Consider the following 57,671-nt stretch of genomic DNA (forward strand, 5'->3'; position numbering starts at 1 on the left):
GGGTCTAGGCCGAGGACACAAATAGTAATTAAGACATCCATAAAAAAAATATGCGGAATTTTTCCGCATATTTTTTTATTAGATCATCAATCATCAATTAAACCTGTATCACTCCCAAATTAAACTTCTCAGTAATGGGAGAATGATTGGCTGCTTCAATTCCCATGGAAATCCATTTTCTTGTGTCTGCCGGATTAATGATAGCATCCGTCCAGAGTCTGGCTGCTGCATAAGTGGCTTCTGTTTGTTTCTGATATTTTTTTGAAATGCTGTTTAGAATTTCATTATGTTCTTCCTCTGTAATTTCTTTCCCCTGCTTTTTCAAAGTAGATTCCTGAATCTGGGCCAGCACTTTCGCCGCCTGAGCTCCACCCATAACTGCAAGATCTGCCCATGGCCAGGCTACAATAAGCCTTGGATCATACGCTTTTCCGCACATGGCGTAATTTCCGGCACCATAAGAATTTCCTGTAATAATGGTAAATTTAGGTACTACAGAATTGGAAACGGCATTCACCATTTTAGCGCCGTCTTTGATGATTCCCCCATGTTCGGACTTTGAACCAACCATAAAACCTGTTACATCCTGTAAAAATACCAACGGAATCTTTCTTTGATTACAGTTGGCAATAAACCTTGTTGCTTTATCTGCAGAATCAGAATAAATCACACCACCAAACTGCATTTCGCCCTTTCCGCTTTTTACAAGTTTTCTCTGGTTGGCAACAATTCCCACCGACCATCCATCTATTCTGGCGGTAGCACAGATAATGCTTTTACCATAGTCAGGTTTATACTCTTCATATTCAGAATTATCCACTAAACATTTAATAATTTCATACGTATCATATTGTTCTGCCCTTGAAACCGGCATGATTCCGAAAATATTTTCCGGTTTTTCTTTCGGTTGGGCACTTTCAATCCTGTCAAAACCTGCTTTGTCCGTACTTCCCAGAGACTTCATGATATTTTTGATCCTGTTCAGGGCATCTTTATCATCTTTTGCTTTATAGTCGGTAACTCCGGAGATTGAGCAGTGTGTTGTTGCGCCTCCCAATGTTTCATTGTCAATACTTTCACCAATCGCTGCCTTTACCAAATAACTTCCTGCAAGGAAAATAGAACCTGTTTTATCAACTATCATCGCTTCATCACTCATAATCGGAAGATAAGCTCCACCCGCAACACAACTTCCCATCACCGCAGAAATCTGGATAATCCCTGCAGCACTCATTTTCGCATTATTTCTGAAAATTCTCCCGAACATTTCCTTATCAGGAAAAATTTCGTCCTGCATCGGAAGATATACACCCGCTGAATCTACGAGGTAAATAATAGGGAGTCTGTTTTCCATTGCAATTTCCTGTGCTCTCAGGTTTTTTTTACCTGTAATCGGGAACCAGGCACCTGCTTTTACGGAAGCATCATTGGCAACAATGATACATTGTCTTCCGGATACATACCCCATAACCACCACAACACCGCCGCTTGGACAGCCACCGTGCTCTTCATACATTTCATACCCGGCAAAAGCACCGATTTCTATGGAATCAGAATCTTTATCAAGAAGATATTCAATTCGTTCTCTTGCTGTCATTTTACCTTCATCACGAAGTTTCTGAAGCCTTTTTTCTCCGCCTCCTTTTTTGATTTCAGCGAGCAGACGATTTATTTCTGATAACTTTAATCTGTTTTGATCTTCTCTTTTATTGAATTCAATGTCCATAAAATCACAATTTTTTCGTTTTAAAGATACTATTTTTTGAATGGAATAAAAATTGATGTAAACATTTGTTTAATAAATTGGTTTTCAGAAATTTATGAAATTTTTAACAAAAAAAGTATTTTTTCTGGTGCGTAATTTGCTAACTTTACAATAGAGAAAGTGAGAGTGAAATCTTACACTTTTCTCTAGTTCCTAGTTTATTTTTTTAATAGTTTATTATTTGAAGGCCCTGAAAGTTGAATAAATTTTCAGGGTTTTTTGTTTGGTCCTATCAATTCTCATTTTACCATTAGTTATTTCTGTAATTTTCTGCAAAAGAGACTTTATACTTTTTTAATTTTAAAAAATTAATTATATGAAAGTTCAAAACATTCATTTTATAGAAATAAAAACTTTAGAAACAATATAATTTAGTTGTAAATATGTTACAGCAATGTAAATCCGATTTGTAAATTTGCAAAAATAAAAAAGAAGTAGAATATGCATAAACTGGCTCTTTTCAGATTGCATTTGATTGTGTTTTTATGGGGATTTACAGCAATTCTGGGAAAATTGATTCATGCCAATGCGGAGATTCTTGTATTCTACAGAATGTTGTTTGCTGCTGTCTTCTTATATCTTTACATCAGAATTTTTAAAAAAGAAAGCATTAAAGTTTCAAAAAAGATCTTTTTCCAGCTTGCGGCAATAGGTTTTTCCATGGCTTTGCACTGGTACTGTTTTTTTTATTCTATTAAAATTTCCAATGTTTCCATTGCTTTAAGCTGTCTTTCATTATCAACCTTATTTGCTTCCATTATGGAACCTATTATTTTTAAACGTAAGATTGATATCTCGGAAGTCATTATGGGTGTTGTGATTGTCGCCTGTATTCTTTTGATATTCAAAACGGAATTCAGATTCAAGGAGGGTATTTTTTACGGAGTATTATGTGCCATTTTCGGAACTGTTTTTTCAGTGTTCAACGGTAAAATGTTTGGAAAGACAAGCTCAGGAAACATTATTTTTTACGAAATATTCTGCGGATGGTCTATTTTAATGATTATTTATCTGTTTACAGGACAAATTTTTCACATGAATGAAATAAGTTACCGTGATATTGCGTTAATATGCTTGTTAGCAAGTGTTTTCACTGCCTTTCCGATGCTGGAATCAGTGAACCTTATGAAATATATTTCGCCTTTTACATTAATTTTAACAGTTAATTTAGAACCGGTTTACGGAATTATACTAGCTTTTTTTATCTTTGGAGAATCAGAACATATGAGTCCTGTTTTTTATGTGGCTTCAGGAGTTATGATACTGGCAATCATTGCCAACGGATTGATAAAAGCTAAGAAACAAAAAACTTTAAATTAAGCATCAAATTATATGATGAAAAAATATCTTTTACTTGTATTATCCCTGATGTATGGCATCTCGCAATCGCAGATCATCAGAAAATATTCCAATGAGTTCCTGAATATCGGAGCTGGAGCCAGAGGTCTGGCCATGGGAGGAGCCGTAGTTTCCAATCAGGATGATGTATATTCTCCGATGTGGAATCCTGCAGGACTTATGGCAATAGAAAGAGACTGGCAGGGCGCAGCAATGCACGCAGAATATTTTGAATCTATTGCCAAATATGATTATCTCGCGTATGCTAAAGTTCTGGAAACAGGTGTTTTCGGAGTTTCTGTAGTGAGACTGGGTGTTGATAACATCCTCAATACTACACAGCTTATCGATACTGAAGGAAATATTGATTACGATAAAATTACAAAATTTTCACAGTCAGATTATGCAGCCATACTTTCCTATGCATTCAATCCGGGAGGGAATACCAAATTGGATGTAGGTGTTAATGCTAAAATCGTATACCGAAATGTGGGCAAATTTGCCAACGGCTACGGATTTGGATTCGATGTGGGGGCTATCTATAAAATGGATAATGGCTGGAAGCTGGGAGGTATGCTGAGAGATGCAACAACTACAGTCAACTTCTGGAGTGTTAATCAGAAAGAACTTTCCACGGTGGTTAATGGGGAAGAATTCAACCCGGCGCCAAAAGATAAAATGGAACTTACCATGCCGAAACTCAATGTGGGAGCAAGTAAAATCTTCGAGATTAACAGCAGTGTATATATTTTACCGGAAGCCGGCTTAAATATCGATTTTGCTAAAACAGCCGCTCTTATTTCTTCAGACATTGCAAGTATCACTCCTTATGCTGGAGCAGAACTTGGGTATCAGAAAATGATTTTTGTGAGACTTGGGGTCAACAGATTCCAGTCGATCACAGATATTGAAGATCTCAAAAGAAAAGTATCCTTCCAGCCGAGTGCGGGAATCGGGATCAGATATAGAGGCCTTACGTTAGATTATGCCATTACCAATTCCGGAATCGGAGGATCCAATTTTTATTCCAACTTCTTTTCCCTGAAACTGGATATGGGACAATTCAGAAATGATTAATTTATTTAAAATGAAAAAAATTTCACTGGTTATATTTACAGCATATTCGATGTTTGCTTTCGGACAGAAGGTTTCCGATTACAAATACATCTCACTTCCGCTACATTTCGAAACCTTTAAGGAAGATTTCGGTCTGGCAGATATGTTGATAAAAACGCTAAAAAGTAAAAATTACACTATAGTACCGTACGACAAATTGCAGTGGCCGTCTGAAGCACAGGCTAATCCATGCAGTGTACTGATGGCAGATGTGGTAAATGACAGCGGTCTCCTTCGAAATAAAGTATTGCTCCAGTTCCGCGACTGTAATAATAAAGTAATATCCTCAACTAAAGGCAGTTCTAATATTAAAGAATTTAAAGAAGGTTTTCAGGATGCACTTAAGCAGACTTTTGTGTCGGTTTCTCCTTCAAGTCCTGTAGTTCAGAGTACGGCTGACGCTTCAACTATTAACAACACAACATCTTCTGTTACAGAGACAAGAGAAACTGAGATTTCAGGCTCGGCTTCATCTGATAATAATGCCGTAAAATTCAGTAACGGCAAAGTTGATGTCATGAAAGTACAGCTTGATAACAATCAGTTTATTCTGGTAAACTCTAACAGCTCTTCGCCGTATGCAACTTTTAAGACAACAACCAAGGCAGATGTTTTCAGAGTGAAATTACAGAATGGAGAGGCGACTTTAGGATATTATGAAAACGGAAATATTGTCATTGAAATGCCTAAAGCCAATGGCGAGTATGGCAAAGAAATCTTTGTAAAGAAATAGTTCAAATAATAAAAGGTTGGAAAATTTTCCAACCTTTTATTCATTATTAAAAAAATCATACACAATTTTAGCCTTACTTTTCCCAAGAATCTCTTCCAGAGTTTCCAGGCTTGATTCTTTAATTCTTTTCACAGATTTTAACCGCGACAAGAGCAGTTCAATTGTTTTTCCGCCCACGCCGGGAATTTCTTCCAGTTCAGATTTTATCGTTGAATTCTTTCTTCTGGTTCTGTGGTGCTTTACGCCAAAACGGTGCGCTTCGTCCCTTACTCTCTGTAAAATTTTAAGGGTCTCAGATTTTTTATCAAGATATAACGGGATGGAATCTTCCGGAAAGAAAAGCTCTTCCAGTCTTTTGGCGATGCCGATGATGGTAATTTTACCATATAACCCCAACAAACGTAAGCTTTTCACTGCAGAAGAGAGCTGGCCTTTACCTCCATCGATCAGGATCAGCTGTGGTAAGTCTTCTCCTTCATCCAGCATTCTTTTATAACGCCGATAAATGACCTCTTCCATCGTTGCAAAATCGTTCGGACCTTCTACAGTTTTAGGATGAAAAATTCTATAGTCTGCTTTGCTGGGTTTTCCGTCTTTGAAAACAACACAGGCGGAAACAGGATTGGTCCCCTGAATATTGGAATTATCAAAACCTTCGATGTGGCGGGGTTCCACAGGCATCCTGAGGAGCTTCTGCATTTCTGCCATAATGCGGTTGGTGTGTCTTTCCGGATCTACAATCTGTACCTGCTTCAGTTTTTCAAGACGATATTCTTTTGCGTTTTTTTCAGAAAGTTCTACAATACGTTTTTTATCGCCTACTTTCGGGACGATCAGTTTTACGTTCGGAATTTCAATAGCCAGATGAAAAGGCAGCAGCACTTCCTTAGAATCAGAATCAAATTTCTGACGGATTTCAACTAAAGCCTGCTCCATAATTTCTTCATCGGTTTCCTCGAGAATTTTCTTAATTTCGGTCGTGAAACTCTGAATAATATTTCCGTTTCTGATCTTAAAAAAGTTCACATAAGCGGCCGTTTCATCGCTTGTCATACCAAAAACATCCACATCATCGATGCTCGGATTTACGACTGTATTTTTAGCCTGGTAATCTTCAAGAGCATCCAGTCTTTCCTTTACGATTTGTGCGCTTTCAAACTGAAGGTTCGTGGCATATTTCATCATCTGGTTTACCAGATATTCTTTTGCTTTGCGGAAATCTCCTTTGATGATACCACGGATGGCGTCGATCTTTTCATCATAATCTTGTTTGCTTTCCAGGCCTTCACAGGGTCCTTCGCAGTTTTTAATATGATATTCCAGGCAGACTTTGTATTTACCTTCCTCAATCTTTGCAGGAGCCAGATTAAGATTACAGGTTCTCAGCTTGTAAATATGTTTGATGGTATCCAGTAAAATTTTTGCCGGTCGCACTTTCGCATAAGGTCCGTAATATTCAGATCCGTCTTTTATTTTGGTTCTCGTTAAAAATATTCTCGGAAAATCTTCATTTTTGATACAAATCCAGGGATAGGTTTTGTCATCCTTCAGCATGACGTTATAAAACGGCTGATGTTCTTTGATGAGATTATTTTCTAATAAAAGTGCATCGTATTCACTATTAACAATAGTAGTTTCCAGGCGGTTTATCTTCCCGACCATTATTCTTGTACGGTAGCCGGAAAGGGTTTTATTGAAATAGGATAGTACTCTTTTCTTCAGATTTTTGGCCTTACCCACGTACAGCAGCTGATCGTTTTTATCATAATAACGATAAACGCCGGGTTCAGATGGTAAAGTTTTGAGCTGTAATTCTAAGGAAGGATTCATATAACAAATTTAAGGAATTTAAAGGCATAAAAAAAGCCGAATAGCTATCTGGGCTTCAGATTCATTTCCTATATCTATTAAATTGTAATAGGGTTATGCTAATTTTGTTTAAACAGCGTCGTAATAGGATCAGGTTAAAATGTTATTATTTATAAAGCCATGTTAATCGGTTATACTTAAAATACAGGTGGTATAATGTGTTGATTTTCAGTGCTGATTATCATTGTTTGGAAACGTGCTGATGTTTCGGTCAAAACCTGCTCAGGTTTTTGATAAAAGGTGCTTAGGTTTCAGGTGAAAGGTGCTTAGGTTTTATAAGAAACCTGCGCGGCTTTTAGAATGCATAAAAAATGCTGCCTCTGATAAAGGCAGCATACTTTAATATAGATTTAAAATTATCCGTTGCTCATTGACGTATACTCATTCACTAAAAAGCTGAAGTAATCCCATTCCACAGAATTTTTAGGATATTTTTTCATGAATTCTGCATTATCCCCGAAAAGAAAATCATAATTGTCCTCAAAATCATCCTTATGAAGCCACATCACTTTATCGCCTTTTTTAACATAATAAGACTTAATAACACCGCCGCCCAGCTGAGGTCCGTACCCGAATGAAACGCCTCCTGTTTCTTTTGCTCTCGGATCATGATAAACAGAAATAATATCATCAAATCCCGGATTGATCACCTGCATCAGGAATTCTTTATCGTCTTTTTTGTTTTTTAGAGAAACCGTTTGGTTTACAAAATATATTCTGTCGCTGTTGGTAGTCTTGGTAAGTTTTCGGGTACTGTAATTTCTGATATTCCCCATGTATTTGGCCACTTTTGCAATTTTCTCAGCATTACTTGGGTAGATATACATTTCAGCAATATGATCAGCATCAAAAGTCTCGGTTTTTTTCGTAATGCTGTCTTTTAAGGATACTTCAAAGATCTGTCCTTTTTTGGAGTCTGTTTTGCTGCAGAAACCTTTGTGAACGCTTCCGTCTTTTAAAATAACAGTTGAGGTTTTCTTAGGTGACGGCATATTGAACCCTTCATTGAAAAGGTATTGTTCCATCTTTTTAATTTCTTCTTTGGAGTATTTCACTTTTTGCGCGAAAGATGCAGTGCTGGCCAGAACCAGTGCAAGCAGTAATGTTTTAAGTTTCATAAGGATATTAATTTTATTCAGCAGCAAAAATAGGAAATTAATCTGCTCATCCTCAGAAAATTTTCATCATATAAAATAAGCTTTCCCAATTATCGCTAAATGTGTAATTTTAGGACAAAATTTAGAGAATGATATACGGTGTAGATGTTTTCAGTTTCCATGATGTCCTGGAGATCTGTAAAACTCCCAATAAAGCTAAACTTAATAAAGCAGCCAGAGAGCAAATTTTAAAATCGCAGAAAAATGTTCAGAAAATTGTAGAGTCAGACCGTTGTGTTTATGGGATCAACACAGGTTTCGGACCTCTTTGCGATACGAAAATTTCAGCCGATGAAACGGCGCTTTTACAATACAATCTGATCATTTCCCATGCAGTAGGTGTGGGGAAGCCTATTGATAAAGAACTTTCAAAAATCATGATGATTGCCAAAGTTCATGCGTTGTCAAAAGGATTTTCGGGAGTTTCTCTGGAGGTCATCGAAAGAATGGTTCTCATGCTGGAAAAAGATATCATCCCAGTTGTTCCGGAGCAGGGATCTGTTGGCGCTTCCGGTGATCTTGCTCCACTGGCGCATTTGGTATTGCCGCTTTTGGGCCTAGGAAAAGTATGGGTTGGAAACGAGATATTTCCTACGGCAGAAATTTTAGAGAAAAACGATCTTCTTCCATTGTCATTAGGGCCGAAAGAAGGACTGGGACTGATTAACGGAACACAGTTTATCTTAGCCCACGCGATCAAAGGACTGGAAAAGTTTGAATATTTACTGGATCTTGCTGATATGACGGCAGCCATGAGCCTTGAAGCGTACAGAGGTTCTGCAAGTCCCTTCAAAAAAGAACTTCATGAGATCAGACCTTTTGAAGGCAGTAAAAAAGTGGCCGCAAGAATGCTGAAGTTTCTGAAAGGCTCGGAAAATCTGCAGGCTCATGAAGACTGTGAGCGTGTTCAGGATCCGTATTCCATGCGATGCGTTCCACAGGTTCACGGGGCAAGCAGAAATGCATTTGAACATCTTAAAATGATGGCAGAAACAGAATTGAATTCCGTGACAGATAATCCGATTGTTTTAAGTGCTGAAGAGTCGATCTCAGGCGGTAATTTCCACGGTCAGCTGATGGCTTTACCATTGGATTACGCTACTTTGGCGGCCGCCGAACTGGGAAATATTTCTGACAGAAGAAGTTATTTATTGCTGGAAGGAAAATACGGTTTACCAAGATTATTAACGGAAAGTTCAGGGCTAAACTCCGGATTTATGATCCCTCAGTATACCTCAGCAGCGTTGGTTACAGAGAATAAAACATTATGTTTCCCGGCTTCTGCGGATTCCATCCCTACAAGTCTTGGGCAGGAAGATCACGTTTCTATGGGAAGCATTTCAGGAAGGAAGTTTAATCAGGTTCTGGGAAATCTTGTAAATATTTTAGCTGTCGAACTGATGTTTGCAGCACAGGGCTTAGAATTCAGGAGACCTTCAAAGTGTTCTAAAATTATTGAAGAAAACTTCGCAATCTTGCGATCAAAAGTTACTAAACTTGAAGACGACCGATTGATTGGTGAAGATATGCTGGCGATCGCAGAATTGATTAATGAAAGGAAATTCGTGGTAAATTAATAGTATGATAAAAAATATAATTTTTCTCTTCACGCTGTTTTGCTTTACATTTTCATATGCCCAAACAAAGCACGAGAAAATCAAAGAATTAATTTCTCTGAGCGGAGCTTTTACCATTTCCAGAGGAATTCCGAAAGAAGTGATTGCAAATTATAAGAAGAAATATAATAATGTCCCTGAATCTGAATGGGCTGGCCTTGAACAGAAATCAGTGTTGAAGAACTTATAAACAATGTGATTGAAATGTATTCAAGCAGATTTACAGAACCTGAGATTAATGAGTTGCTTGTTTTCTACAAATCAGATCTGGGAAGAAAAATGATTCGTCATTCACAGGATATGATACAAGAAATTCAGACTGCAACGGGTAATTGGGCAATGAAAGTAACTGAAATAATTAATAACGATCTCACGAAGAAGGGATATTTGACTTCTCCGCCGCCGCCCGTATCGGATGGTCCGCCACCTCCAATGATGCCTAAAAAATGATATTTCTAAAGCTCCTTCATCCGGAGCTTTTGGTTTTTAATCCAATAAAATTTAGTTATGAAAATTCAGAGAACAGATTCTTCCGGCAGAGATTTTCGGGATTTGGTACAGCTTTTAGATGCTGACCTGGCAGTTAGGAATGGTGAAGATCAGGCATTTTATAATCAGTTTAATAATATTGATGTGATTAAAAACTGTATCGTAGTTTATGTTGATGAAACTCCTGCGGCGTGTGGCGCATTCAAAAAATTTGCGGATGATACGGTTGAAATTAAAAGAATGTACACACATCCGGATTTCAGAAAAAGAGGTTTGGCAACAGCTATTGTGAAAGAGCTTGAAAAGTGGGCAAAAGAATTAAACTATAAAAAAGCGGTTCTGGAAACCTCACTGGAACAGAACGAGGCGCTCTCGGTTTATGAAAAAAGCGGCTATATAAGAATTCCCAATTATGGTCAGTACATTGGTGTTGAGAAGAGTGTCTGTTACGAAAAAATCCTGTAAATTTTCAGTGAATATTATTTTCAGCATAATAAAAATAGGATAAAATTTCATCTTTAAGGTTCTGTAATTCAATGTAAAGTGATATATTGGTTTACCAATCAAATATTATTTTATATGAAGAAACATGTATTTTTAGTACTTATGCTGTTTTTCGTTTTTACAGCATGTAATAGAGATGATCTGCAAAATACAACGGCAGATATGGAAATCACCCAGAAAGATCCGCTTTCTGCAAAACAGATCAATGAAAAGATTAACGAGACCATCAGAACTAAGAGCAGATTTTCCTGGAAAGAATCATCCGATCATTTTGTATGGAGTGCTATTTTTCAGGGAAATAAAATTGCTTCGATAGGCTTCGGATCTTCTTTCGACAGAAGCCAGACTCCAGACAGTAAATCTATTGAAACAGCTATTTTACAAGTAATTGAAAAATATGAAGGAAAAAGCGACAGGATGGTATTATCATCGGATCCTTACCTTAATCAGATGGATGTTGTTGTAGAAAAACAGGAAACGGTTATTGCTCTGCGAAAAATGAAGGATATCCGGTATGTAGAGCCAGCGGATTACCGCTATTTTGAAAATGAAAGAAAACTGAACGGCACTGCCAAGTCCAGCAGCTCGTCATCAGGATGCGGATTTGAATCAACTGCCTTGAGCACATCAGATTATACGACCGTAACCCCTAATGCAAAGGCTCCTTGGTCTTTTTCAAAACATAATATTATCAATGCCTGGAGTTACAGTACCGGAGCAGGAGTTACCATTGGTGTGATTGACAGCGGCGTTTCTTCTGAACAGTCATTGCTAGGTTCAAGTTTTAACAACGGATTGTCTTCGGGCAGAAGCATCAGTAAAAACGGAGTCTATGTAGATTCCATATGGCCGTGGAGCAGTGGCTATGACGGTTCGGCAGATCAATGCGGACACGGAACAAGCATGGCTTCTGCAATGGCAGCACCGCGAAATAATATGGGACAGCCGGTGGGAGTTGCCTATAATGCCAATCTGGTAACGTATAGAGCTGCATCCAATGTTGTTCTGGATGGATATCATGAACAGAACGGAGTGAAAATCGCATTTACAGAACTGGGAAATAATAACAGTGTAAAAATTATATCGATGTCGATGGGACATATTTTCTCGGTCGGTAAAATAGAAGACGGGGTGAAATATGCCTATTCAAAAGGGAAATTAATCTTCTGTGCGGGTGGAACTTCTACCAGTTTTACCAATTTCGTAGGCGTTATCTTTCCGGCGTGGATGTCTGAAACACAAGCGGTGACGGGAGTGAAAGAAAATACATCTAATCAGAAATGCGATGTGTGTCACTCCGGTGCCGAGATTGATTTTACTTACCAGATGGAAAGAGCTTCGGGAAACAGTATTCCGGTGCTGAGTTACTATAACGGACAAACCGACTACGTGGGCGGATCTTCCGTAGCGACTGCTTCCACTGCAGGAATTGCCGCCTTGGTATGGTCTAAAAATCCTTACTGGACAAGAGATCAGGTGCTGAACAAAATGCGGCAGTCGGCCACCTATTATCCTAATCCGAACTCTGATTATGGATATGGTAATATCAATGTTCTGCAGGCAGTACAGTAATTCATGATTGATAATTAATAATTAATAATTAATAATTAATATAGAGACAGCGATAATAATTGCTGTCTTTTTTAATTTTTATAATTGATAACTAGGTACTTTTACGTAATCTAAAATTGAGTATATCTACTCTATCATTTATCTGTTTTCTGAAGTAGCTTTGTCATGTGATCACAACAAAACATTTCGACTTTTACAATTGATAGTTTTACCATTATTGATGTATTTGTGAGAATTTAAAAACTAAAACTATGGAGCCAGAAACCATTCAAACGGGGCGTATCCGAAAGGCCATAAGAGTAGGAAAACAAAAATATTAATCATGACAGAACAACAAGAAACATTAGTAGGAGGCTGGACAGCATTTCACCCTCTTACTCCGGAAGATCAAAAAGTATTTGACGAAGCAATGAAAGGATTTGTGGGAGTAAAATATTCACCTTACGAAGTATCAACACAAGTGGTAAATGGCACCAATTACCGTTTCAAATGCGACGCTTCAATGCCACCAGCAGATGTTGTTTGGCAGGCAATCGTGGAAATCTATCAGCCGATTAATGGTCAGCCACACGTTGTTGGTATCACAAGAATCTAAAAAGCTTTATGCATATTCTAAGGTCGGGGAATTTTATTCCTCGATTTTTTATTGTTTAAATATCAGCCAATCCTTACACTCGTCATACTAAGCGAACCGCCGATCAGTTCATCATTGAACAAAGACAGCTCATCTGAAGAAGTTTTCAATCCCAGTGTATAAATTAGGGGAAGATAATGATCAGGAGTCGGAACGGCATACTGCAGGGAAATTCCCTGGTTTTGATATTCAATAATATTTTTAAAATTTCCGTCCAATAGCCAGTTGTTGGTTTTTTCGTGTGCTTCAATGGCCCAGTCCCATCCAGCTCCCACAGTATTGATATTTCTCCAGTCAATAAGCCTTAAATTGTGAATGATATTTCCGCTCCCGATAATCAGAATTCCTTTTTCGCGAAGTTTGTTCAGTTTTTGGGCTAAATCAAAATGATATTGCGGAGGTTTTGAATAATCAATGCTCATCTGGATTACCGGAATATCCGCTTCGGGATACATGTGCTTAATAACAGACCATGCACCATGATCCAGCCCCCAGCTGTGGTCTTCTTCTACAAAAACGGGCTCCAATAATTTAGCGGTCTCTTTAGCCAGTTCCGGAGATCCTGGAGCAGGATATTGTACATCAAACAGCGCCTGTGGAAAACCACCAAAATCATGAATTGTTCTCGGCATCGACATGGCGGTCACTTTAGTTCCGGCCGTGAACCAGTGTGCCGAAATACATAAAATGGCATTTGGTTTCGGAATCTCAGAAGCGGCCTTGCGGAATCCCTGTACAAACTGGTTTTCTTCAATGGCATTCATTGGAGAGCCGTGCCCCAGAAACAAGACCGGCATTTTTGCGGTATTGCTGAAAAGATCACTTATGTTTTGAAGATCGTTGAGGTTCATTTTATCTCATATTTCATTAAAAAGGTTCAAGGCTTTAATCCCTGAACCTTTTATGTTTAATTGTATTTTGTTATGGAACAGGCTTGACATCCTGTTCTGAAATAAGTCACTTCGGGACTTCTGTATTTTTGTTTTTTTAATAAACCGGATTAACATCCGATTCTGTTATAGATCGTCCCTTCGGGACTCCTCAAATTCTGTTGAATGAATTATGCCTGTTTTACAAACTGTAATTCCCCGGCGATTTTCACTTCTTCACTTACCATTACACCTCCTGCTTCAAGAGCTGCATTCCAGTTCAGTCCGAAATCTTTTCTGTTAATTTTCCCTTCAAAAGAAAAACCAGCTTTTGTATTTCCCCACGGATCTACATTGATTCCGTTAAAATCAACGTCTAATGTTACAGGCTTTGTAATTCCGTTAATGGTAAGATTTCCTGTTACCTCGTTGTTTAGGGCTGAAGATTCAAAAGTGATCGTAGGATTTGCTTCTGCGTTAAAGAACTCTGCGGATCTCAGGTGATTATCTCTGTCTGTATTATGCGTAGAGATAGAAGCCGTCTGAATGGTAGCCGTTGTTTTAGCGTTGGAGAAACTATCGTCATCAGCATCGATCTCTGCTGTAAAATCGGTAAAGTTTCCTTTGATGTTAGAGATCATCATGTGTTTTACTTTAAAAGTAAGTTCACTATGTGCCGGGTCTAATGTCCATTTTGTTGCCATTGTTTTGTAATTTTGATTGTTATTAATGATGCAAATTTATATCAGAATACAGGTTCATTTCATTGACGTAGGATAAGAAATGATTTTTGTTTGATTTAAATATGGAAATTGAATTATGTTCTTATTATTTTAATTAACAAGAAGGTACGCAATATTTAGCCATAAATGCCACAATTCCAATCCTGGTGTTTTATTTTAACATTTTCTTAACGGCTCGTATTTATTTCTTATTTTTGGAGGATTCAATTTTTACCAAATGAAATTATATAAATTTTCTTTACTGATGCTGTTTCTGGGGAATTGTGCATTCGCCCAGACTCAGAAATTTACGATGGCAGAGGCTGTTAATGGGTTGAGAAGTAATCTTGCAGTGAAAAATATTTCCCAGTTTTCATGGTCCGGTGACGGAAAATCCTATATTCAGGCAGTGAAAGGCGGTTATCTCATTACCGATCTGAAAACAACTAAACAGGACACTCTCTTATCTTTAACACAGTTAAACAGAAATCTTGCCGATAATAAATTAAAAGCTGTTCCGCAGATCAAGTTCATCAGCAATTCCAAAGGCTATTTTAATGCTGAAGGGAAAATAACTTGGATTGAAAAATCCGGGAGCGACTGGAAAATAAAAAATCAGTTCGCGATGGATCAGAATGCCTCAGATCTGAAACTTTTCGGGGACAACCAGACTTTTGCCTTTACGGTAAAGAATAATTTATTTATCAATAAAAATGGTAAAACCATCGCCGTAACAAATGATACGGATGAAAATATACTGAACGGGGCATCTAATGTTCACCGTAATGAATTCGGGATTGATACCGGAATTTTTCCGGCACCGAATTCTGAAAGTGTAGCTTTCTACAGAATGGATCAGACCATGGTTGCAGATTACCCCATCATCGACTGGTCTGTAACACCTGCTGTCAATCACAATATCAAATATCCGATGGCAGGACAGACTTCCCATCAGGTGACTTTGGGAGTATTTAATATCAAAAATCAGTCAACCACATTTTTGAAAATTGAAGGTGAAAAAGATCAATATCTAACGGCGGTTACCTGGAGCCCGGATTCTAAATATATTTTTGTAGGCGTGCTAAACAGAGGGCAGAATCACCTTACAATGAATCAGTATGATGCGGCAACAGGAAATTTTATAAAAACATTATTTGAAGAAACCAGCGATAAATACGTAGAACCTCAGCATCCGCTTATCTTCTTCCCGAATTCCAATACGGATTTTATCTGGCAGAGCCAGAGAACAGGCTACAACCATTTGTTTCATTACAGCCTGGAAAAAGGTCTTGTTGCTCAGATTACCAAAGGAGACTGGCTGGTTACGGATATTTTAGGTTTTAATGAAAAGAAAAAAGAAATTTATTTTGCTTCTACAAAAGAAACTCCATTGGAGAAACATTTGTACAGAATCAACTGGATCAATTTCAAAATGCAGCGACTGGATAACGCGGATGGTATTCATACAGGAATTTTAAGCAATGACGGAAACCATTTGTATGATATTTACAGCAATGCGAATACGCCGAGGGTAGCAAATATCATCAATACAAATAACCTGAAATCAAATACTATTTTAACAGCTGAAAATCCGCTGAAAAATTACCAGCGACCGGAAATTAAGAATGTAACGTTAAAAGCTGACGACGGGACTCTGTTATATGGCAAGATCATCCTTCCGACCAATTTTGATGCATCTAAAAAATATCCGGTTATCGTTTATTTATACAATGGCCCGCATTTACAGTTAATTACCAATTCATTTCCGGCATCCGGGAATCTTTGGTACGAATATATGGCGCAGAACGGATATATCATCTTCACGATGGATGGAAGGGGTTCCGCAAACAGAGGCTTAAAGTTTGAGCAGGCTGTTTTCAGAAACCTGGGAACTACCGAGATGAATGACCAGATGAAAGGAGTTGATTACCTGAAATCATTACCGTATGTTGATTCTGAGCGGATGGGAATTCACGGATGGAGTTTCGGAGGATTTATGACGACCAGCTTTATGCTTCGTCATCCTGAAGTGTTTAAAGTGGGGGTTGCAGGCGGTCCGGTAATCGACTGGAGCATGTATGAGATCATGTATGGGGAACGATACATGGATACGCCGCAGGAAAATCCGCAAGGATATGCAAAAGCCAATCTTCTGGATAAAGTACAGAATCTCAAAGGAAAGCTGTTAATGATTCACGGAGCACAGGACGATGTGGTGGTATGGCAGCATTCGGTTAAATTTATCAAATCTGCTGTTGATAACGGGGTACAGGTAGATTATTTTGTATATCCGGGACATCCGCACAATGTAATCGGAAAAGACAGAGTACACCTTATGCAGAAAGTAACGGATTATTTTGATTTATATCTGAAAAAATAATCTATTCCAGCATAATGAATTTTATACAAAAAGACAGAGTACACTTTCATACGTTTGATTCGTTGAGGTTTCTGTCTTTTTTGTTGGTTTTCCTCCATCATTCACCGATTCCTGAAAATAGTTTTCTTCATTATTTTGCTAAAGAAGGCGGAATTGGTGTTTCTTTTTTCTTTGTACTGAGTGGATTTTTAATTACCTATATTCTTATTGTTGAGAAAATAAATACTCATGGGAAAATTGACCTGAAAAAGTTTTTTTTAAGAAGAATATTAAGAATCTGGCCTTTGTATTATGCCATGGTTTTATTTGCCATGTTTACGCCTTTTATTCTTGATTTTTTTCATATTTCCTATTCCAATGAGGGCTACCCGCCCAACTGGTTTTTTACCCTGACCTTTCTGGAAAATTACATGCAGATGTGGACGGGCACGTTCCCTAATGTTTCGCCGTTAAACGTCATCTGGTCGCTTTGTATCGAAGAACATTTTTATATCTTCTGGGGACTGGTCTTTTACTGGATTTCGTTAAAAAATATCCCGAAAATGCTCTTAGGGTGTATTGTTTTTTCATTTGTGATGCAGGCAGTATATAAGCATTACGGGATCATTACGCTGGATCTTTTTACCAATATTCATTATTTTGCTTTCGGTGGAATTCCGGCTTATATTTTTGTTTTCAGAAAGAATATTATTAAAAAGCTGGAACAGATTCCCGCAATTTACAAATACTTCTATGCGTTATCTGTTCTTACAATAATTGTTCTGACAGCGAATATCCGTATCATATCTGATCCTAAAGTGACTTCGTTTCTGTTCAGTATTTTGTTTTCAGGATTGATCTTATCTACGCTGGGAACGAAGAATGTTTTTAAGATATCCGATAAAACTATTCTTGCAAAGCTTGGAAAATACACATATGGGCTGTATTTACTCCATCCTGTATTCATTATGCTGTTTGTGAAAATAGGTAATTATTTTGAATGGAGCTGGCTCGTCATTGTTTTGTTATCCTTCATAGCTTCGGTAATTTTTTCTTTTTTATCCTATCATCTTTTTGAAAAGCAGTTTCTGAAACTTAAAAGCAAGGTGTAGATTCAGCACTTCGTTTCTTATCAAAGATCAATGTTTCTGTTTTTTGGATAAAGTACCTTTGTATCATAAAATCAACAATATGGAATTAGGTATCGGAATGTTTGGCGATCTGGCAGTAGATCAGTCAACCGGAAAATATAAAGATGCGGGAATTAAAATCCGTGAAATAATAGATCAGGTAAAATTAATGGATGAAGTGGGAATTGATGTTTTTGCTATGGGTGAACATCACCGTCCTGACTATGCGGTTTCATCGCCGGAAATTGTGCTGGCTGCAGCGGCAAGTGTTACCAAAAATATAAAGCTTGCAAGCGGAGTAACGGTTTTAAGCTCTTCCGAACCCGTAAAAGTATATGAAGATTTTGCAACAATCGACTTGATTTCAGACGGGCGTGCGGAAATTTTCGTGGGCCGTGGCAGTTTCATTGAATCTTTTCCGCTCTACGGATATTCTTTGAATGATTACGAAGAGCTCTTCGATGAAAAACTGGAATTGCTTTTAAAGATCAATTCAGAAGAAAACATTTCCTGGTCTGGAAAACTTCGTGCACCAATGCAGAATCAGACTGTTTACCCAAGAGCTAAAAATGAAGGACGGATTCCAATCTGGAGAGCCGTTGGCGGCACACCGAAGTCTGTTTTAAGCGCTGCAAAATTGGGAATGCCTCTGGTTGTTGCGATCATTGGAGGAATGCCGATACAGTTTAAAAATCTGATCGATTTTTATAAGCAGGAATATTTGAAAGCCGGCCATCCGGAATCTGAAATGCAGATTGCCATTCACTCGCATACTTTTGTAAGTGAAGATCAGGCAGTAATAGACGGATATTTCCACAACTATAAGTCGCAGATGGACAGAATTGGTTCTGCAAGAGGCTGGGCGCCGTACACCAAAATGCAGTATGAAGGTGGAAGAAGCAAAGACGGTGCATTATTCATTGGGAATACTAATGAAGTTGCTGATAAAATTGCTTACATGAAAGAGATTTTCGGGATTACGAGATTCATCGGGCATATGGACGTAGGTGCTCCGGAAAACGAAGTCATGAGGAAATCCATCGAATTATTCGGAGAGAAAGTCGGTCCACAGGTAAGATAATAAGAATTCCGCTGAAATAACTTCAGCGGAATTTATTTTAAGCGGAAAGATCAAACTTTGCTTTATATTCATTCAGAAGTTCGGCAAGCTTGTCTGCAGACATTCCGTAGGTGTCTGGAAAGCCTCCCTGTCGGCGCTTCAGCTTTTCTCCGGCGAGATTTTTATTCAGGTTAAAAATCACAAGCTTATTAAAGGCCACCCATTTTGTTTCAAAAGAACTCACCGCCTGCCATGGAATAAATGTCATCCTGAAAAGGTTTTTCATCTCAATTCCTTTTTCATCAATTTTAAGATAAGAGGAACCGGGAATAAGATTAAGAAGAAAAACGATAAAACAGATCCCGAAAAACATAATATTCAGAATTGCAATGAGCATATTTCTATCCAGAAGAGAGATTCCTAAAGCAACAAATCCGATGCTGATGACCAGTAAAATACTGCTTTTTACTTTTCCGGGTTTTAAAATAAGAGGTATATTTTGCATGTTATATTAATTTAACAATAATTAATTAGTTTATACAATTTCAATCTGACTGCCTTTTTCTTCATCCTTAATGATGTTCAGCGATACGGGGATTTTTTCTTTCAGCTCTTCCACATGGGAAATGATGCCCACAATTCTGTTTTCTTTCTGAAGATTCACAAGGGTTTCAAAAACAATATTCACTGATTCCAGATCCTGAGTTCCGAAGCCTTCATCGATAAAAAAGAAATTTTTTTCCGCTTTTGCATTGCTCTGAACACTCTCTGCCAATGCCAGAGCCAGACTCAGCGAGACCTGAAAGGCCTGTCCGCCGGATAGGGTTTTCACGCTTCTGCTGCGGCCTTCGTTGAGGTAATCGATGATTTCAAATTCATTGTTATCATTGAGCTGCAGGCTCAGCTGATTTCGTGTCATCCTGTGAAAGCGTACATTCGCATGGTCACAAAGTTGCCGAAGGTAAATTGAAGAAACATACTGCACAAATCCCGCACCTTTAAAGAGATTTGTCATGATTTTAAGATTTTCAGCCCGTTTCTGAAGCTGTGATAAAAGCTTTAGAAGATCTTCTTTTTTCTTAAATTCTTTCTCCAGCCTTTCAATTTCGGATTTAATTTTTACAATAGTGTCGTTAGCAGTTTTTACTTCTGCTTCAAGGGAGGCAAACCGGCTTTCAACCGCTGAAAACTCTTCCTGGTCAAAGGCGAAATTTTTTAATTTTTGTTCAAGCTCAGTGATGCTGTTTTTTAAGGTTTGAAACTTAATTTTAAATTCCTCAATAAGACCTTTTGCCTCCTGAACATTAATTTTCTCTGCCAGAATTTCCAGCACTTTATGCTGGTCAAATTGCTGTTCGGCTAATGCTGTTTCAATTAAAAGCGTATTGCCTGCCATTTCCTGTTCCAATTCGGAGATCCGTTTTTCCAACTGACTCACAATGGTTTTCTGCTCTGCCAGTTTGGGCGAAATTTCTTTTTCTTCTTTAATTAACTGATTATAATTCTGCTCCGTCCCGCGATTGGATTCGGAGAGCTTGTGAAAAATTTCTTCCACTTCCTGAGCTGTTTTACCAGTATAATTTTTCCATTCCAGAATTTTCAGGTTGGCTTCATTGGTTTTGATCTGTTCTTCTTTTTTCGCTTCGTCCAGCCGGAATTTTTCCAGTGCCTTATTGTAGTTGTCGAGATTGTTTCTTTCTTTGTCCAGGTTTTTCTGTTCCGTACTGATTTGCTCATTCAGTTCTTCCAAAAGCTTTTCGATAGTGAAAGAACGTTGTCTCTGTTCTTCAAAATCAGCTTCATGATCTGCATTAAATTCTTTCCAGGTAAAACTTTTAAGATGATTTTCGATCTCAACCTGAATCTGTTTTGCCTGATCTTCCTCATATTTCAGCTGTTCTTCAAAGATTTTCCTACGGTCAAGAACTTTCTCCGCTGCTGATAATTTTTTCTGAATGTCTTCTTTCTGATGATCCAGCTGATCCATTTGCTGCTGAATGTCATGTAATTCTGACGTTACGTCATGATATTGCACCATATTCGGATGTTCCAGGGAGCCGCAAAGCGGACAGGCTTTTCCGTCATGCAGTTCGCTGGCAAAATGAGAAAGTTTCTGCTGAACTTCCAGCTGATTCCGTTTTTCATACAATTTTCTTTTCTGATTTTCCAGATTTTCAGCCTGAATTCTGAAATCATCTTTAAATTTTTCAGGATTAATTTTTAAAAATGTGAGCTCTTCGGAAATAGAAATAATTTCATTTTTTTTAGCATCAGCTTTTTTGATCTGGATGTTCAGGTTTTCTTTTAATTTTTTCTGTTCCAGAAACCAGTTTCCTACGCTCAAAAGTAATCCGGGATCAATTTTTCCGGGCTTTAAAGCTTCAGATTTTTTAAGAAGCTCTTCTATTTTTTCCTGAATCTGTTTCTGAACGGCTTGCACTTCTGTTACCTTTTGGGAACCGTTTTCAGTTCTTTCCTTCAGGATTTTAATTTCATCGGAAACTTTTATCATTTGCAGAATCAGGCCCAAATCATTTTCCTGAAGTTTAGATTGATGCAGGACTTCGTACTGAGGCTGTATTGCAGCAAGTTTATTTTTCAGCTTTTCAAATTGAAGCTCCGTGTTTTTTACAATGGCCAGCTGGTGTTCTTTGAGCCGGGCTTGTTCTTCAATCTCTTTTACCAGCTTGTTTTTTTCAGAAAACAAAGGGATAAATATCCGGGATATCCGGTCATAGAGTTCCGTTTTTGTTTCCAGAAGATCAACATTTTCTTTTTGCTCGGAAAGCTTTTGAAAATGGGCTTTCTTCTCTTCCAGTACTTCAAAGTCTTCTTTTAAACTCTTCAGCCTGGAATAGGTGTTTTCTGTCTCCTGGAATTGTTTCAATACTGCTTGGTATTTTTCCTGTTCCTGGTTGAGATTTTCTTTAATTGATGAAATCTTTTCTTCATTTACCTCTTCAAAACCTTTCAGTTGTCCTTCCAGCTGATCAAGTTCTGAGCGGTTTTTAGCATTAATAAGCGAAACATTGTTTTGAAGATCAAAGCGCTGGAGCCCGAAGATCTCTTTCATCATATTTGTCCTGTCGGCAGCTCCCAGTTCCAGAAATTCTTTAAATTGTCCCTGAGGAATAATAATCGTCCTTTTAAAATTAGCATAGCTTAATCCTACAATCTGTTCTGCATTTGAATGATCAAGCGGGATCCAATTATTGTTTTTCCACTCATAAAATGTGACCGACGGTGTTTTTACATCTTCAAAATTTTTAGAATTCCTTTTAAATTCACGTGTCGCGCGGTATTTTTTATTTTCAGAGCTTATAAAATCAAATTCGATATAAGATCGGTTTGATTTCAGGTTCATCATATTGTAAGTACGTCGGTCGCGGGCATTAAGTCGCTCGGTTTCACCGTAGAGTGCAAATGAAATAGCCTCCAGGATTGAAGATTTTCCTGAACCTACGGCTCCGAAAATACCGAATAGTCCTGCTGCCGTAAGATTTTCAAAATCTATTTTCTGACGTTCCTGGTAAGAATAAATACCTTCTAAAGTTAGCTGAATTGGAATCATAAGCTCTAAGGGTTAAGAATTTCGTTAAACAGATTGATGAGCTCTTCATTGGCATCCTGGCCAGCGTTTTTAGATTTAAAATAATCTCTGAACAAAGACTGGATATCCTGATTGAGATTAATATCACGAAGCTTGGTTTCATTCAATTCCTGATTTTTAACTTTCGGGATGAGGTGTACAATCCCGTTGTGCGATTGGTATAGCCGTTTTCTTTCATCGGCTGTTAAAAAGGTCTCACTTTCAAGAGTAAGTTCTACAAAAGTTCCCTGGTTTGTGGTGAGCCACTCCACTGTTTTCTCGATAGAGTCAAAGCTTTTTCTTTCCAGGCATTTACCGTTTTTAATTGGGATTCTTTCAAACCGGACGGCTTTGCCCGGCTCGGCTTCAACAATGGAGATATATTTGGTCTGTCCTGCCTCACTGAAGCTATAGCAAAGGGGAGAAGATGAGTACACCACCGGCTTTTCATCGGTTCCGATATTTTGAAAACGGTGCAGGTGACCAAGTGCTGTGTATTGAATCTGTGGAGGAATAATGTCAGAATAGATCAGGTCGGCATTCCCTATTTTAAGGGGTTTTTCACCTTCCGGTTCGTCCAGCAGAGGAGTTCCTTTTTTATTCATGTACAAATGGGTCATGAGCAGATTCACTCCTTTTTCATCACAGAACTCATTGGCATTTTTCTGCCAGTGTTCTGCAAGAACGTTGTTCAGTTCTGCTTCTTTTTGTTCACCGAAATATTGTTTCAGCCTCATTTCGTTAGCATACGGTGTATGAAGAATTCTTACAGGAAAGTCATGATTTTTGAAGGTAAGTTCAATGAATCCTTCCGCAGCCTTTGAAATGTTAAAATGCTCCAGTTCAAAAGGAGTGATTATGGCTTTGGGATGGCCAATAAGGATAATTCCGCATTCACGGGCCAAAGGATCCGGCGCGTCAATAAGGTTGGGAGAATCATGGTTTCCTGAAATAGCAATCACAGGCCGTTTTCCGTTTAACGACAATCTTTTTAAGGTTTTATAAAATAACTCTACGGCTTCAATACCGGGATTGAAGTTATCAAACAAATCTCCGGCAATCAGAACAAGATCAATATTTTTTTCATCGGCAGTCTGTATAAGCTCTTCCATTACCAAAACCTGCTCTTCCAGCCTTGAAAAGCGGTCGAGACGTTTACCCAAATGCCAGTCGGCAGTATGCAGAATTTTCATAATGTAAATGTAAAGAAGATAAATGAAAAGTAAGAATTGTGGTATACAACATTATTATCACTACTTTTGAAAAAACTAACAACATGAATCAAATTCTGACAGTACTTGCTGTATTGTTCACTTTTCCTGTAGCAGCACAAAATCCTGAAAAATTCTCAAAAGAAATTAATGAGGAAGGAGTTGCCTTGTATCATAGCGAAATGACCAGCTGGAACGGCACTGATATTTTCATTGAAAACTATAAGAACCGTGAAAATATAGGCGGTTACTTTTCTTATCTGGACGCAGGAATTCCCAAATGTGTTTTTTTCTCTAAAAACCAGAAAGTAATCGGCACTATTTCATTTCCGGCGAATTACAATCCGAAAGATGCAAAGATTGATCTTGAGGAAAGAGATTTTACCCAAAAGGAAACCGAATATTTTACCATAAGGCAAAATGCTTTGAAAAGAATAAAGAATGATACAATTTTCAAAGTATATAAAGATACAAACCTTAATATTGTTCCGCTGATCAGAAATAAAGTTAAGAAAGTGTATATTTTGACAGCAACTTCTGTAGGAAATACGGTTATATTCGGGAATGATTACCTCATCACTTTCGATAATAAAGATCAGGTAAAAAATGTTGAAAAACTACACAATAGTATGATCGTCCAAAAAATTCACGATGAGAAAACAGGACATACGATAAGCGGAATGCACAGTCATGTTATTGAAAACTGGCAGATGATTACACCAACGGATATCTGTACACTGATGTTATATCAGAAATTTACAGAATGGAAAAGTTATATGACGATTTCTAAGAAATTTGTCAGTATCTGGAACTCCAATAATAATCTGGTGATTATGAAGACTGAAAATTTTAAAGGTATGGCAGAAAACATTCTTAAAAATAAAAAGGATAAACCAGAACCAGAAAAGAAAGATAAATAGAGAGTAATCTATATTTAAATTTAATTTCAGATTAAAAAACGGAATCTTTATTTCAGAATTGCTTATGATCCAATACCAATTTATTTCTACTTTTACAACATGGAACAGCAATCTAAAGATCCTCTTCACGGAAAAAGACTTGATGCCATTCTTGAAGAACTGGTAGAATATTACAACGGCTTTGAAAGACTTGGCGAGCAGATCAATATCAAATGTTTTACGGATAACCCAAGCATCAGCTCATCACTGAAGTTTTTAAGGAAAACTCCATGGGCAAGGACAAAAGTAGAAAGCCTGTATCTCTTTGTGCTGAGAGAGAGAAAAAGAAAAGAAACAAGAGGGCAGAAGTAGAATGCTGTGGATGCTTCTTTACCTGTTATTCTTCGCGCAATGAATCCAAAAACAGTATATTTGTAACGTTAATCGTGAAAATTCACGAAAAAAAGAAAAAAATATGACAATCGAAAACAATCATGTTGTAGCTGTAAGTTACATCCTTCACACCATCGAAGAAGACGGGAGTAAAACTCTTGTAGAAGAGACCACAGCAGAAAATCCACTAACGTTCTTATACGGTGTTGGAATGATGATTCCAAAATTTGAGCAGAATATTTTGGGATTACAGGCTGGAGATAAAGCATCATTTGTAATTCAGCCGGAAGAAGCTTACGGGGAAAGACAGCCGGATGCCATTGCACAGTTGCCGATCGATATGTTCCAGGAATCCGGAGTTCCTCCTGTTGGAGCAATTTTACCATTATCTGATAACCAGGGAAATAATTTCCAGGCATTTGTGGTAGAAGTAACACCGGAAGCAGTGGTTGCAGATCTTAATCATCCGATGGCAGGAAAAGTTTTAGATTTCCAGGTAGAAGTTTTAAACACACGTCCAGCAACGCAGGAAGAGCTTGCACACGGTCATGCTCATGGAGTTGACGGAAACGAAGCTCACTAAAATATAAAATGTCCGATTTATTCGGACATTTTTTTATAATCTATAGTTTTACAGTTGTATGCTCTCTTTATTATAAAAATTCGCCGCTTACATAATACCAGCGGTTCTGAATTATTTTAAAAGTTGATAATTCATGATGAACCTGCGGTTGATTATTTTCATCAGTATAGAAGGCTTTAAATTCTACTTTATATAAAGACGGCTTGTTTATAATTTCCAGCTTTGTCCAGGTATTGCTTTCTCCCCATTCCTGTAAATCCTTTTTACTGTGATATTTTCTTTTGCTGGGAAGGGTAGTTTCCATTAAATAATCACCATTCGGAATCGCAAATGCAGAAAAACGCGACCGCATTAATACTTCTGCCGTTGGAGCAAATTTTTCTTTTGTATGATACGGCTTACAGCATTCTTCGTAGGTTTTTCCGGAACAGCAGGGACAATTCATCGTTTTTTTGATACAAATGTAAAGGATTATTTTTTTAATTATCAACAGAGTAAATAGAAGCGGGCTTAGCTCGGCTTGAAAATAAATAATTCAATAGGCTTTAGGCAACGTATAGTTGCACAGAACATAAATTTTACAGACAATTTCATTAATTTTCACCTTAATCAAAAAATCTGCGCGAAGAATAATCATTAATGAAAATATTTTTGCAATTAGTGTTCAGAACCCAAAAAAAAAGCATTCAAAAATGAATGCTTTAAAAAATTATTTAATAAATCCTCTGCTTCTCAATAGAGGCTTGATATCCGGATCATGTCCAGTAAAATCTCTGAATGCCTGATTCAGATCAACAGAATTTCCTACAGACAGTATATACTTTCTGAAACGATCACCATTTTCTCTGGTAAGCCCTCCATTATTTTTAATCCATTCCCAAGCGTCATTATCCAATGTTTCAGACCACAGATAAGCATAATATCCTGCGGAATAACCGCCACCCCAGATATGGGCAAAATAGGGAGTATGGTATCTTGGAGGAACTGTTGATAAAGTAAAACCATGCTTCGCTAATGATTGTTTTTCAAAATCTAAAACTGGAATTAGCTGGCTTTCGCTGGTTACCGTATGCCAGTCCATATCCAATTCGGCAGCGGATACCAGTTCCGTTGTCATATAACCCTGATTGAATGTAGAAGCCTTTTTTATTTTATCTACCAGGGTTTGGGGAATCGGCTGTTTTGTTTCATAATGTAAAGCATAATTTTTCAAAACTACAGGATCCAGCGCCCAGTGTTCATTGATCTGTGAAGGAAATTCCACAAAATCTCTTGGCACATTGGTTCCCGATAGAGAAGGATATTTCTGGCTGGCAAACATACCATGAATAGAGTGTCCGAATTCATGGAAAATAGTTGAAACATCATCAAAGCTTATTAATGAAGGTTTTCCCGGAGCCGGTTTCTGATAATTGTAGCAGTTTACAATAACAGGTTTTGTGCCCAGTAAATAAGACTGCTCAACAAAGTTGCTCATCCATGCGCCTCCGTTTTTAGAATCTCTCGTGTAGAAATCAAGATAATAGATCGCAATAGATTTGCCGTCATGATCAAAAACTTCGTACGTTACCACATCAGGATGATAAACCGGCAGATCTGTTCTTTTCTTAAAAGTAAGTCCGTAGAATTTTTCAGCAGCGAAGAAAACACCTTTTTCAAGAACGGTTGTAATTTCAAAATACGGTTTAATTTCACTTTCATCAAGATCAAACCTGGCTTTTCGTACCTGTTCTGCATAAAAATTCCAGTCCCACGGTTCTACTTCAAATCCACCGTTTTGCTGTTTGATAAGATCCTGAATATCTTTTGCTTCACGTTTTGCGGTTTCCACGGCAGGAGTGGCAATCTGGTTCATTAATTTTGTAGCCGCTTCGGGAGTTTTTGCCATCTGATCCTGCAATTTCCATTCTGCGAAATTCTTTTTGCCTAAAATCTGTGCTTTTTTCAGCCTTAATTTAGCGAGTTTTTCAATCGTTTCACGGGTATCATTGGCGTCTCCTTTTTCAGCTCTGGTCCATGATGCTTTAAATAGCTTTTCTCTAGTGGCCCTGTTCTTCAGGTTTTGCAGCAGAGGCTGCTGTGTGGTATTCTGTAATGGCAAAAGATACTGGCCTTCTTTACCTGCATTTTTCGCGTCGGTAGCGGCAGCCGCAATCTCATCGGCAGAAAGTCCGTCAAGTTCCTTTGCATCCGTAAAGAAAACGCCGCCCTGTTTTCTTGCCTCAAGCAATTTATTGGAATACTGGGTAGATAAAGAAGCCAGTTCCTGGTTGATCTGTTTTAATTTTTCCTTGTCCGCTGCGGAAAGATTGGCTCCGGCAATTTCAAAGTTCTGCTTGTAATATTGTAATAATTTTTTGCTTTCAGAGTCCAGGCCATTTTCCGAAATGGCTTTTATTCTTTTATAAAGATTTTCATTCAGATACATTTTATCGGAATGTGCAGCAAAGATCGGCGCATATTCTTCATCAAGAGCCTGTAATGTGGGATTTGTGTTGGCACTGGTAAGATTAGAAAAAACAATCACGGCTCTTTTCAGCACCTCACCGCTTTTTTCCAGAGCTACCAATGTATTCTCAAAAGTAGGCGCTTCAGGATTATTGGCGATTTTTAGAATTTCAGCATCATGTTGCTTTAGTCCGAAATCAAATGCGGGTTTAAAATGTTCGTCTTTAATTTTGTCAAATTCCGGTGCCTCATACTGAAGTTTGCTTTTCTTCATAAAAGGGTTAGACGACAGGGAAGCGTCCGGAGTGGGAACTTCCGTTTGAATTTCAGTGCTTTTCATTGTAGTACAGGATTGATTAAATGCTAACGCAGAAATTAATAATACTGATGAAATCTTCTTCATAATGATTTATTAATAATGTCTAAAGATATTAAATATTAGCTAAAGATTTAGGGTTTACATTTATCAGAAAGAAATAAAGCTCCTCCTGATTCGGAAAAGCTCTATCATATTGCATTGAAAAAATTATAGGAGTTTTAAATCTGTTTTGGCGCATAAACTGTTGACGTTGCTTTGCGGGAAAGCAGTACCGCAACAATTTCAAAAGCTCCCAGAATAACATGCGGAAGGTAAATCCTGTCACTGAATCCAAACAACCATGGTGAAGCCAGCAGAAGAAAGCCAGCTGCGAAATCTATCGTCAGGTGAATTTTGTATGGAATGACTCTTGCCATGGCATATTCATAGTTTGTTAAAAGGCTGTACAATAATGTCGATACCCCTAATAGTACAGGTATTACAGTGGCTGCACTGTCATCAGCAAATCCTAACAGCCATGGTGAGGCAATTAATAATATACCAACCACGTAATCCAGAATAGCGTGTGTTTTCGATGAAATCATAATATTATATTTTGTAATGTGTATAAATTATAGTTCAATAGATGTACCATTAGACAAATAAATGTGGTATAAATTATTGATTTTTAGAGTTTTTTAATTTTGATTCAATAGAAAAAGAATATTTAAAAATCAAGTATTATGACTCTGGTCTTATAATATATAAAAAGAGATGTAATATTTTTTATAAATTAGGTGTCTATAAATAAGATAATCATAAAAACCATTGAATATGAAATCAACAAGACTTATTATTTTTTCAGCTTTTGTAGTATTGGCATCTTGTGATGGCAATAAAGAAAAGAAGCAGAATGACAGCGAAGGGGACTGGGTGAAAAAAGTAGTGAATACCGATCACGGACCTGTAAGAGAAAAACAGGTAACGGGTGATTTTGACGAGATTGAAGTTTCACAGGCAATAGAAGCTGAAATTATAAAATCCGATATGGAAAAGGTAGTTATTTCCGCCCCCGAAAATATCATTGACGATGTGTTGGTTGATATCAGCGGTGGTGAGCTTCATATCCATTATAAAAAGGGAATCAGAGTAATGAATAACCATAATGTTACCGCAAAAATTTATGCTAAAGATTTTACGAAAATAGAAGCTAATTCTGCGGCAGGTATAGTGGTAAAGGATAAATTCGTTCAGGAAAAAACAAGTATTGAAGTATCTAGCGCAGGATCGGTGAGTGGAAATCTTGAAGCCAATGATTTTGAGATTTCTGCCGGAAGCAGTAGCAGTTTTTCAGGTAAAATATGGGCGGTGGATCTTGATATTGATGCATCTTCAGGAGCAAGCATGAATCTTTCGGGAAAAGCTAAAAATGCAGAAGTGTCCTCATCATCAGGAAGCAGCATTTCTGCAAAGAATCTTGTTGCAGATAACCTGAAAGCGGAGGCCTCAAGCGGAGCGAGTATTGATATCAGCGCTGCATCATCCATTAATGCGGAAGCTTCTTCGGGGGGAAGTATAGATGTTTCTAAAAAAGGAAATGTAACTTCTGTAACGAAACAGGAAAACAGCGGTGGAAGCGTAAGTATTCATTAATTATTTTCATTATCGTCTTCATCATTTGACGAATCTTCCCATTGATTATTTTCAAAATTAAGATTGTCATAAGCCAATAATTCCTCCTCTCTCTGGAGGATTTCTTTTGTCGTAAAAAGATGGATTTCATCATCTTCTTCAGCCTTGGCAAGTTTCCTGATCGACTCTTTGTCAATGGCCATAAATCTTTGCCCAAGACGTCTTGCGGCATATTTCCGCATTCCGGTTTCGTGGAGTACGTCAACCGCCATATCAACGGCTGTACCCAACGTTTCACGATAAATATTATTGATGCCGTTATTTAAAAAATCATACGCATCAATTCTGTTTTTAGCCCTTACAAATATTTTTACGTGAGGATAATTTTCGCTGACTATTTCGGCAACAAATTTATTGTCATCCGGGTCGTCCAGGCAGAGAACAAGTATTTCTGCATCTTCAATTCCTGCAGCACGTAAAGTGGGAATTTTAGTAGCATCGCCGTAATATACTTTAAAACCGTAGCTTCTTAATAATTTAACACGATCAGAATCTCTGTCTAAAACCGTTGCGGAAATTTTATTAGCTTTCAAAAGCCTTCCCACTGTACTTCCAAAATGACCGAAACCTACAATGATAATTTTCTTTTGACGGGGGTTGTTTTCCAGAATATTAAAATCATTATCAGCATCAGGAGTCTCTCTGACAAAATGTGGCGTAATCAGTTTATCATTGATAATTAAAAGGAATGGCGTGATACACATGGTAATCGCTGTAACAGCCATCATTTGTGCATTAAGCTCAGGAGACAGCAGATAGAGATTGGAGGCGTAGTTGATCAGTACAAATGCAAATTCTCCTACCTGAGAAAGCGCAAATGCGTAAAAGAGACTTTGAGGAGTATCGATTTTAAAAAATCTGCCGATAAAAAAAAGAACGATAAATTTAATGATCAACACCGCAAAAACCGTACTGAAAATAAAAACAGGATCCTCCTGAATGATATTAAAGTTCATTGTTGAGCCTACACTCACAAAAAAAACGGCAAGCAGCAATCCTTTAAACGGATCGATATGTGCTTCCAGCTCATGGCGGAACTCACTGTTGGCCAGCATTACACCCGCAAGAAAAGCTCCCAGGGCGGGCGATAGACCAATGGCAACCATTAATTCCGAAACCCCTATGACCAGAAAAAGGGAAGAAGCCGTTAAAAGTTCCGTCATTCCGGATTTTGAAACATATCTTAAAAAAGGAACAAAAACATATCTTCCGAGTAAGATTAATATAACCACTCCTAAAATTACGGTTGCAAACTGCATCCATTCCGGAAGGGTCTGAATAAGTACCTGAATTTCGTTATCCTGATGTCTTGCCTTGTAATGTGCGATCAGCGGCAATATTGCCAGAATAGGAATTACCGCAATATCCTGGAATAAAAGGGTGGAAAATGAAGCCTCACCCGCAAGTGTTTTTAAATTATTTTTTTCCTGTAAAGTCTGTAAAACAATCGCTGTGGAAGAAAGAGCAAAACACATGGCGATAGCAATCGATTTGTCCAACGGCCATCCAACCATTATAAAAACAAGGAAAAGCAGGGAAATGGTAAGAAGCATTTGTGTGAGTCCCAGTCCGATAATTTTTTTCCGCATTTCCCAGAATTTTCTCGGCTCAAGCTCTAATCCTACTAAAAAAAGCAACATGATTACCCCGAATTCACTGGCATGCATAATATCATTAACATCTTTTCCGGTAAGTTTCAGTACATAAGGGCCGATGATAATTCCCCCCGCAATATACCCGATTACAGAGCTTAATCCGAATTTCCTTGCCAGCGGAACCATAATAATGGCAACGCCCAGGAATAAAAGGGTATTCATGGCTAAGCTTGTTTCCATAGTTTATTGATTAAGAAGTTCTGAAAACTCTTTTTTATGGGTAATGATTTCTTTTTTTGAAAGCTTATTGGCTTCGTAAACGATTTTAATATTTTTGATATCTGCCTTGAAGACATTCAGTGAAACAATGAGTCCGCTGATGAGTTCTTCAACAGTGAATTTGTAGGTTCCTTCTCTGTGAAAAGATCTTTCCTTTCCACCGGTAGTTACCAGAATGTAAACTTCCTTTCCCTGAAGAGGGTTATAATTTTCCTCCTTGAGCCAGTCGCGGTCAAATACCTCGTCGATCCACAGTTTCAGCAGAGGTGGCATTCCGAACCAGATCAGTGGAAACTGGAAGATAAAACGTTCATAGTTTTTTATTCTTTTTCTTTCCCTGAATGCGGCAATATGAAAATCCGGATATTCTTCGTAAAGGTCTCTTAAGGTAAAATGCTGGTGGCGAACATAGAAATTGATGAGCTCTGCATTCGAGTTGGAGTGCTCTAAATAAGGATGCGCAAAAACTACCAACGTCTTCTTCATAAACCTGTTTTACGTAAATATAATGAAAAAAATCTGTTTTAAAAACAGATTTAGAGCATATTTATTAATTTTTAATACATTTTTTCATTATTTCATTAAGAAATAACTAAATAATAATTAATTCAATATTAAATTCTCCCATATGATTAAGGGTATAGAAATTATTAATATGATTTTAATAAAAATTAAAGAAAATAATCGAATTTACCATCCTCCGGAAGCGCCGCCGCCGCCGAAGCTGCCGCCGCCGCCAAATCCGCCGAAGCCTCCACCGCCTCCGGAACTTCCACCGCCAAAACCTCCTCCGAAGCTGCCGGGGAAAGGGAAAAACCCGCCGGAATAATTTCTTCGGCCTCTTCTCGAAAGGATAACATCGTCGTCATCGTCATTTCCGCCTCCTCTGTTTCCGAAAAGGATGGCAAAGATGATAAAGATGACAAAAGCAATAATGATAATTTTGATCAGGCCTCCGCTTTCGTTCTTCTGATTCTTTTTTAAAGGCTTGAATTTCCCCTGCACGGCTTCCATAATTGCAGAAGTTCCGCGGTCGATTCCTTCAAACCATTCACCCTGCTTAAAATGCGGGGTTACAATATAATCAAGAATCTGTCCTGCAACTGAAGCTGTTAAATATTGTTCAACTGCCCGTCCCTGTTGGATAGACATGGTATGATCTTCGGTCGCAATTAAAAAAACAACCCCATTATCAACGTCCTTCTGGCCGATTCCCCATTTCTCGCCGAACATGGTCGCCAAAAAATTGACATCTTCTCCATTTGTTGATTTGATGATGACCACCTCAATTTCCGTGGAAGTGGAATCTGAAAAAGCAATAAGCTTTTTATTAAGGTCATTTTTTTCCTGTTCGGAAAGAAGATTGGCTTCATCAAAAACAGGATATAAAACCGCCGGCTTGTCCGGAATAGAATATTGTGCTGATACAAATGTGTAAAAGCATAGAAGTAAAAATGAAAATACTATTTTAAGAGAAGGTAATTTCATTAGACAGCTCGTTGGGGTTTTCTCCTGTTACAGGAAAATGTTTTTTAAGTTCAAGACCTGTTTCGAGGATAGCACTTTTCAGCGCTTTATAATAATTTCCTTTGGCAAATTCAGAAGTTATGAAATCATGAAGATGATCCCAGTAAGATTGATGCACTTTTTCATGAATACCGGTATCTCCGATGATGGTGAGGTATTTTTGTTCAAAATTAACATGAAAAAGCACGGCATTTCTTTCGGCAGTTTTTGCCATGCACAATTCTTCAAAGACCTTGAATGCCGTTTTAGCGTTGTCATTGTCTGTATTGGAATCAATATGCACACGGATTTCGCCGGTAGAATGCTCTTCTGCTGACTGAATAGCTTCCACAAGGGAAGCTATCTGCTGATTTGTAAGGAAATTCCTGGCCATTATTCAGTGAATACTTCAGGTGCTTTTTCTGCGCCCGCTTCAGCTTTGAAATAAGGTTTTTCTTTAAAGTTGGTAAAGTTTGCCAGAATATTATTCGGGAACTTTTTAATAGTTGTGTTGTAATCCTGAGCGGCCTGGTTGTAGTATACCGTTTCTGTACGGATGCTGTTTTCAATGGCAGTATATTCTCTCTGGAAATTAATGTATTGCTGGTCTGCTTTTAAATTCGGATACGATTCTACAACAGCCATCAATCTGCTTAATGCTCCGGATAATTCGCCCTGTGCAGCCTGGAATCTTGCCATATCCTGCTCGGTCATATTGGTAGGATCAACATTGATAGACGTTGCTTTTGAACGTGCTTCAACAACTTTTGTTAATGTTTCCTGCTCAAATTTAGAGTAAGATTTCACGGTTCTTTCAAGATTAGGAATCAGGTTGGCTCTTTTCTGATAAACCGTTTCTATATTAGACCATTTGGTATTTACGTTCTGTTCTTTCGTTACAAAATTATTGTAGCCGTTTTTGCCCCAGAAGAATAAAAATCCAACAATAACCAAAAGAGCTATGCCGATAGTTCCGGCGCTCAGACAGCCTCTGTTTTTCATAGTTTAATTTTTTTAATATTTTTTGTGCTGATCAAATATACAAATTATGTGCTAATTTTGTAAAAAATAATTTTAATGACAACAATAGTCGTGGCAATGGGGGAAAAGAACGAAATTGGTTTTGAAAATCAGTTACTTTGGCATCTCCCGAAAGATTTAAAACACTTTAAAGAGATTACTACCGGGCATCCGGTGATTATGGGAAGAAAAACATATGAAAGTATCGGAAAACCTCTTCCCAACCGTACCAATATTGTTGTATCCGGAAAAAGCGACTGGTTTGAAGAAGGGATTCTCATTGTAGGAAGTATTAAGGAAGCCATAAAATTTGCGAAGAAAATTGATGAAGAAATTTTTATCATCGGCGGCGGTAAAATTTATGAGCAGACGATAGATATGGTTGATAAACTGGAAGTAACTTTAGTAAAAGCTGATCTTGAAGCAGATACCTTCTTTCCAAAGATCGATTCTAAAGTCTGGAAAAAAGTAGAAGAAATCTGCTACGAGAAAGATGATAAGAATCAATATGATTTCTGTTTTCAGACCTACGAAAAAATTTAAAGTTTGAAGTTCGAGGTTTCGGGTTTGAAGTTCTGCATTCTGAACCTTAAATTTCTTATCTTTGCACTTCTTAAAATCTAATAATGAATAAATATATAAAAATTGCTGTTGCTGCAGTTCTGATACTTTTAGGACTTTACATGATGTTTTTTACCAGAAATCTGGGGTGGGGAATTGTAATTTTCCTCTTAGCAGGAGTGCCGATTCTGCTTTTCTTTAAAAATGAATATATCCTGCTTGCTTTCTGGCAGCTGAGAAAACAAAATATGGAAAAAGCGGCCGACTGGCTGAAAAATATCACAAATTACCAGGCACAGCTTCACAAGTCTCAATATGGTTATTTTCATTACCTGACAGGATTAACACAGGCACAGGATCATCCGACGAAAGTAGAACCTCTTATGAAAAAAGCATTGGAATATGGTCTTAATATGAAACATGATCGTGCAATGGCTACATTAAACCTGGCCGCAGCAGCTATTTCCAAGGGAAGAAAACAGGAAGGGCAAAAATTGCTGGAAGAGGCGAAAAGACTGGACAGCGCCGGAATGATGACTGATCAGATCAAAATGATGAAAGAACAGTTGAAAATGCCGACTATGCAGAAACACATGCATAATCCTAATATGAGAAACAGAGGGAAATTCTTTTAATTAAAATTTTATTAAATATAGAAATGCACTTGAGAAATCAGGTGCTTTTTTATTTTAAACAAGTAGCTTAATATTCTTAAGCTCTTAAATATTTAATGGTTAAAAATTAATTTTACATCTCAGAATTATGCTCATAGCCATAAAATTTCGGGATCTGCCAGTGGTATTTCACGGCTAAAGTTCTTATGGAAACAATCAGTAAAATTGTAAAAATCTGAATGATGGTATATGATAAGGTGGTGAACTTGGTTAGTAATAAAAATGCAGATCCTCCTACGATACAGGCGGTTGCATAGATTTCTTTCCTGAAAATCAAAGGAATCCGGTTAAGTAAGATATCCCGGATGATTCCCCCGAAACAGCCGGTGATGGTTCCTAATCCTATGCAGATTAAAGGATGAATATCTGCATGAAGACCTTTCTGAACACCGATGATGGTAAACAATCCCAATCCGAAACTGTCGAAAATAAATAAAGTAACCCTGAAGTTTTTTTCAAAAGATTTAAAAATCATGGTGAAAATGCTGGTCAGGATAATCAAAGCACAAGTCAGAAGATCATGCATCCAGAACACCGGGATGTCCAGAAGCAAATCTCTCACTGTTCCGCCACCCACTGAAGTTACAAATGCAATAATCAGCACCCCGAACGGATCAAGCCGTTTCTGCATGGCCGCAAAACTTCCCGACATCGAAAAAGATATCGTTCCAAGGACTTCTATGGCAAAATTGAACTGTTCGTGCATTTTTTATAGGTAATGAGTAATTGGTAATAAGTAATATGATTATAGTGTTGTATTTTGAGATAATTTGAATTTATAAGCAGTCATTACTTTTACCAATTCATCACATTCTGATCTTAAATGCGAGATTTTTCCGGGATCCAAATATTCCAGCTCTTCTATTATTTCTAACCAGAATTGAGTCTCGTCAATTTCTTCTACAACGATGCATATTTTAGAAAATCTTTCCTTTTCGGATCTTGCTCTCGCAACTGCTCTGTAATTAGCAGCTACAGAAGTTGCTGATCTTATAATTTGTTTTCTGATTATTGAAAGATCATCAGAATAAGGTAATGGTGACAACGATTTAATAATGGAAATCGAAAAATCTTTAGTTCGATCTCTAAATAACTGATTAAAATCCATAGTTGTAAAAATTACTCAATACCCATTACTTATTACTTATAATTGTACTCTTACCGAGTCCGGGACTAAAAGTCCGTATTCTCCGCCGTGATTGATAATTTCCCTAACAATGCTGCTGCTGATGAAGGATTTTCCGGATGAGGTCAGTAAAAATACCGTTTCCAGTTTTTTATGGGCTAACGTTCTGTTAGTATGCGCAATCGCTTTCTCAAATTCAAAATCTGCAGGATTTCTCAGTCCTCTGATGATGTATTGAGCGTTTTTTTCAAAACAGTAGTCAACTGTAAGGCCTTCAAAATAATCAACCTCCACATTCGGGAATTCGGCAACAGAGTTTTGAATGAACTCCATTCTTTTTTCCAGGGGAAACATATATTTCTTCTGGGAATTCTGCCCAATGGCGATTATTAATTTATCAAAAAGCGGCGCTGCACGTTCTATAATGTCGTAATGTCCTAGAGTAATGGGATCAAATGAACCCGGGAAAACAGCAATTTTCATGCGTGATAAAGTTATAAGTTATGAGCTATTAATTATGAGTTTTTTTCTGATATCTAGCTCTAATGTCTAATTTCTTTTATTCAAAGCTTTTTCAACCTCGTTTCCGCAAAGGTCTGTGATGGAAATTCCGTAAATCTTGGCCTGTTGCGGAAGTATGCTTGCAGGCGAAAACCCGGGGTTGGTATTCATTTCCAGCATGTAGGGAATTCCGTCCATCAGAATGTATTCACTTCTTGAAAACCCACTCATCCCTAATGAATTGTACGCTTTCTTTGCGATTTCTACTACGCGGATTCTCGTTTCTTCATCGATTCTCGCAGGGGTAATTTCTTCAGAAGCACCTTCATATTTGGCTTCATAATCGAAGAATTCATTTTTAGGAACAATTTCCGTGATGCCCAGAACAATAGTTTCTCCTTTATAATCAATAACGCCAACGGAAACCTCCATACCGTTAAGAAAACTTTCAATTAAAATTTCATCATCTTCTTTAAAGGCAATTTCGGTAGCGGCAATGAGTTCGGACTTTTCTTTCACTTTTGAAATTCCCAGTGAAGATCCCGACTGATTGGGTTTAACAAAAACAGGAAGACCAAGATTTTCTACAATTTCATCAACATTGATACCTTCTCCTTTTCTTAGGTAGACACTTTTTGCAGAAGGAATACCATATTTGGAAAGTACGGCTAGCGTATCTTTTTTATTGAAAGTAAGAGCACTCTGGTAAAAATCACAGCCGGTATACTTCTGGCCGATAGCATCCCAATATGCCTGAAGAATGCCGTTTTCTCCCGGTGTTCCGTGAATGATGTTGAAGCACACATCAAATTTCAGCGTTGTATTGTTATCGATGGCTACAGAAAAATCGCCTTTGTTAATCTGAAATTTCTGATTATTTTCATCTAAAAAATACCATTCATCCCGAAGAACAATTACTTTATATACATCATAAAGGTTTCTGTCCAGAGAATCATAGATCAGTTGTCCGCTCTTCAGTGATACAACGTATTCATCAGAATAGCCTCCCATCACTACAGCAACACTCTTTTTGTTCATATTCTTAAAGTATCAATTGGGGCAAATTTAATGATTTTATATCATGCAATTTTGGAAATTCTAAAATTTTGAAAACGAAAATGCTCAACGGAAATCGAAGCACATTCTAAAATATTAATTATATTTGCTGTCTAATTATAGTATTTTTAGTATGCTTAAATCACTTTTCAATTGGAAAGTTTTACTGAACTTAGTTGTTGCCATCGGTGTTTTCGTGGGATTGGTTTGGCTTACATTCCGTTGGCTGGAGCATCATACCAATCACGGCCAGGAAATTCCCGTTCCCAATATTGTCAATAAATCGGTACAGGAAGCAATCAAGATATTGGACGATTCTGGATTGGATTATGAGGTGGATAGTTTTAAATATGATCCCAAATACAGACCGTTCCAGGTATTGCAGGTATATCCTGCTCCCGGCTCGCGTGTAAAAGACGGAAGAGCAATCCAACTGAAAGTGAACCCGAGAACCTGGGCCAGAGTGGAAGTTCCTGATGTGATCAATAAATATTCAGGACTTGCATTTCAAAGACTGGAACAGGTAGGGCTAAAAGTAGGAGATACTATTTTTGAGCCGAGCATTCAGAAAGATGCAGTTTTAAGAATATTGTACAAAGGAACGGCTGTAAAACCTAAAACCAAACTTCCGAGATTTTCTGTGGTAGATGTCGTAATAGGTTCCGGGCCGCTGAGAAATATTTCCATTCCGAATGTTGTAGGGCTTACGGTAAAAGAAGCCAGAGCTGTGATCGCCAGAAGCATGTTTGAAGTGGGACTTGTAGAGCATGAAGACGGCAGTAAAGACGAATCTGATATTATCTATTATCAGGATCCTGCTGCAGGAGATGTAAGAGATCAGGGAATGCAAATGGATCTCTGGGCCAGTAAAAGAACTCCGGCTGAGCTGAGAGCGAAAATAGAAGAGCTGAATTCCATTTACAGAATGAAGGTAGACACGGCGCTGCCTCCGATTCAGTATCAGGAAATGCCTGTTCAGGAGCCGGCTTATGAAGCTCCTCCGCCTGTTGCAGCGCCTAAAAGAGAAACCCCGAAACCTTCGACGGATATACAGAAGACAGATGCGCAGAAATCTTCGGTAAAACCTTCTTCTTCAGGAGCTGAAAGTGCTAAGCCGAAAACTACGGGTACCGGTACTTCCGGAAATACAACTTCCGCTAATAAACCTTCTGCAACAACACAAAAAACTGCAGAAAAGGCGAAAGCTAAGAAAGTAGTAGTAGAATAAGTATCGATTCTTATAAAAATACAGGCTTCAACTTTTATTATGTTGAAGCCTTTTGTATAAAAAAATATAACAATGGCAGAAGATAACGAAGATTTTTTCGATGAAGAATTAGCAGACCAGAACAGTATCGACAATATTGATATTGATGAGGAAAATAAAGGACTTTATGAACACCTTAATATTACGGTGGATAAAAGTCAGGAACCCCTGAGAATTGATAAATTCTTATTGATCTTCCGGCAAAACTCTTCCAGAAATAAAATTTCCCAGACCTGCAGGGCCGGGAACGTTATCGTAAACGGAGTTGCCGTAAAACAGAACTATCGTGTAAAGCCGGGTGACCAGATTTCCGTTTTACTGGCGCATCCACCAAGGGAGAATTTTATTATTCCGCAGAACATTCCGATCAATATCGTGTACGAAGATGATGATCTTATTGTTGTAGATAAAGATCCCGGAATGGTTGTTCACCCCGGATTTGGAAACTGGGACGGAACTTTGGTGAATGCTTTAGCCTATCATTTCGAACAGAATGGTGAGAAGTCTGATCTGGACAGAGTAGGATTGGTTCACAGGATCGATAAAGATACTTCCGGATTACTGGTCATTGCAAAAAATGAATATGCATTGAGCTTTTTAGCAAAACAGTTCTTCGACAGGAAAACGAAGAGGCTGTACTGGGCTTTCGTCTGGGGAAATGTACAGGACGATGAAGGCACCATTAGAGGCCATATCGGGCGCCATCCGAAAAACAGGATGCAGATGCATACCTATGAAGACGGCAGCCAGGGAAAACATGCAGTGACACATTACAAAGTTCTAGAAAGATTCAGATATATGACATGGGTAGAATGTAAACTGGAAACAGGAAGAACCCACCAGATCAGGGCGCACTTCAAACACATTGGGCATACCTTATTTAATGATGAACGATATGAAGGGCATACACCTCTCCGTGGCGTGAATCTTCCTAAGTATAAGCAGTTTATAAAAAATGTATTCGAAATTCTGCCCAGACATGCGCTCCATGCCCATACTTTAGGTTTTATACATCCTACTACAAAAAAGGAATTATATTTTGAAAGCCCAATGCCGAAAGATATGGCGGATGCTGTAAAAAAATGGAGAAATTATTTAGAAAACTAAAAATATATTGAGAATTTTTTTATATTTGTTGAATTGAAATCAAGATTTGTTATGAGAAAACTATATGCTATCGTATGTTTAGCTCTTTTGTCAAATGCATACAAAGCACAAGAAACATTACCATACTATCAACAATACCTTTTGGATGGTGAGTTTCTTTTCAACCCAGCACAATACGGAAAAACTGACTATGTGCAACTTAATCTTAACTATCAGCAGCAATTTTCGAAGTTCAGTGAGTCTCCAAACGTACAGTCGGTGGGGATCAACGCGAACATCTTTGATAGAGTAGGGGCAGGTTTATCTGTATTCAGAGACAGTAATGGTCCTATTTCTGCAGGAGGTATTACGGCTGGTGCTTCATATTTTATTCCTCTTAGCAGTGAAGGAGACAGAAGAGACCAGTTCTCTTTCGGTACAAGCGTAAGCTTTTACAACATGAATTTTGATTATTCAAAAATTAATACACAGGATGCTTCAGATCCTTTATTACAGGGAACTGAAAGCAACATTTTTATGGCTTATGCCAATTTCGGGGTAGCGGCAACCTATAGAAATATCTTTGCAGCAGTTTCTGTGAATGATATTGCTCTTACAAACGACGAAGCAATTGTTAACGGACGGGAGCCTTCTCCGATCAAATTCTTTTTAAATTTAGGATATGACTGGCATGTAGGTGATAATATCTATTTCACTCCTTCAGCATTAATCAACCTTAACACCAACTCTACAAGAACGATTGATTATAACTTAATGGCAACGTTCTTTAATGATATCAATTCTTTCTCTTTCGGGGTAAACTACAGATCTGTTCAGAACAGATTCGACAGCCAGCAATTACAGATTGCTCCGGTTGTGAAAGTAAGATTCAACAAATTTATGATAGGTGCTACCTACAACATCGGATTGTCTGATATCCAGGAATATGGAGGAAACAGCTTCATGCTTGGAGTAGGATATAACTTCGATAACTTCATTAACCACAGAGGTTATAGATATTAATTAATTTAATTTAAATAAATTTGAGCTCTGAATTTTCAGGGCTTTTTTTTATGATCTATATTCACATCCCCTTTTGCAAACAGAAATGCAGCTACTGCAATTTTCATTTTTCAACATCTTTGAATTTTAAAGATGAAATGCTGGCTGCGATGAAAAAGGAAATCCTCCTCAGGAAGGATGAATTGCAAAATAAAAACCTTCAGTCTCTCTATTTTGGCGGCGGAACCCCTTCTATACTTTCACCTGACGAGATAAAATCTCTTATTGATGATACTTTAAAATATTTCACTTTTGAAAAAGATATTGAAATAACACTGGAAGCCAATCCCGACGATCTGGATAGAAACTTTCTGAAAGGTCTCTCTGATTCTCCAATAAATCGCTTGTCTATTGGCACTCAAAGTTTTTTTGAAGCAGATTTAAAACTGATGAACCGTGCGCATACTGCTTCCGAAGCAGAGGACTCGATTAAAAGATCTCAGGATTTCGGATTTGAAAACCTGAGTATTGATCTCATTTACGGTTCGCCTACTTCCAATATGGAAATCTGGAAACAAAATTTAAATAAAACCATTGCGCTGGAAGTTCCGCACATCTCTTCCTATGCGTTAACGGTAGAGCCCAAAACGGCCTTGGAAAACTGGATTTCAAAAGGTAAAGTAATCAGCCCGAAAGAAGAGGAACAGAATCAGGAATTCTATTATTTATCTGATTTTCTAAAAGATAAGGGTTTTGAACATTATGAAGTATCCAATTTTGCAAAACCCGGATTTTATTCCAGACACAATTCTTCATACTGGAAATATAAGGAATATCTTGGAATCGGGCCTTCGGCCCACTCATACAACGGTTTTGATGTCCGTAGCTGGAATGTAGCCAACAATCAGCAATATATTAAAAAATTAAACTCCGGTCTTTTGGCTAAAGAAGAGGAGATTCTTTCACAGAAGGATCAGTTTAATGAAATGATAATGATCGGTTTACGAACAGTGTGGGGTGTTGACCTTACTTGGCTTAATAAAAAATTCAACGGTGAAATTCTTGAATATTTCCAAAAACAAATAAAACCAAAGCTTGAAGAAGGAATAGTAACCATAGAAGAAAATTATTTGAAGATTCCTGAAAAACATTGGTTTATGGCAGACGGAATTGCCGCGGATTTGTTTATGGCTTAGACAGAAGGTTCGAAGCAGGAGGCAGAGTGACGGTTTGTAAAAAACTTCTGACATCCGGCTTCAGGCATCCAACAATTTCACTATTTTTGTATAAAATTTCAGTTCAATTTTGAAAACGAAAAAGCAAGATTACGCTCATCTTTCATCGAAGCAGCCGATTGGTATTTTCGACAGCGGAGTTGGAGGTTTAACGGTTGCCAAAGAAATTAAGAGACTTCTCCCTCATGAAGATCTGATTTATTTCGGGGATACCAAACACCTTCCGTATGGTGAAAAATCCAGGGAAGCCATTATCGAATATTCTACAAAAATCACTAATTTTTTGCTGGAACAAAATTGCAAAGCGATCGTAATTGCCTGCAACACGGCTACCGCAAATGCACTGAATGAAGTTATGCAGTCGGTGGCAGGAAAAGTTCCGGTAATTGACGTGATCAATCCTGTGGCGGAAAAAGTTTCGTACGAAATTCATAATAATGTTGGTGTAATTGCAACAAAAGCCACGGTGAATTCGGGCTTGTATAAAAAAAGCATCAGAAAACATAATAAGTGGATTAAAGTGGACGAGTTAGCAACGCCTTTATTGGTTCCTGCCATTGAGGAAGGTTTTAAAAATCATCCGATTACCCACGCAATTATTTATAATTATCTCAGTAACAGTAAACTGAAAAATATCGAGACCTTGATATTAGGATGTACTCATTATCCTTTGTTAATTGATGAAATCAAACAGTATTACGGAAATCGTGTCCGTGTGATTGATTCTCCGAATATCGTAGCCAACCATCTGAAAAGTATTCTGGATAAATACAATCTGCTAAATGATCAGAATCCAAACCCGAATTATCATTTTTACCTTTCGGATCTTACCAAAAACTTTGAGAAAATTTCGAAGAAATTCTTCGGTAAATCGATCGATCTGGAATTAAAAGTATTATAAAAATAAAAAGCTGTTTCTACCTGAAACAGCTTTTATCTTTTAATCTGGCTCATCATCCTGTTTATACTATTGACTAAACTAAAATAGCCCCGATTGTAATGAAAATCCTTTTTTGAAAAAAAAGATTGTAATGGAAAGCGGGAAAAAGCTCCTGATAAATTCGATACATTAAATGCAAAAAGCAGTGGAAAATTTATAAAGTTAAAATTGTATAAAAAAAATCAGGAAATTATTCCTGATTTTGTATTTCTGTTACCTCTTCTTTATTCGGTTCAAAAAAGCTGAAACTTACATTTCCGTATTTTCGCGTATCCACTAAATTCGGATGGTCAAATTTCATCCGGCTTTGATGTTCTACCACTAAAACGCCGTTTTCTTTCAGGTATTTATTGTTTAGAACCAGGGAAATAATTTCCTGATATTTCTTTTCTTCCATTTCGAAAGGTGCATCAGAAAATACAATCTCAAAAGACTTTTTATTTCTGAATTTTTTAAGCCAGTCGAAGACATCTCCACGCTGAACATTCACCTGCAAAGCCATATCAAGCTCAGCAGCGGTAGCATTAATAAAAGCCGTATGTTTCGGGTTCATTTCTACGGAAGTGATATCCTGACAGCCTCTGGAAGCAAATTCAAGTGTAATGGAACCGATGCCTGCAAAAAGATCAAGCACGGAAACCGACTGCATATCATAGGTATTTTCCAAAATACTGAAAAGCGCCTCTTTCGCAAAGTCCGTGGTGGGCCTTACATCAAAATTTCTGGGAGCTGCTATTTTCTTGGCTTTCCATTTGCCTGAAATGATTCTGTACATAAGTATTGGGTTTTAGACGGTAGAACGGTCAGGAAAAAATAAGCTTTAACCCGATTTTTCAAGTCTAATTTAATATAAAATTTTTATTGGGAATATTATCGTATACGATTTTCAGATTTTTAACAAACTTCTGAAGCTCTGAAATAAAAGTTTCATTTTCAGTGGTTTCACCGTAGGCAAAGAAATGGGTTTCATTGATCCCGAAACCGATCTTGCTTAAAGTAAACATGATGAAATATAAAAAATCCACTTCAGAATTTACATCAAGATTATTGTATAAAATAATTTTCTTCTGATCTATCGCGAAAAATTCACACTGATTATGATAAAGGTTGATATGAATTTCCTTATTGTTTTTATTTTGAATGGAATTCAGAAATTTCTCACCCGAAAAATTAAAGTTCACAGGCAAAGCCGGCTCTTTTATCTTTTTATAAAAATTCTTCGGAAACGTATAATAAAACTGAACCTTGAATTTCTCGTTGATCGATAACATCAGCTCTTCTTTTTCCTTATCAACGGGAGCATTAAAAGCGATCAGGTCAAATCCTCCTTCGTGCTCGGAAAAGCCTTCCGGCATCAGCGTAAAATGATTGAGTGCGGAAATAACATGAATTTCATCAAACCGCTGTTTGATCAATACTTCATCCAGTTTATCTGCAATAAGATTCTCCGGAGATTCTTCATCTTTGAAGTAGGATTTTTCTTCCACGATGCTTTTGTTTTTTGCAATCTGGTAGGTTAATCCGTCTTTGGTGAAAAGTAAATTAAGTATGTTCATAGTTCAATTCCTGCAAATTTAGTGAAATTCTACCATTACAGCACCCGATTGATGGTGAAGTATTTCCTTATTGTAAAAATCCAGTCCGGTCTGGCTTTCCAGAATATCCCAAACCATTCTCTGCAGAACACCGTCGCCGATTCCGTGAACGATCTCCAATCTTTTAAGATGGTTTTTCCTGCAAAAACTCAAGGTTTCGAGTAATCTTTCCTTCTGAATGAAAAGCCTTTCAAAACTATCATAATCATTGGGATTTTTGACCAGGTGATGAAAGTGCAGATCCAGAACCAACGCACTTTTCTGATGCTTTTTCGAAATGTTTTTCTTGGGCTCCGGTTTTTTTACAATTTTGATATTTTCATATAAATCCGAACTTTTCGGAACCAATTTTTCTTTCGGATATTGGTAGGTAAATCCGTATTCATCTTTAAAAACAACAATATTTCCGTTGACCGAAGTTACAATTCCGCTCAAATCCTCATCTACCACAGAAACTTTATCACCAATTTTCATAAACTCTAAACTCTAAACCTTGAACTTTAACCCCTGAACTTAAACCTTAGGTCCGAGTTCAATAACTTCCAGATCCCTGATTTCCGAACCGTCAATCACGAAACGCATCATCGTTCGTACCTTATGCCATCCCTGCTTTCCGCATGCTCCCGGATTCACATGCAGAAGATTGTTTTTCTGATCAAACATCACCTTTAAAATATGAGAATGCCCTGAAATAAATAATTTAGGAGCCTTTGCAGCAATTTCCTGCCTGGCCACAGGTGTGTATTTTCCGGGATAACCGCCGATGTGGACCATCAGAACTTCCACATCTTCACAAAAGAAACGATTCACTTCGGGAAATTCCGATCTTATTTTTGCATTGTCGATATTTCCGTAAACACCTTTTAGAGGTTTTATTTTTTCCAGCTGCTCAATCACTTCCATGCTGCCGAAATCTCCACCGTGCCAGATTTCATCAGCCTGTCGGGCATATTCTAAAATACGGCCATCTATGTATGAATGAGAATCGGAAAGGAGAAGGATTTTTGTCATTATCTAAAGGTTCTGTCGGTAATATTTTCGTCGTATTTTTCTTTAAATGTCTGCACTCTTTCAGGATTCAATTCACCATCATTATTGATCACTCTTTCTTTTAATAGCCATTTGATCAGCTTTTCCATCGCTTTTCTGGAGTTCATGAAATTTAAGATTTTTGTAAAATCAGTGGATTCAACCTTTGTTTTTTCAGTTAGGAAATTTAAAACATAATAATCATCGTCCATATATTTTGGCGTTTCATTATCCATTTGTCTGAACATGAGAATTTCTTCATCATCTTTCATGCTGTAAAATGAATACTGCAGGACATTTATTTTTTCGGCTTTCAGAATCTGTTTCCCATCCAGCAGAACCTTATCATCCTTAATGACAACTTCTTGGGAAAAATAAAAGCTTAGGCCGGAAATTAATAGAAATAAAGTCAGTAGTTTTTTCGTTTTCATTGTTAATGTTTAAATTTTCACAAAGATAAACTTAAAAAAAATTCCGGAAACTGATTTTTTAAGAACGTTAAAAAGATATGAATGAAACGTCTTAAATTAAGGTTAAATCAGAACATGATAATTTATTACCTTTAGGCAAAAAAAATGAAGCAGAAACTTTCTATTTTCCTTCTTTTGCTGACGGTTGGTTTAGCCAATGCACAGGTTGAAGAGAAAAAATTAGATGAGCTAATACAGAACACGCTGAAAACCTTTGATGTACCGGGAATGTCAGTCGGAATCATTAAGGATGGTAAAGTTATTTACTCCAAAGGGTTTGGCGTACGTTCTTTAACAACCAAGCAGCCGATGGACGACAATACACTGGTGGGGATTGCCTCCAACTCCAAAGGCTTTACCTGTACAGCTTTGGCAATCTTAGCAGATGAAGGAAAACTGAACTGGGACGATAAAGTTTCAAAATACATCCCGGAATTTCAAATGTACGATCCCTATGTTTCCCAAAATGTAACCATTAAAGATCTGGTGACACACAGAGCCGGATTAGGACTGGGACAGGGTGATCTGATGTTCTTTCCGGAAGGCGGAAATTTAACGGTGAACGATATTGTTCATAATGTACGGTATTTAAAACCTGAAAATCCTTTCAGGACAACTTTAGATTATAACAACATCATGTTTATCGTTGCCGGAGAAGTGATTCACAGAATTTCTGGATTAAGCTGGGCCGAATTCATCGAACAGAGAATCATGAAGCCGGTTGGGATGACTTCAAGTTTCGGAAGCTATAACAGGGCAAAGACGGTTGCCAATAAGATCGATGCACACGCACCGGTTGACGGAAAAGCCATCGCTGTTCCTCACGACTGGAACGAAACGGCCAATGCAGCAGGAGGTATTATGAGCAACATCAAAGACATGACTACATGGGCTGAATTTCTATTGAATAATTTCACCACGAAAGATGGTAAAAAATTAGTTTCAGATAAAAATGTCCAGCAGCTTTGGAGTTTACAGATTCCAAGCGGCGTTGCAGCGAAAAACCCTTATGATACCAGTTTCTACGGATATGGAATGGGATGGTTTTTAAGTGATGTGAAAGGGCATAAACAGGTTCAGCATACGGGCGGGCTGATCGGAACGGTGACGCAGTTTACCTTAATTCCGGATATGAAACTGGGAATTGTAGTGTTAACCAATCAACAGTCCGGAGCGGCTTTTAATACGATTACCAATACCGTAAAAGATTCTTATCTGGGTGTGGCCGACAGAAACTGGCTGAAAACGTATGGCGAGAGGATGAAGAAAATGGAAGAAAGTTTCGACAAACAGAAAAAAGAAGCGTTTGCAAAATCGGAAGCTTTCAGGAAAGATAAAAACCTTCAGCCAAAAGCAGAACAATTTACCGGAACGTACACTGATCAATGGTTTGGAGATGTGGAAATTGCTCAGCAGGGAAATGCCTACAGGATTTCCTGCAAAAGTTCTCCAAGATTAAAAGGGGAGCTGCTGCCGTATTCCAATAATTCTTTCATCATCAAATGGGACGACAGAAGCTACGACGCCGATGCCTACATTATTTTTGATTATGATGAAACAGGAAAAGCGCAATCGGCGAGATTAAAACCGATTTCAGATGTTACAGATTTCAGTTTTGATTTTGATGATCTGGATTTGAAACGGAAATAAATTAACCGCAAAAGTCACAAAAGCTTTTTAAACACATAAGTCACATTAGATAAACAATAAAGCTTTGCGCATATTTTAGAACACATGAGTTTTTAAAAATCTCTGATTTTTTTGCATAAGAATTGATACGATTCGGTGGCTGAGGCTCTCGAAGTCACCGGATCGTATCATTTTATTTTTCCGGGATCATAGAAAAACATCAGTCTCTTTTTGGCACCGTCGAACTCGGACCACGAATTGCAGTCGATCTCAAAACCCGCAACGCCGCAGGTCGGAAAGTGAAAGATATCTTCGGAAATGGAATTCGCAAAATTGGAGATTCCGTTGTTATGGGAAAAAAACGCTACGGAATTTACATTGTCGTCAAGATCATAGATCACAGACTCAAAATTGCTTTCCGAAGGATTGTAAAGCTTCTCATTCGTTGTAATATTGATATGGTAGGACTGGTTGAAAATTCTGCAGGTATTCAGTGCACGCACGGCGGGACTCGAGACAAAATAGTCTATTGCCACATTGTTGTTTTTCATAAACCGGGACATATGCATCGCTTCTTCCAACCCCTTGTCTGCCAATGGTCTGTCGAAGTCCTCTGTTTCCTCCGGCCAGTCGCTCTTCGCATGTCTTACGAGAATGAGTCTCTTCATATTATCGTTTTTAGAAAATTAAAATTATAAAAAAATTAGCGGAATAAAAACATGATTTATAAAAAAAATGTGTTTAGAATAAAATCATTAAAATTTACTAAATTTGCAAACCTATGGGACAAATCCTTGCAATAGACTATGGAAAGGCACGTTGTGGAATTGCCGCAACCGACGATATGCAGATCATTGCAAGCGGTCTGGATACGGTATCGACTCCGCTTCTCACTGAATTTTTAAAGAAATATTTCAGCGAAAATAAAGTAGATGAAGCTGTGATCGGTCTTCCCGTAGATTTGAAAGGAAATATCTCCGAAGTGGAAACCGACATTCTGCAGTTTATAGAAATTTTTAAAAAAGAATTTCCAACAGTTAAGGTCAACCGCTTCGATGAAAGATTTACATCCAAGATGGCTTCTTTTTTTATCTCCCAGAGCGGAAAGAATAAAAAGCAGAGACAGCAGAAAGGATTAATAGATAAAGTAAGTGCAACCATCATATTGCAGAATTTTTTAGAACAAAGAACAAGATGATTTTACCGATAAGAGCCTTTGGTGACCCCGTGTTAAGAAAAGTAGGAAAGGATATTGATCAGGATTATCCCAACCTGCAGGAATTGATAGAAAACATGTTCGAAACCATGTACAGTGCCAACGGAATTGGTTTGGCGGCACCGCAGATCGGGCTGGATATCCGTCTGTTTGTCATTGATGTAAGTCCTTTGGCGGAAGATGAAGATTATGAGGACATCAAAGATGAGCTGGCAGAATTCAAAAAAGTTTTCATCAATGCTAAAATTCTTGAAGAATCCGGGGAAGAGTGGAAATTCAACGAAGGATGCCTGTCTATTCCGGATGTGAGAGAAGATGTAAAAAGAAAAGGTACGATCGTGATCGAATATTATGACGAAAATTTTGTAAAACATACAGAAACTTTTTCCGATATTAGAGCCCGCGTAATTCAGCATGAATATGATCACATTGAAGGAATTTTGTTTACAGACCACCTCAGCGCCCTGAAAAAGAAGCTGGTAAAAGGGAAACTGACCAAAATTACCCAGGGTGACGTAAGCATCGGTTACAAAATGAGATTTCCAAAATAGTTTACAATAGAATAAAGAAAATTAGAAAAGCAAAAAGTTGTCACACAGAGCTTGTCGAAGTGAATAGCCGATTGCAGAATTTACAAAAAATAAAATTATGCTGTTAGAAAAAATAATTTCAATTTCAGGAAAACCAGGACTTTACAAATTAGTTTCTCAATTAAGAAACGGATTTATCATTGAAGATGTTACCACGAAGAAAAAAGTAAGCATTGGGAATTCCAGCCAGGTGAGCCTGTTGGACAATATTGCGATGTTCACTTTTGATAAAGAAGTTCCTTTGTTCGAAGTTTTTGAAAATATTGCCAAAAACTATGACTACAAGGAAGCCATCCATCACAAAGCATCTGATGCTGAACTGAAAGAATTCATGACGGTTTCTCTTCCTAATTACGATACCGAAAGAGTATATGCTTCCGATATCAAAAAACTGGCGCAGTGGTACAACATCCTTCACAAAGCAGGATACATCACTCCGGAAAGCTTCGTAAAAGCAGAGCCTGAAACACTGGAAGGGGAACCGGCAACGGAAGAAGTAAACGTAGAAAAAGAAGCGCCTAAAAAAGCAACTCCAAAAGCTGAAAAGCCAGCCGCTCCAAAAGTAAAAGCCACTTCTGCAGCCAAAGCAGCTCCGAAAAGCACACACAGAAAACAGGGATAATTATTTATCTTACTTTGAAATATGAACCTCATCAGATTGATGAGGTTTTTTTGTTCATGTTACGATAAGAATCAAGAATATTCTGTTATTAATTCAGTATAAATACGGATTGCCGTAAATATGAATAATTACTTATTATTACATTTGTTATTGTCGTATTGTAATGTGAAAATAATTGCGATTTATTAAAAATAACTAATAACTATAGCTTATATGATAAAAAGAATTAATATTAATAATCTTGGATTATTTAGAAATTTCCAATGGAATGTGGCAATGCAAAGTAATCCTGGAAATAATGTTGTTGAATTAAAGAAAGAAAATATATTTTATGGAAGAAACTACTCTGGTAAAACCACTTTATCAAGAATAATTAGAGCATTAGAAACAAAAGAAATTTCTCCAAAATATATTAATCCAGAATTTGAAATTATATTATATGATAATTCAAGAATTGATCAATCTACTTTTCGAGAAAATACATTAAACGTTAGATGTTTTAATGAGGACTTTATAAAGGAAAATTTAAGTTTTATAATAAATCCGGATTCAGAGATTAAACCATTTGCGATTCTTGGAGAGAATAGTGAAATTGAAACACAAATTGAATCAATCAGAAATGAATTAGGAGACAATGCTGAGGATAGTAAGACATTAAAATATAAAGAATTAGATGATTTATCTGTATTGGTTAGTACTTTGAGTACTGAGATTATAACATTAAAAAGAACGTTAGATTCTCAATTGACAAATAAAGCTACTGTAAGTACGGACAGTATAAAACAACAATATTTAAAATTTGGAGATATAAATTATAATAGAACCAAATTACAAAAAGAAATTGACGAAGTTCTTTTACCAGAATTTGTATGTATAAATGTAAATAAAGAAATTACCAATCTTGAACTGATAAAAGAAGTACAAAAAAATGATGTTTCTCATTCTATAAATTTTACAAATATTTATGAACAAGAATTATCAGTAATAAAAATAGCTTTAGGACAACACTTATTAGACAATAATAAAATTACAGAGTTATTAACAAATTCTAGTTTAAATGAGTGGGTTAAAAAAGGATATGATCTTCATTCTGAAGATAAAAATTGTTCTTGTAAATTTTGTGGTAACCCTATACCAGAATCTCGTTGGAATGAACTAGATAATCATTTTGATGAACAGACAAAGAAACTTGAAGATACATTAAATGTTTTAAAATCAAAAATTGTAAGAGAACTAGATTCTGTTAACGAAATTAAATTAGCAAATAAAGATCTCTTCTATATGAATTTTCATAATGAACTTAGTGATTGTTCAGATGCATTTGATGCTCAAATTTTGAATTATAAATCAGATTTAGAATATTTGCTTTCTAAAATTGATGAACGTTTACTTTCAATTCATATTCCAATTACTTACGATTATATTAAAACTTTTTCACAGAACGATTTTTCAGCTATAAATGATCTGTACAATGATATAAAGAATCGAAACAATGAGTATTCAAATGAATTATCTGAAAAAATTTCTAAAGCAAAAAAAGAACTCAGACTTTTAGAAGTAAAGCGTTTTGTAGACACAATTGAGTATAGCACACAATCACAAAATATTTTAAGTAAAGAAACATATTATATAAGTAAAGAGACTGAAAGAAAAGAATTAGATAATTATGTGAAATTAAAAGAGAAAGAAATAATTGAATTATCACGTCAATTGAATAATGAAGAGGAAGGAGCAAGAAAAATAAATGAGTATTTACAAAATTATTTTGGTCATCAAAACTTAGAATTACAAGCAGTTGAACAAGAAATTGACTCTGATAAAAAGATTAGATTCAATGTAGTAAGAAATGGGGAGATTGCTTATCACTTAAGCGAAGGAGAATGTAGTATAATTTCATTTTGCTATTTTATGGCTAAGTTAGATGATATTCATACAGCTGGCCAAAAGCCGATAATATTAATCGACGATCCCATATCAAGTTTGGACTCAAATCATATTTTCTACATTTATAGCCTAATAAATTCAGAGCTTTTTATTAAAGATAGATTTGAACAAATTTTTATTTCTACACATAATTTGGATTTCTTAAAATATTTGAAAAGATTAAAACTAACTCGTAATCAGCACGAATATTTTATCCTTAATCGTTATCATGACTATAGTGAAATAGCTTTAATGCCAAATTATCTAAAAAATTATATTACTGAATTTAACTTTTTATTTGAACAAATATATAGATGTGCAAAAGCTGAAATCACTACAGATGAAAATCATCATATGTATTATAATTTCGGTAACAATGCGCGAAAATTTTTAGAAGCATTATTATTTTATAAATATCCGTCGAAAATTGATAACCAAACTCACAATGCAAACTCGAAAAGACTATTGAAGTATTTTGGTGATGATCAGCAGGCTGCTACATTAACTGATCGCGTTAATAATGAATTATCACATTTGGAAGAAATTTTTGATCGCGGAATGAATCCCATTGAAATACCAGAATTAAAAAGGGTTGCACAATTTATATTAGATAAAATAAAAGAAAAAGACGAAGAGCAATTTAATGCTTTGTTAGAGAGTATAGGGATCGAAGAAGTAGCATAACAAGTTAATTTAAATCCAAATTTAAACTAAATATGGGAGGAAGAAGATCTCAAAATTTCATTTAAAATTTCAGTGGAATTTTATACCTGATTCATAAACTGTAATTTGTATGTATAAATACTTTAACTCCTGAAAACTCAGGAGTTTTTTGTTCAATCCCCTCAATCCCCACACCTCACTCCCCATCACCTTCGTTCCACTCTCATTATAAACCTGTTTCACGGTCACTTTTATATGGTCTTGCTGTGGAGTAGGGAAGTCCATCAGTTCGGAAATGTTTGTAGCCGAAATCTTTTGCTAGCAACGAAATGTGCGGGTAGAATATTTATGATTTTATCATCTGTTAAAAGTTATTTATTACTGGAAAATTCACATCCAATCTTACCATTACCTCTCTAATACTAAGTCGAGATCCCTACGGGATGACAAACACAGTGTAGAAGCTTTTATAATTGAGTTTTAGGATTACGTTTTAATTTTTAACGAAAGATTCCAGGTCTTGAATTTTTAGTTCTTTTTGTTTTAAGACAAAAGAATATTCAGAAAGATTTCCCGTAAATTTGTAAGACTTGAATTCTCAACTATGAATACCAAACAGGAAAAACTGGAAGCTTTCGGAAGATTATTGGATATTATGGACGATCTGCGGGAAAAATGTCCGTGGGATCAGAAGCAGACGCTGGAGTCGCTTCGCCATCTGACGCTGGAGGAAACTTATGAACTTTCGGATGCGATTTTGCAGAATGACTTGCAGGAAATTAAAAAAGAGCTGGGCGATGTATTGCTGCATCTGGTTTTTTATGCGAAGATCGGTTCGGAGAAAGAAAGTTTCGATATTGCAGATGTGATCAATTCTTTAAATGAAAAGCTGATATTCCGCCATCCTCATATTTACGGTGATACTAAAGTAAAAGATGAAGAAGAGGTAAAGCAGAACTGGGAAAAATTGAAGCTGAAAGAAGGCAACAAATCCATTCTGGGCGGCGTTCCGAAGAGCCTGCCAAGTTTGGTAAAAGCATACAGAATTCAGGATAAGGTAAAAGGCATCGGCTTTGAGTTTCACGACGCGGAAGATGCGTGGAAAAAAGTGGATGAAGAAATCCGCGAATTTCACGACGAAACTGATCTGGACAAAAAAGAGCAGGAGCTGGGCGATGTGTTTTTCTCCCTGATCAACTATGCGAGGATTGTAGGCATCAATCCGGATTCTGCATTGGAAAGAACCAATATAAAATTCATTTCAAGATTTCAGAAAATGGAAAATCTGGCATCGGAGAAAAACCTGAAACTTGCAGATTTGTCATTGGAAGAAATGGATGTTCTTTGGGAAGAAGCAAAACAATTGCATTAACATGAAAGTACAGAACCCGATACATCACCGGTTTCAGTATTTACTGGAATTTAAACAGACCGAACGGAAATGGCATTTTCCCTTTCTGGCAGCACTCTGCATCGGCAGCTGTTTATTTATCGGTTATTTTTCAGGGAAACCTAACTATGGTGCACTTTCCAGTTTGGGAGCACTTACGATTTTATACTTTACTTCAGCACCAATCACGCAGAGAATGATCCATCTCGCGGTATGCGCTTTTGGAATTGTCTTTTCATTTTCGGTAAGCTCATTTTTCGGGTTTAATGCGTATGCAGGAGCTTTGTCGTTGGGAATAATTTCTTTTTTAGCCCATTTTATATCTTCGTATTATAAAATTCCGCCGCCGGGAAATTTTTTCTTTATTATGGTTGCCGCAATGGCCAGTACGTATAGATTTGATCCGGAACTCATTCCGGCACGTGTGGGACTTGTTGCGATGGGAGCGATATTATCCTGCTCATTCGCCTTCCTGTATTCGGTTTTTATTGAAAAAAGCAAAGTGGTTGCCGTCCCGAGAAGAACATTCAACAAAAGAAGATATACCAAATTTGTAGAAAGTGCCATCATTGGCTTCTTCATGGCGCTGACATTAATCATCGGGCATCTTTTACATTTTAACAATACTTATTGGATTTCCATTGCAGCAGTTGCGATCATCCAAGGAAGAAATTTTGAGCATGTAAGACAAAGGAATATGCACAGGATTTTAGGAACTTTTATCGGGATCGGGCTGGCTTGGATTATCCTTTTATTCAATCCGGAAAAGATCGTAATGATTATCATTATCACGATTTTACAGTTTATTATTGAATTATTAATTGTCAGAAATTATGGATTTGCGGTAATTTTCATTACACCCTTAACGATTCTTCTGGCAGAAACAGCAAGCGAAACGCATCATTATGTGGAAACATTGATGCAGGCAAGGCTTATTGATACAGTCATTGGCAGCCTGATTGGTCTGGCAGCAGGATTTTTTCTCCATCATCAGCAGATTATTAATAATTTAGAGAAAAATATCAGGTTCTCTTATTTTCAGTTTAAAAAATTAAAAAAATAGATATGTTGCGCGTTCTTGTTTTATCAGCATTCCTTTTACTCAGCTGCAATCCGAAAGCTCAGGACTCCCAGAAGTCCGGAGAGGCACTTACCGTTGAGTTTTCTTTGCCTAAAAAGCTCAAGGAAGTTTCCGGAATTACTTTATCAAAGGATAAAAAAACAATCTGGGCGATTGAAGATCAGGGAAATAAAAACGTGATTTACGGACTGGACAGACAGGGAAAACAGGTCGCCGATGTCTTAGTAGAAAATGCGGAAAACCACGATTGGGAAGATATAACCACAGATGCTCAGGGAAATATTTACATCGGTGATTTTGGAAATAATGACAACGACAGGCGCAATTTATTCATTTTAAAAGTTGATTTGAAAGATGCTTCCCAAAAATCCACAAACGTTACTCAGACCACAACCTATCATTATGAAGGGCAGACTGCGTTTCCACCAAAGAAATCTCATTGGCTCTATGACTGTGAAGCTTTTGTAGAGAAGGACGGCTACTTTTACCTCTTTACCAAAAACAGAAGCAAAGGTTTCGACGGGACTTTTCTTGTTTTTCAGGTTCCTAATAAAGCCGGTGATTTTGAAGCGAAATTAATTGCAACACTAAAACTGCAGGGAGGATACAGCGATGCGGCAATTACTTCAGCAGCTATTAACAGCAGAAACCAAGTTGTACTGCTTACTCATAAAAATGTTTATGTACTTTCATCTCTTTTTGATAAAAATTTTGAAACAGCGGTTATTCAAAAAACTCCGTTAAACCACAATTCTCAGAAAGAAGCTGTTGTATATCTTGATGATAGAACTTTGCTCATTGCCGATGAAAAGGACGGAAAAGAGGGAGGTAATGTGTATAAGTTTTCTTTCTGAGTTGTGCCGGAAATTGTATTTTTGCGGCTGAAAAATAACTATGAAAAATTTTTTTTATATTTTATGTATTGCAGGAATATTTTCTTCGTGTGATAATGATGAGAGTGCAGCAATTGTTGATCAGGAATTACAGCCAGAAAAAATTTCCGCTTTTATAGCTTCATTTCCTAAAAGCTATTCTTCAATTGACCCGCGTCTTACTTACAAATTTTCATATGAAAATGGTCTTCTGAAAAAGGCTTCCGGTAAAATTATGTCACCAACTCCGGGCATTACCACTTTTATGACAGATCCATATTCTTTGTTTTCTTACAATAATAATAAGGTATCTATTCAGCATTCTGAAGTAGAGGCCAATGGGGCGGTAAAAGAAGTTTGTACTATGGAAAATGGAAAGCTTAAAAGCAGGTATTTGTATAATGGTATAGATGTCTTATTTTCTGAAAAAACCTATTCTTACCAGACAGACAAGATTGTTGTATATGAAAAGCAATATACCTGGGAATATTTTACAACATATCTCTTTGACTCAAACCAAAATTTAATTAAAAGTGAAAAATTAGAAAAATCCGGAGGCATAGATTCTAAACTTACAACAACTCTTTATTCAAATTTCGATACTGCAAAAAATCCTTTTAAAAAATTGTATTTATGCAATGATAATTTTTACGAAAAAAGTCTATCAAAAAACAATTATCGAACGCTCGATTATACT

Annotated in this window: 58 protein-coding genes (1 of these 58 running past the window's edge); 32 read left to right on the top strand and 26 right to left on the bottom strand. The window is 37.2% G+C overall.

Features of this window, described 5'->3' with window-relative positions; translation table 11 throughout:
• Positions 1 to 97 precede the first annotated feature (97 nt).
• Entirely contained in the window at positions 98 to 1,726 is a 1,629-nt protein-coding gene (locus U9K52_RS15575) for an acyl-CoA carboxylase subunit beta (protein ID WP_263601532.1), read from the bottom strand.
• A 480-nt stretch (positions 1,727 to 2,206) separates the two neighbouring features.
• Here U9K52_RS15575 and U9K52_RS15580 point away from each other — a divergent pair, with 480 nt between their 5' ends.
• The 3 genes from U9K52_RS15580 to U9K52_RS15590 are packed head-to-tail and all read left to right on the top strand — an operon-like array spanning position 2,207 to position 4,952.
• Entirely contained in the window at positions 2,207 to 3,085 is an 879-nt protein-coding gene (locus U9K52_RS15580; RefSeq protein WP_312174243.1) for a DMT family transporter, read from the top strand.
• Between the two features lie 12 nt (positions 3,086 to 3,097).
• Positions 3,098 to 4,180, top strand: a complete 1,083-nt coding sequence (locus U9K52_RS15585) for a PorV/PorQ family protein (RefSeq protein WP_322927292.1) — start codon at positions 3,098 to 3,100, stop codon at positions 4,178 to 4,180.
• Between the two features lie 10 nt (positions 4,181 to 4,190).
• On the top strand, positions 4,191 to 4,952 hold the full coding sequence (locus tag U9K52_RS15590; protein WP_322927293.1) for a hypothetical protein: 762 nt from the start codon (positions 4,191 to 4,193) through the stop codon (positions 4,950 to 4,952).
• Positions 4,953 to 4,988: 36 nt separating this feature from the next.
• Here the strand turns inward: U9K52_RS15590 and uvrC are convergent, their stop codons facing one another.
• Both uvrC and U9K52_RS15600 read right to left on the bottom strand, forming a co-directional pair.
• The gene (gene uvrC, locus U9K52_RS15595; protein WP_263601529.1) at positions 4,989 to 6,782 is read right to left on the bottom strand and encodes an excinuclease ABC subunit UvrC; all 1,794 of its coding nucleotides are present in this window, start codon (positions 6,780 to 6,782) and stop codon (positions 4,989 to 4,991) included.
• A gap of 395 nt (positions 6,783 to 7,177) precedes the next feature.
• Entirely contained in the window at positions 7,178 to 7,939 is a 762-nt protein-coding gene (locus tag U9K52_RS15600; protein ID WP_312174240.1) for a hypothetical protein, read from the bottom strand.
• A gap of 128 nt (positions 7,940 to 8,067) precedes the next feature.
• Between U9K52_RS15600 and hutH the strand changes: the two genes are divergently transcribed.
• From hutH to U9K52_RS15630, 6 genes are all read left to right on the top strand, one after another.
• Positions 8,068 to 9,555: a histidine ammonia-lyase gene (gene hutH, locus U9K52_RS15605; RefSeq protein WP_322927294.1), complete on the top strand. Its 1,488-nt coding sequence runs from the start codon at positions 8,068 to 8,070 to the stop codon at positions 9,553 to 9,555.
• Between the two features lie 4 nt (positions 9,556 to 9,559).
• Positions 9,560 to 9,784, top strand: coding sequence for a hypothetical protein (locus U9K52_RS15610; RefSeq protein ID WP_322927295.1), 225 nt, complete (start codon positions 9,560 to 9,562; stop codon positions 9,782 to 9,784).
• 14 nt (positions 9,785 to 9,798) lie between these two features.
• On the top strand, positions 9,799 to 10,044 hold the full coding sequence (locus U9K52_RS15615) for a DUF2059 domain-containing protein (RefSeq protein ID WP_322927297.1): 246 nt from the start codon (positions 9,799 to 9,801) through the stop codon (positions 10,042 to 10,044).
• Positions 10,045 to 10,101: 57 nt separating this feature from the next.
• Positions 10,102 to 10,548, top strand: a complete 447-nt coding sequence (locus tag U9K52_RS15620; protein ID WP_248390751.1) for a GNAT family N-acetyltransferase — start codon at positions 10,102 to 10,104, stop codon at positions 10,546 to 10,548.
• Between the two features lie 114 nt (positions 10,549 to 10,662).
• Positions 10,663 to 12,159, top strand: a complete 1,497-nt coding sequence (locus U9K52_RS15625; RefSeq protein ID WP_322927298.1) for a S8/S53 family peptidase — start codon at positions 10,663 to 10,665, stop codon at positions 12,157 to 12,159.
• Positions 12,160 to 12,481: 322 nt separating this feature from the next.
• Positions 12,482 to 12,754, top strand: coding sequence for a hypothetical protein (locus U9K52_RS15630; RefSeq protein ID WP_248390756.1), 273 nt, complete (start codon positions 12,482 to 12,484; stop codon positions 12,752 to 12,754).
• Positions 12,755 to 12,816: 62 nt separating this feature from the next.
• On the opposite strand, the gene ygiD is transcribed toward U9K52_RS15630, so the two are convergent.
• Both ygiD and U9K52_RS15640 read right to left on the bottom strand, forming a co-directional pair.
• Positions 12,817 to 13,644, bottom strand: coding sequence for a 4,5-DOPA dioxygenase extradiol (gene ygiD / locus U9K52_RS15635; RefSeq protein ID WP_322927300.1), 828 nt, complete (start codon positions 13,642 to 13,644; stop codon positions 12,817 to 12,819).
• Between the two features lie 209 nt (positions 13,645 to 13,853).
• Positions 13,854 to 14,366, bottom strand: coding sequence for a YceI family protein (locus U9K52_RS15640; RefSeq protein WP_169229187.1), 513 nt, complete (start codon positions 14,364 to 14,366; stop codon positions 13,854 to 13,856).
• Positions 14,367 to 14,622: 256 nt separating this feature from the next.
• On the opposite strand from U9K52_RS15640, the gene U9K52_RS15645 reads away from it, so the two are divergent.
• The 3 genes from U9K52_RS15645 to U9K52_RS15655 all read left to right on the top strand — a co-directional run bounded on the left by U9K52_RS15645 (position 14,623) and on the right by U9K52_RS15655 (position 18,954).
• Positions 14,623 to 16,764, top strand: a complete 2,142-nt coding sequence (locus tag U9K52_RS15645) for a S9 family peptidase (RefSeq protein ID WP_322927301.1) — start codon at positions 14,623 to 14,625, stop codon at positions 16,762 to 16,764.
• A gap of 14 nt (positions 16,765 to 16,778) precedes the next feature.
• The gene (locus U9K52_RS15650; RefSeq protein WP_322927302.1) at positions 16,779 to 17,855 is read left to right on the top strand and encodes an acyltransferase; all 1,077 of its coding nucleotides are present in this window, start codon (positions 16,779 to 16,781) and stop codon (positions 17,853 to 17,855) included.
• Positions 17,856 to 17,934: 79 nt separating this feature from the next.
• Positions 17,935 to 18,954 carry an LLM class flavin-dependent oxidoreductase gene (locus U9K52_RS15655; protein WP_322927303.1) on the top strand — a complete coding sequence of 340 codons (1,020 nt, stop codon included), beginning with the start codon at positions 17,935 to 17,937 and terminating at the stop codon, positions 18,952 to 18,954.
• Between the two features lie 37 nt (positions 18,955 to 18,991).
• On the opposite strand, the gene U9K52_RS15660 is transcribed toward U9K52_RS15655, so the two are convergent.
• The 3 genes from U9K52_RS15660 to U9K52_RS15670 are packed head-to-tail and all read right to left on the bottom strand — an operon-like array spanning position 18,992 to position 23,715.
• Complete coding sequence (locus U9K52_RS15660; protein ID WP_322927304.1) at positions 18,992 to 19,438, bottom strand: STM3941 family protein; 447 nt, start codon at positions 19,436 to 19,438, stop codon at positions 18,992 to 18,994.
• A gap of 30 nt (positions 19,439 to 19,468) precedes the next feature.
• A complete protein-coding gene (locus tag U9K52_RS15665; RefSeq protein ID WP_322927306.1) occupies positions 19,469 to 22,504 on the bottom strand; it encodes an SMC family ATPase in 3,036 nt (1,011 codons plus the stop codon).
• 5 nt (positions 22,505 to 22,509) lie between these two features.
• Positions 22,510 to 23,715: an exonuclease SbcCD subunit D gene (locus U9K52_RS15670; RefSeq protein ID WP_322927307.1), complete on the bottom strand. Its 1,206-nt coding sequence runs from the start codon at positions 23,713 to 23,715 to the stop codon at positions 22,510 to 22,512.
• Positions 23,716 to 23,798: 83 nt separating this feature from the next.
• On the opposite strand from U9K52_RS15670, the gene U9K52_RS15675 reads away from it, so the two are divergent.
• The 3 genes from U9K52_RS15675 (at position 23,799) to U9K52_RS15685 (ending at position 25,608) form a co-directional block, all read left to right on the top strand.
• The gene (locus tag U9K52_RS15675) at positions 23,799 to 24,653 is read left to right on the top strand and encodes a hypothetical protein (protein ID WP_322927308.1); all 855 of its coding nucleotides are present in this window, start codon (positions 23,799 to 23,801) and stop codon (positions 24,651 to 24,653) included.
• Positions 24,654 to 24,752: 99 nt separating this feature from the next.
• Positions 24,753 to 25,004, top strand: coding sequence for a VF530 family protein (locus U9K52_RS15680; protein ID WP_322927309.1), 252 nt, complete (start codon positions 24,753 to 24,755; stop codon positions 25,002 to 25,004).
• Positions 25,005 to 25,107: 103 nt separating this feature from the next.
• Positions 25,108 to 25,608 carry an FKBP-type peptidyl-prolyl cis-trans isomerase gene (locus tag U9K52_RS15685; protein WP_263601515.1) on the top strand — a complete coding sequence of 167 codons (501 nt, stop codon included), beginning with the start codon at positions 25,108 to 25,110 and terminating at the stop codon, positions 25,606 to 25,608.
• Positions 25,609 to 25,678: 70 nt separating this feature from the next.
• On the opposite strand, the gene U9K52_RS15690 is transcribed toward U9K52_RS15685, so the two are convergent.
• The 3 genes from U9K52_RS15690 to U9K52_RS15700 form a co-directional block, all read right to left on the bottom strand.
• Entirely contained in the window at positions 25,679 to 26,053 is a 375-nt protein-coding gene (locus U9K52_RS15690; protein ID WP_322927310.1) for a YchJ family protein, read from the bottom strand.
• 264 nt (positions 26,054 to 26,317) lie between these two features.
• On the bottom strand, positions 26,318 to 28,459 hold the full coding sequence (locus tag U9K52_RS15695; protein ID WP_322927311.1) for a M3 family metallopeptidase: 2,142 nt from the start codon (positions 28,457 to 28,459) through the stop codon (positions 26,318 to 26,320).
• Between the two features lie 134 nt (positions 28,460 to 28,593).
• Positions 28,594 to 28,959 carry an SPW repeat protein gene (locus U9K52_RS15700; protein ID WP_263601512.1) on the bottom strand — a complete coding sequence of 122 codons (366 nt, stop codon included), beginning with the start codon at positions 28,957 to 28,959 and terminating at the stop codon, positions 28,594 to 28,596.
• 229 nt (positions 28,960 to 29,188) lie between these two features.
• Between U9K52_RS15700 and U9K52_RS15705 the strand changes: the two genes are divergently transcribed.
• The gene (locus U9K52_RS15705) at positions 29,189 to 30,007 is read left to right on the top strand and encodes a head GIN domain-containing protein (RefSeq protein WP_263601511.1); all 819 of its coding nucleotides are present in this window, start codon (positions 29,189 to 29,191) and stop codon (positions 30,005 to 30,007) included.
• Here the strand turns inward: U9K52_RS15705 and U9K52_RS15710 are convergent.
• The 5 genes from U9K52_RS15710 to U9K52_RS15730 form a co-directional block, all read right to left on the bottom strand.
• Entirely contained in the window at positions 30,004 to 31,881 is a 1,878-nt protein-coding gene (locus tag U9K52_RS15710) for a monovalent cation:proton antiporter-2 (CPA2) family protein (protein ID WP_322927312.1), read from the bottom strand. The genes U9K52_RS15705 and U9K52_RS15710 overlap by 4 nt on opposite strands.
• Positions 31,882 to 31,884: 3 nt before the next feature.
• Positions 31,885 to 32,406 (bottom strand): NAD(P)H-dependent oxidoreductase, encoded by a 522-nt coding sequence (locus U9K52_RS15715; protein WP_248390795.1) that lies wholly within the window; start codon positions 32,404 to 32,406, stop codon positions 31,885 to 31,887.
• Between the two features lie 204 nt (positions 32,407 to 32,610).
• A complete protein-coding gene (locus U9K52_RS15720; RefSeq protein WP_263601509.1) occupies positions 32,611 to 33,408 on the bottom strand; it encodes a TPM domain-containing protein in 798 nt (265 codons plus the stop codon).
• The gene (locus tag U9K52_RS15725) at positions 33,389 to 33,820 is read right to left on the bottom strand and encodes a TPM domain-containing protein (RefSeq protein WP_322927313.1); all 432 of its coding nucleotides are present in this window, start codon (positions 33,818 to 33,820) and stop codon (positions 33,389 to 33,391) included. The genes U9K52_RS15720 and U9K52_RS15725 overlap by 20 nt, the downstream gene beginning before the upstream one ends.
• Positions 33,820 to 34,428 (bottom strand): LemA family protein, encoded by a 609-nt coding sequence (locus U9K52_RS15730; protein ID WP_248390808.1) that lies wholly within the window; start codon positions 34,426 to 34,428, stop codon positions 33,820 to 33,822. Before U9K52_RS15730 ends, U9K52_RS15725 begins: the two co-directional genes overlap by 1 nt.
• A 75-nt stretch (positions 34,429 to 34,503) precedes the next feature.
• On the opposite strand from U9K52_RS15730, the gene U9K52_RS15735 reads away from it, so the two are divergent.
• Complete coding sequence (locus U9K52_RS15735) at positions 34,504 to 34,989, top strand: dihydrofolate reductase (RefSeq protein WP_248390810.1); 486 nt, start codon at positions 34,504 to 34,506, stop codon at positions 34,987 to 34,989.
• Positions 34,990 to 35,072: 83 nt separating this feature from the next.
• Positions 35,073 to 35,642, top strand: a complete 570-nt coding sequence (locus tag U9K52_RS15740; protein ID WP_248390813.1) for a DUF2892 domain-containing protein — start codon at positions 35,073 to 35,075, stop codon at positions 35,640 to 35,642.
• Between the two features lie 112 nt (positions 35,643 to 35,754).
• On the opposite strand, the gene U9K52_RS15745 is transcribed toward U9K52_RS15740, so the two are convergent.
• From U9K52_RS15745 to U9K52_RS15760, 4 genes are all read right to left on the bottom strand, one after another.
• Positions 35,755 to 36,387, bottom strand: a complete 633-nt coding sequence (locus U9K52_RS15745; protein WP_263601507.1) for a trimeric intracellular cation channel family protein — start codon at positions 36,385 to 36,387, stop codon at positions 35,755 to 35,757.
• Between the two features lie 39 nt (positions 36,388 to 36,426).
• Positions 36,427 to 36,789: a four helix bundle protein gene (locus U9K52_RS15750; RefSeq protein WP_263601506.1), complete on the bottom strand. Its 363-nt coding sequence runs from the start codon at positions 36,787 to 36,789 to the stop codon at positions 36,427 to 36,429.
• Between the two features lie 36 nt (positions 36,790 to 36,825).
• Positions 36,826 to 37,290, bottom strand: coding sequence for a pantetheine-phosphate adenylyltransferase (gene coaD, locus U9K52_RS15755; protein ID WP_248390821.1), 465 nt, complete (start codon positions 37,288 to 37,290; stop codon positions 36,826 to 36,828).
• 66 nt (positions 37,291 to 37,356) lie between these two features.
• Positions 37,357 to 38,346 (bottom strand): D-alanine--D-alanine ligase, encoded by a 990-nt coding sequence (locus U9K52_RS15760; protein ID WP_263601505.1) that lies wholly within the window; start codon positions 38,344 to 38,346, stop codon positions 37,357 to 37,359.
• Positions 38,347 to 38,497: 151 nt separating this feature from the next.
• Between U9K52_RS15760 and U9K52_RS15765 the strand changes: the two genes are divergently transcribed.
• The 5 genes from U9K52_RS15765 (at position 38,498) to murI (ending at position 43,855) form a co-directional block, all read left to right on the top strand.
• Positions 38,498 to 39,592: a PASTA domain-containing protein gene (locus U9K52_RS15765; protein WP_322927314.1), complete on the top strand. Its 1,095-nt coding sequence runs from the start codon at positions 38,498 to 38,500 to the stop codon at positions 39,590 to 39,592.
• 72 nt (positions 39,593 to 39,664) lie between these two features.
• Positions 39,665 to 40,738, top strand: a complete 1,074-nt coding sequence (locus tag U9K52_RS15770; protein WP_248390826.1) for an RluA family pseudouridine synthase — start codon at positions 39,665 to 39,667, stop codon at positions 40,736 to 40,738.
• A 51-nt stretch (positions 40,739 to 40,789) separates the two neighbouring features.
• Positions 40,790 to 41,740 carry a type IX secretion system membrane protein PorP/SprF gene (locus U9K52_RS15775; protein ID WP_248390838.1) on the top strand — a complete coding sequence of 317 codons (951 nt, stop codon included), beginning with the start codon at positions 40,790 to 40,792 and terminating at the stop codon, positions 41,738 to 41,740.
• A gap of 50 nt (positions 41,741 to 41,790) precedes the next feature.
• Positions 41,791 to 42,915 (top strand): radical SAM family heme chaperone HemW, encoded by a 1,125-nt coding sequence (gene hemW / locus U9K52_RS15780; protein ID WP_322927394.1) that lies wholly within the window; start codon positions 41,791 to 41,793, stop codon positions 42,913 to 42,915.
• Positions 42,916 to 43,024: 109 nt separating this feature from the next.
• Positions 43,025 to 43,855: a glutamate racemase gene (gene murI, locus U9K52_RS15785; RefSeq protein ID WP_248390843.1), complete on the top strand. Its 831-nt coding sequence runs from the start codon at positions 43,025 to 43,027 to the stop codon at positions 43,853 to 43,855.
• Positions 43,856 to 44,084: 229 nt separating this feature from the next.
• Here the strand turns inward: murI and U9K52_RS15790 are convergent, their stop codons facing one another.
• From U9K52_RS15790 to U9K52_RS15810, 5 genes are all read right to left on the bottom strand, one after another.
• Positions 44,085 to 44,669: an RsmD family RNA methyltransferase gene (locus tag U9K52_RS15790; RefSeq protein ID WP_248390848.1), complete on the bottom strand. Its 585-nt coding sequence runs from the start codon at positions 44,667 to 44,669 to the stop codon at positions 44,085 to 44,087.
• A 64-nt stretch (positions 44,670 to 44,733) separates the two neighbouring features.
• The gene (locus tag U9K52_RS15795; protein WP_322927315.1) at positions 44,734 to 45,450 is read right to left on the bottom strand and encodes a DUF3822 family protein; all 717 of its coding nucleotides are present in this window, start codon (positions 45,448 to 45,450) and stop codon (positions 44,734 to 44,736) included.
• A gap of 18 nt (positions 45,451 to 45,468) precedes the next feature.
• On the bottom strand, positions 45,469 to 45,963 hold the full coding sequence (locus tag U9K52_RS15800; protein ID WP_322927317.1) for a Smr/MutS family protein: 495 nt from the start codon (positions 45,961 to 45,963) through the stop codon (positions 45,469 to 45,471).
• A 39-nt stretch (positions 45,964 to 46,002) separates the two neighbouring features.
• Entirely contained in the window at positions 46,003 to 46,500 is a 498-nt protein-coding gene (locus U9K52_RS15805; RefSeq protein WP_322927318.1) for a metallophosphoesterase family protein, read from the bottom strand.
• Positions 46,500 to 46,949 (bottom strand): hypothetical protein, encoded by a 450-nt coding sequence (locus U9K52_RS15810; RefSeq protein ID WP_248390861.1) that lies wholly within the window; start codon positions 46,947 to 46,949, stop codon positions 46,500 to 46,502. Before U9K52_RS15810 ends, U9K52_RS15805 begins: the two co-directional genes overlap by 1 nt.
• Positions 46,950 to 47,093: 144 nt before the next feature.
• Between U9K52_RS15810 and U9K52_RS15815 the strand changes: the two genes are divergently transcribed.
• On the top strand, positions 47,094 to 48,638 hold the full coding sequence (locus U9K52_RS15815) for a serine hydrolase (RefSeq protein WP_322927319.1): 1,545 nt from the start codon (positions 47,094 to 47,096) through the stop codon (positions 48,636 to 48,638).
• 167 nt (positions 48,639 to 48,805) lie between these two features.
• Here U9K52_RS15815 and U9K52_RS15820 read toward each other — a convergent pair whose 3' ends face one another.
• Positions 48,806 to 49,285, bottom strand: coding sequence for a SixA phosphatase family protein (locus tag U9K52_RS15820; protein ID WP_248390867.1), 480 nt, complete (start codon positions 49,283 to 49,285; stop codon positions 48,806 to 48,808).
• Positions 49,286 to 49,398: 113 nt separating this feature from the next.
• Here U9K52_RS15820 and ruvX point away from each other — a divergent pair, with 113 nt between their 5' ends.
• The 8 genes from ruvX to U9K52_RS15860 all read left to right on the top strand — a co-directional run.
• Positions 49,399 to 49,815, top strand: a complete 417-nt coding sequence (gene ruvX / locus U9K52_RS15825; protein ID WP_322927320.1) for a Holliday junction resolvase RuvX — start codon at positions 49,399 to 49,401, stop codon at positions 49,813 to 49,815.
• On the top strand, positions 49,812 to 50,384 hold the full coding sequence (gene def / locus U9K52_RS15830) for a peptide deformylase (RefSeq protein ID WP_066440264.1): 573 nt from the start codon (positions 49,812 to 49,814) through the stop codon (positions 50,382 to 50,384). Before ruvX ends, def begins: the two co-directional genes overlap by 4 nt.
• 97 nt (positions 50,385 to 50,481) lie before the next feature.
• Entirely contained in the window at positions 50,482 to 51,045 is a 564-nt protein-coding gene (locus U9K52_RS15835) for a DUF5606 domain-containing protein (RefSeq protein WP_322927321.1), read from the top strand.
• 213 nt (positions 51,046 to 51,258) lie between these two features.
• The gene (locus U9K52_RS15840; protein ID WP_322927322.1) at positions 51,259 to 53,652 is read left to right on the top strand and encodes an AAA family ATPase; all 2,394 of its coding nucleotides are present in this window, start codon (positions 51,259 to 51,261) and stop codon (positions 53,650 to 53,652) included.
• A 583-nt stretch (positions 53,653 to 54,235) separates the two neighbouring features.
• Complete coding sequence (gene mazG, locus U9K52_RS15845) at positions 54,236 to 55,003, top strand: nucleoside triphosphate pyrophosphohydrolase (RefSeq protein WP_322927323.1); 768 nt, start codon at positions 54,236 to 54,238, stop codon at positions 55,001 to 55,003.
• Position 55,004: 1 nt separating this feature from the next.
• On the top strand, positions 55,005 to 56,084 hold the full coding sequence (locus U9K52_RS15850) for an FUSC family protein (RefSeq protein WP_322927324.1): 1,080 nt from the start codon (positions 55,005 to 55,007) through the stop codon (positions 56,082 to 56,084).
• Between the two features lie 2 nt (positions 56,085 to 56,086).
• A complete protein-coding gene (locus U9K52_RS15855; RefSeq protein WP_322927325.1) occupies positions 56,087 to 56,956 on the top strand; it encodes a hypothetical protein in 870 nt (289 codons plus the stop codon).
• A 40-nt stretch (positions 56,957 to 56,996) separates the two neighbouring features.
• Positions 56,997 to 57,671, top strand: partial view of a hypothetical protein gene (locus U9K52_RS15860; protein WP_322927326.1) — the 5' portion only. 102 nt of this gene lie beyond the right edge of the window; 675 of the gene's 777 nt are visible here — the first part of the coding sequence; the start codon lies at positions 56,997 to 56,999; its stop codon lies off the right edge, out of view.

The organism is Chryseobacterium sp. MHB01 (assembly GCF_034651565.1).
GTDB lineage: Bacteria > Bacteroidota > Bacteroidia > Flavobacteriales > Weeksellaceae > Chryseobacterium > Chryseobacterium nepalense.

Bases quoted from the DNA above. Each gene is read 5' to 3' on its own strand.
- U9K52_RS15575 (WP_263601532.1), bottom strand. From the start codon at position 1,726: ATGGACATTGAATTCAATAAAAGAGAAGATCAAAACAGATTAAAGTTA.
- U9K52_RS15580 (WP_312174243.1), top strand. From the start codon at position 2,207: ATGCATAAACTGGCTCTTTTCAGATTGCATTTGATTGTGTTTTTATGG.
- U9K52_RS15585 (WP_322927292.1), top strand. From the start codon at position 3,098: ATGATGAAAAAATATCTTTTACTTGTATTATCCCTGATGTATGGCATC.
- U9K52_RS15590 (WP_322927293.1), top strand. From the start codon at position 4,191: ATGAAAAAAATTTCACTGGTTATATTTACAGCATATTCGATGTTTGCT.
- uvrC (WP_263601529.1), bottom strand. From the start codon at position 6,782: ATGAATCCTTCCTTAGAATTACAGCTCAAAACTTTACCATCTGAACCC.
- U9K52_RS15600 (WP_312174240.1), bottom strand. From the start codon at position 7,939: ATGAAACTTAAAACATTACTGCTTGCACTGGTTCTGGCCAGCACTGCA.
- hutH (WP_322927294.1), top strand. From the start codon at position 8,068: ATGATATACGGTGTAGATGTTTTCAGTTTCCATGATGTCCTGGAGATC.
- U9K52_RS15610 (WP_322927295.1), top strand. From the start codon at position 9,560: ATGATAAAAAATATAATTTTTCTCTTCACGCTGTTTTGCTTTACATTT.
- U9K52_RS15615 (WP_322927297.1), top strand. From the start codon at position 9,799: ATGTATTCAAGCAGATTTACAGAACCTGAGATTAATGAGTTGCTTGTT.
- U9K52_RS15620 (WP_248390751.1), top strand. From the start codon at position 10,102: ATGAAAATTCAGAGAACAGATTCTTCCGGCAGAGATTTTCGGGATTTG.
- U9K52_RS15625 (WP_322927298.1), top strand. From the start codon at position 10,663: ATGAAGAAACATGTATTTTTAGTACTTATGCTGTTTTTCGTTTTTACA.
- U9K52_RS15630 (WP_248390756.1), top strand. From the start codon at position 12,482: ATGACAGAACAACAAGAAACATTAGTAGGAGGCTGGACAGCATTTCAC.
- ygiD (WP_322927300.1), bottom strand. From the start codon at position 13,644: ATGAACCTCAACGATCTTCAAAACATAAGTGATCTTTTCAGCAATACC.
- U9K52_RS15640 (WP_169229187.1), bottom strand. From the start codon at position 14,366: ATGGCAACAAAATGGACATTAGACCCGGCACATAGTGAACTTACTTTT.
- U9K52_RS15645 (WP_322927301.1), top strand. From the start codon at position 14,623: ATGAAATTATATAAATTTTCTTTACTGATGCTGTTTCTGGGGAATTGT.
- U9K52_RS15650 (WP_322927302.1), top strand. From the start codon at position 16,779: ATGAATTTTATACAAAAAGACAGAGTACACTTTCATACGTTTGATTCG.
- U9K52_RS15655 (WP_322927303.1), top strand. From the start codon at position 17,935: ATGGAATTAGGTATCGGAATGTTTGGCGATCTGGCAGTAGATCAGTCA.
- U9K52_RS15660 (WP_322927304.1), bottom strand. From the start codon at position 19,438: ATGCAAAATATACCTCTTATTTTAAAACCCGGAAAAGTAAAAAGCAGT.
- U9K52_RS15665 (WP_322927306.1), bottom strand. From the start codon at position 22,504: ATGATTCCAATTCAGCTAACTTTAGAAGGTATTTATTCTTACCAGGAA.
- U9K52_RS15670 (WP_322927307.1), bottom strand. From the start codon at position 23,715: ATGAAAATTCTGCATACTGCCGACTGGCATTTGGGTAAACGTCTCGAC.
- U9K52_RS15675 (WP_322927308.1), top strand. From the start codon at position 23,799: ATGAATCAAATTCTGACAGTACTTGCTGTATTGTTCACTTTTCCTGTA.
- U9K52_RS15680 (WP_322927309.1), top strand. From the start codon at position 24,753: ATGGAACAGCAATCTAAAGATCCTCTTCACGGAAAAAGACTTGATGCC.
- U9K52_RS15685 (WP_263601515.1), top strand. From the start codon at position 25,108: ATGACAATCGAAAACAATCATGTTGTAGCTGTAAGTTACATCCTTCAC.
- U9K52_RS15690 (WP_322927310.1), bottom strand. From the start codon at position 26,053: ATGAATTGTCCCTGCTGTTCCGGAAAAACCTACGAAGAATGCTGTAAG.
- U9K52_RS15695 (WP_322927311.1), bottom strand. From the start codon at position 28,459: ATGAAGAAGATTTCATCAGTATTATTAATTTCTGCGTTAGCATTTAAT.
- U9K52_RS15700 (WP_263601512.1), bottom strand. From the start codon at position 28,959: ATGATTTCATCGAAAACACACGCTATTCTGGATTACGTGGTTGGTATA.
- U9K52_RS15705 (WP_263601511.1), top strand. From the start codon at position 29,189: ATGAAATCAACAAGACTTATTATTTTTTCAGCTTTTGTAGTATTGGCA.
- U9K52_RS15710 (WP_322927312.1), bottom strand. From the start codon at position 31,881: ATGGAAACAAGCTTAGCCATGAATACCCTTTTATTCCTGGGCGTTGCC.
- U9K52_RS15715 (WP_248390795.1), bottom strand. From the start codon at position 32,406: ATGAAGAAGACGTTGGTAGTTTTTGCGCATCCTTATTTAGAGCACTCC.
- U9K52_RS15720 (WP_263601509.1), bottom strand. From the start codon at position 33,408: ATGAAATTACCTTCTCTTAAAATAGTATTTTCATTTTTACTTCTATGC.
- U9K52_RS15725 (WP_322927313.1), bottom strand. From the start codon at position 33,820: ATGGCCAGGAATTTCCTTACAAATCAGCAGATAGCTTCCCTTGTGGAA.
- U9K52_RS15730 (WP_248390808.1), bottom strand. From the start codon at position 34,428: ATGAAAAACAGAGGCTGTCTGAGCGCCGGAACTATCGGCATAGCTCTT.
- U9K52_RS15735 (WP_248390810.1), top strand. From the start codon at position 34,504: ATGACAACAATAGTCGTGGCAATGGGGGAAAAGAACGAAATTGGTTTT.
- U9K52_RS15740 (WP_248390813.1), top strand. From the start codon at position 35,073: ATGAATAAATATATAAAAATTGCTGTTGCTGCAGTTCTGATACTTTTA.
- U9K52_RS15745 (WP_263601507.1), bottom strand. From the start codon at position 36,387: ATGCACGAACAGTTCAATTTTGCCATAGAAGTCCTTGGAACGATATCT.
- U9K52_RS15750 (WP_263601506.1), bottom strand. From the start codon at position 36,789: ATGGATTTTAATCAGTTATTTAGAGATCGAACTAAAGATTTTTCGATT.
- coaD (WP_248390821.1), bottom strand. From the start codon at position 37,290: ATGAAAATTGCTGTTTTCCCGGGTTCATTTGATCCCATTACTCTAGGA.
- U9K52_RS15760 (WP_263601505.1), bottom strand. From the start codon at position 38,346: ATGAACAAAAAGAGTGTTGCTGTAGTGATGGGAGGCTATTCTGATGAA.
- U9K52_RS15765 (WP_322927314.1), top strand. From the start codon at position 38,498: ATGCTTAAATCACTTTTCAATTGGAAAGTTTTACTGAACTTAGTTGTT.
- U9K52_RS15770 (WP_248390826.1), top strand. From the start codon at position 39,665: ATGGCAGAAGATAACGAAGATTTTTTCGATGAAGAATTAGCAGACCAG.
- U9K52_RS15775 (WP_248390838.1), top strand. From the start codon at position 40,790: ATGAGAAAACTATATGCTATCGTATGTTTAGCTCTTTTGTCAAATGCA.
- hemW (WP_322927394.1), top strand. From the start codon at position 41,791: ATGATCTATATTCACATCCCCTTTTGCAAACAGAAATGCAGCTACTGC.
- U9K52_RS15790 (WP_248390848.1), bottom strand. From the start codon at position 44,669: ATGTACAGAATCATTTCAGGCAAATGGAAAGCCAAGAAAATAGCAGCT.
- U9K52_RS15795 (WP_322927315.1), bottom strand. From the start codon at position 45,450: ATGAACATACTTAATTTACTTTTCACCAAAGACGGATTAACCTACCAG.
- U9K52_RS15800 (WP_322927317.1), bottom strand. From the start codon at position 45,963: ATGAAAATTGGTGATAAAGTTTCTGTGGTAGATGAGGATTTGAGCGGA.
- U9K52_RS15805 (WP_322927318.1), bottom strand. From the start codon at position 46,500: ATGACAAAAATCCTTCTCCTTTCCGATTCTCATTCATACATAGATGGC.
- U9K52_RS15810 (WP_248390861.1), bottom strand. From the start codon at position 46,949: ATGAAAACGAAAAAACTACTGACTTTATTTCTATTAATTTCCGGCCTA.
- U9K52_RS15815 (WP_322927319.1), top strand. From the start codon at position 47,094: ATGAAGCAGAAACTTTCTATTTTCCTTCTTTTGCTGACGGTTGGTTTA.
- U9K52_RS15820 (WP_248390867.1), bottom strand. From the start codon at position 49,285: ATGAAGAGACTCATTCTCGTAAGACATGCGAAGAGCGACTGGCCGGAG.
- ruvX (WP_322927320.1), top strand. From the start codon at position 49,399: ATGGGACAAATCCTTGCAATAGACTATGGAAAGGCACGTTGTGGAATT.
- def (WP_066440264.1), top strand. From the start codon at position 49,812: ATGATTTTACCGATAAGAGCCTTTGGTGACCCCGTGTTAAGAAAAGTA.
- U9K52_RS15835 (WP_322927321.1), top strand. From the start codon at position 50,482: ATGCTGTTAGAAAAAATAATTTCAATTTCAGGAAAACCAGGACTTTAC.
- U9K52_RS15840 (WP_322927322.1), top strand. From the start codon at position 51,259: ATGATAAAAAGAATTAATATTAATAATCTTGGATTATTTAGAAATTTC.
- mazG (WP_322927323.1), top strand. From the start codon at position 54,236: ATGAATACCAAACAGGAAAAACTGGAAGCTTTCGGAAGATTATTGGAT.
- U9K52_RS15850 (WP_322927324.1), top strand. From the start codon at position 55,005: ATGAAAGTACAGAACCCGATACATCACCGGTTTCAGTATTTACTGGAA.
- U9K52_RS15855 (WP_322927325.1), top strand. From the start codon at position 56,087: ATGTTGCGCGTTCTTGTTTTATCAGCATTCCTTTTACTCAGCTGCAAT.